The organism is Halarchaeum grantii, assembly GCF_014647455.2.
GTDB lineage: Archaea > Halobacteriota > Halobacteria > Halobacteriales > Halobacteriaceae > Halarchaeum > Halarchaeum grantii.
Map to the genome: position 1 here is coordinate 166,946 of NZ_BMPF01000003.1, position 55,073 is coordinate 222,018.

Annotated in this window: 59 protein-coding genes (2 of these 59 running past the window's edge); 37 read left to right on the forward strand and 22 right to left on the reverse strand. The window is 71.2% G+C overall.

The window, feature by feature from the left end:
* On the reverse strand, positions 1-16 hold the start of the coding sequence (gene eif1A, locus IEY12_RS10760) for a translation initiation factor eIF-1A (RefSeq protein ID WP_188883721.1). The gene continues 269 nt to the left of window position 1, outside the view; the window shows 16 of its 285 coding nt (coding positions 1-16); the start codon lies at positions 14-16; its stop codon lies beyond the left edge, outside the window.
* Positions 17-185: 169 nt separating this feature from the next.
* Between eif1A and glpR the strand changes: the two genes are divergently transcribed.
* From glpR to IEY12_RS10805, 9 genes are all read left to right on the forward strand, one after another.
* Positions 186-959: an HTH-type transcriptional regulator GlpR gene (gene glpR / locus IEY12_RS10765; RefSeq protein ID WP_188883722.1), complete on the forward strand. Its 774-nt coding sequence runs from the start codon at positions 186-188 to the stop codon at positions 957-959.
* Positions 956-1,864, forward strand: coding sequence for a 1-phosphofructokinase (gene pfkB / locus IEY12_RS10770; protein ID WP_188883723.1), 909 nt, complete (start codon positions 956-958; stop codon positions 1,862-1,864). The genes glpR and pfkB overlap by 4 nt, the downstream gene beginning before the upstream one ends.
* Before the next feature lie 85 nt (positions 1,865-1,949).
* Positions 1,950-3,062, forward strand: coding sequence for a PTS fructose transporter subunit IIC (locus tag IEY12_RS10775; RefSeq protein WP_188883724.1), 1,113 nt, complete (start codon positions 1,950-1,952; stop codon positions 3,060-3,062).
* A gap of 52 nt (positions 3,063-3,114) precedes the next feature.
* The gene (locus IEY12_RS10780) at positions 3,115-3,579 is read left to right on the forward strand and encodes a PTS sugar transporter subunit IIA (RefSeq protein ID WP_188883725.1); all 465 of its coding nucleotides are present in this window, start codon (positions 3,115-3,117) and stop codon (positions 3,577-3,579) included.
* Entirely contained in the window at positions 3,580-3,864 is a 285-nt protein-coding gene (locus IEY12_RS10785) for an HPr family phosphocarrier protein (RefSeq protein ID WP_188883726.1), read from the forward strand.
* Positions 3,861-5,555, forward strand: a complete 1,695-nt coding sequence (ptsP, locus tag IEY12_RS10790; RefSeq protein ID WP_188883727.1) for a phosphoenolpyruvate--protein phosphotransferase — start codon at positions 3,861-3,863, stop codon at positions 5,553-5,555. Before IEY12_RS10785 ends, ptsP begins: the two co-directional genes overlap by 4 nt.
* Positions 5,552-6,022, forward strand: coding sequence for a PTS fructose transporter subunit IIB (locus IEY12_RS10795; RefSeq protein ID WP_188883728.1), 471 nt, complete (start codon positions 5,552-5,554; stop codon positions 6,020-6,022). The genes ptsP and IEY12_RS10795 overlap by 4 nt, the downstream gene beginning before the upstream one ends.
* Before the next feature lie 88 nt (positions 6,023-6,110).
* On the forward strand, positions 6,111-7,103 hold the full coding sequence (gene fba / locus IEY12_RS10800) for a class II fructose-bisphosphate aldolase (RefSeq protein ID WP_188883729.1): 993 nt from the start codon (positions 6,111-6,113) through the stop codon (positions 7,101-7,103).
* 166 nt (positions 7,104-7,269) lie between these two features.
* Positions 7,270-8,199 (forward strand): sulfide-dependent adenosine diphosphate thiazole synthase, encoded by a 930-nt coding sequence (locus IEY12_RS10805; RefSeq protein ID WP_188883730.1) that lies wholly within the window; start codon positions 7,270-7,272, stop codon positions 8,197-8,199.
* A 4-nt stretch (positions 8,200-8,203) separates the two neighbouring features.
* Here the strand turns inward: IEY12_RS10805 and IEY12_RS10810 are convergent, their stop codons facing one another.
* From IEY12_RS10810 to IEY12_RS10825, 4 genes are all read right to left on the reverse strand, one after another.
* The gene (locus tag IEY12_RS10810) at positions 8,204-8,641 is read right to left on the reverse strand and encodes a DUF7522 family protein (RefSeq protein WP_188883731.1); all 438 of its coding nucleotides are present in this window, start codon (positions 8,639-8,641) and stop codon (positions 8,204-8,206) included.
* A 53-nt stretch (positions 8,642-8,694) separates the two neighbouring features.
* Positions 8,695-9,291, reverse strand: coding sequence for a TetR/AcrR family transcriptional regulator (locus IEY12_RS10815; protein ID WP_229871190.1), 597 nt, complete (start codon positions 9,289-9,291; stop codon positions 8,695-8,697).
* Positions 9,292-9,322: 31 nt separating this feature from the next.
* Complete coding sequence (locus tag IEY12_RS10820; protein WP_188883732.1) at positions 9,323-9,883, reverse strand: hypothetical protein; 561 nt, start codon at positions 9,881-9,883, stop codon at positions 9,323-9,325.
* A gap of 152 nt (positions 9,884-10,035) precedes the next feature.
* The gene (locus tag IEY12_RS10825; protein WP_188883733.1) at positions 10,036-10,971 is read right to left on the reverse strand and encodes an alpha/beta fold hydrolase; all 936 of its coding nucleotides are present in this window, start codon (positions 10,969-10,971) and stop codon (positions 10,036-10,038) included.
* Between the two features lie 98 nt (positions 10,972-11,069).
* On the opposite strand from IEY12_RS10825, the gene IEY12_RS10830 reads away from it, so the two are divergent.
* On the forward strand, positions 11,070-11,861 hold the full coding sequence (locus IEY12_RS10830) for a class I fructose-bisphosphate aldolase (protein ID WP_188883734.1): 792 nt from the start codon (positions 11,070-11,072) through the stop codon (positions 11,859-11,861).
* Between the two features lie 99 nt (positions 11,862-11,960).
* Positions 11,961-13,307, forward strand: a complete 1,347-nt coding sequence (locus IEY12_RS10835) for an MFS transporter (RefSeq protein WP_188883735.1) — start codon at positions 11,961-11,963, stop codon at positions 13,305-13,307.
* 11 nt (positions 13,308-13,318) lie between these two features.
* Here the strand turns inward: IEY12_RS10835 and IEY12_RS10840 are convergent, their stop codons facing one another.
* Positions 13,319-15,475: a PKD domain-containing protein gene (locus IEY12_RS10840; protein WP_188883736.1), complete on the reverse strand. Its 2,157-nt coding sequence runs from the start codon at positions 15,473-15,475 to the stop codon at positions 13,319-13,321.
* A gap of 133 nt (positions 15,476-15,608) precedes the next feature.
* Here IEY12_RS10840 and IEY12_RS10845 point away from each other — a divergent pair, with 133 nt between their 5' ends.
* Positions 15,609-15,992, forward strand: coding sequence for a hypothetical protein (locus IEY12_RS10845; protein WP_188883737.1), 384 nt, complete (start codon positions 15,609-15,611; stop codon positions 15,990-15,992).
* Between the two features lie 15 nt (positions 15,993-16,007).
* On the opposite strand, the gene IEY12_RS10850 is transcribed toward IEY12_RS10845, so the two are convergent.
* The gene (locus IEY12_RS10850) at positions 16,008-17,966 is read right to left on the reverse strand and encodes an ABC transporter ATP-binding protein (RefSeq protein WP_229871192.1); all 1,959 of its coding nucleotides are present in this window, start codon (positions 17,964-17,966) and stop codon (positions 16,008-16,010) included.
* Positions 17,967-18,106: 140 nt separating this feature from the next.
* Here IEY12_RS10850 and IEY12_RS10855 point away from each other — a divergent pair, with 140 nt between their 5' ends.
* Positions 18,107-19,093 carry a DUF7972 family membrane protein gene (locus IEY12_RS10855; RefSeq protein WP_188883738.1) on the forward strand — a complete coding sequence of 329 codons (987 nt, stop codon included), beginning with the start codon at positions 18,107-18,109 and terminating at the stop codon, positions 19,091-19,093.
* Between the two features lie 9 nt (positions 19,094-19,102).
* On the opposite strand, the gene IEY12_RS10860 is transcribed toward IEY12_RS10855, so the two are convergent.
* The gene (locus IEY12_RS10860; RefSeq protein ID WP_188883739.1) at positions 19,103-20,620 is read right to left on the reverse strand and encodes a hypothetical protein; all 1,518 of its coding nucleotides are present in this window, start codon (positions 20,618-20,620) and stop codon (positions 19,103-19,105) included.
* Positions 20,621-20,905: 285 nt separating this feature from the next.
* On the opposite strand from IEY12_RS10860, the gene IEY12_RS10865 reads away from it, so the two are divergent.
* Positions 20,906-21,301, forward strand: coding sequence for a DUF302 domain-containing protein (locus tag IEY12_RS10865; protein WP_188883740.1), 396 nt, complete (start codon positions 20,906-20,908; stop codon positions 21,299-21,301).
* Positions 21,302-21,379: 78 nt separating this feature from the next.
* Positions 21,380-21,595 (forward strand): hypothetical protein, encoded by a 216-nt coding sequence (locus IEY12_RS10870; protein ID WP_188883741.1) that lies wholly within the window; start codon positions 21,380-21,382, stop codon positions 21,593-21,595.
* On the opposite strand, the gene IEY12_RS10875 is transcribed toward IEY12_RS10870, so the two are convergent.
* Together IEY12_RS10875 and IEY12_RS10880 are read right to left on the reverse strand one after the other, a co-directional pair.
* Entirely contained in the window at positions 21,592-21,804 is a 213-nt protein-coding gene (locus IEY12_RS10875) for a DUF8015 family protein (protein WP_188883742.1), read from the reverse strand. The two genes, IEY12_RS10870 and IEY12_RS10875, sit on opposite strands and share 4 nt — an antisense overlap.
* A 36-nt stretch (positions 21,805-21,840) precedes the next feature.
* Positions 21,841-22,812: a phosphoadenosine phosphosulfate reductase family protein gene (locus IEY12_RS10880; RefSeq protein WP_188883743.1), complete on the reverse strand. Its 972-nt coding sequence runs from the start codon at positions 22,810-22,812 to the stop codon at positions 21,841-21,843.
* Positions 22,813-23,093: 281 nt separating this feature from the next.
* Here IEY12_RS10880 and IEY12_RS10885 point away from each other — a divergent pair, with 281 nt between their 5' ends.
* From IEY12_RS10885 to IEY12_RS10910, 6 genes are all read left to right on the forward strand, one after another.
* A complete protein-coding gene (locus IEY12_RS10885) occupies positions 23,094-23,462 on the forward strand; it encodes a response regulator (RefSeq protein ID WP_188883744.1) in 369 nt (122 codons plus the stop codon).
* A 133-nt stretch (positions 23,463-23,595) separates the two neighbouring features.
* On the forward strand, positions 23,596-23,934 hold the full coding sequence (locus IEY12_RS10890) for a helix-turn-helix transcriptional regulator (protein WP_229871194.1): 339 nt from the start codon (positions 23,596-23,598) through the stop codon (positions 23,932-23,934).
* Positions 23,935-24,124: 190 nt separating this feature from the next.
* A complete protein-coding gene (locus IEY12_RS10895) occupies positions 24,125-26,557 on the forward strand; it encodes a ribonucleoside-diphosphate reductase subunit alpha (protein ID WP_188883745.1) in 2,433 nt (810 codons plus the stop codon).
* Complete coding sequence (locus IEY12_RS10900) at positions 26,490-27,566, forward strand: ribonucleotide-diphosphate reductase subunit beta (protein WP_188883746.1); 1,077 nt, start codon at positions 26,490-26,492, stop codon at positions 27,564-27,566. Before IEY12_RS10895 ends, IEY12_RS10900 begins: the two co-directional genes overlap by 68 nt.
* Before the next feature lie 156 nt (positions 27,567-27,722).
* Positions 27,723-28,322, forward strand: a complete 600-nt coding sequence (locus IEY12_RS10905) for a hypothetical protein (protein ID WP_188883747.1) — start codon at positions 27,723-27,725, stop codon at positions 28,320-28,322.
* A gap of 76 nt (positions 28,323-28,398) precedes the next feature.
* Positions 28,399-28,605, forward strand: a complete 207-nt coding sequence (locus tag IEY12_RS10910) for a hypothetical protein (RefSeq protein WP_188883748.1) — start codon at positions 28,399-28,401, stop codon at positions 28,603-28,605.
* On the opposite strand, the gene IEY12_RS10915 is transcribed toward IEY12_RS10910, so the two are convergent.
* From IEY12_RS10915 to IEY12_RS10925, 3 genes are all read right to left on the reverse strand, one after another.
* Positions 28,602-29,738, reverse strand: a complete 1,137-nt coding sequence (locus IEY12_RS10915; protein WP_188883749.1) for a site-2 protease family protein — start codon at positions 29,736-29,738, stop codon at positions 28,602-28,604. The two genes, IEY12_RS10910 and IEY12_RS10915, sit on opposite strands and share 4 nt — an antisense overlap.
* A gap of 131 nt (positions 29,739-29,869) precedes the next feature.
* Positions 29,870-31,081 carry a glycosyltransferase family 2 protein gene (locus IEY12_RS10920; protein ID WP_188883750.1) on the reverse strand — a complete coding sequence of 404 codons (1,212 nt, stop codon included), beginning with the start codon at positions 31,079-31,081 and terminating at the stop codon, positions 29,870-29,872.
* An 84-nt stretch (positions 31,082-31,165) separates the two neighbouring features.
* Positions 31,166-31,603 (reverse strand): hypothetical protein, encoded by a 438-nt coding sequence (locus tag IEY12_RS10925; protein WP_188883751.1) that lies wholly within the window; start codon positions 31,601-31,603, stop codon positions 31,166-31,168.
* A 139-nt stretch (positions 31,604-31,742) separates the two neighbouring features.
* Here IEY12_RS10925 and IEY12_RS10930 point away from each other — a divergent pair, with 139 nt between their 5' ends.
* A complete protein-coding gene (locus IEY12_RS10930) occupies positions 31,743-32,138 on the forward strand; it encodes a response regulator (RefSeq protein WP_188883752.1) in 396 nt (131 codons plus the stop codon).
* Between the two features lie 46 nt (positions 32,139-32,184).
* On the opposite strand, the gene IEY12_RS10935 is transcribed toward IEY12_RS10930, so the two are convergent.
* The gene (locus IEY12_RS10935; RefSeq protein WP_188883753.1) at positions 32,185-33,138 is read right to left on the reverse strand and encodes a transcription initiation factor IIB; all 954 of its coding nucleotides are present in this window, start codon (positions 33,136-33,138) and stop codon (positions 32,185-32,187) included.
* 170 nt (positions 33,139-33,308) lie between these two features.
* On the opposite strand from IEY12_RS10935, the gene IEY12_RS15875 reads away from it, so the two are divergent.
* The 7 genes from IEY12_RS15875 (at position 33,309) to IEY12_RS10965 (ending at position 39,145) form a co-directional block, all read left to right on the forward strand.
* Positions 33,309-33,437: a hypothetical protein gene (locus IEY12_RS15875; RefSeq protein ID WP_255494121.1), complete on the forward strand. Its 129-nt coding sequence runs from the start codon at positions 33,309-33,311 to the stop codon at positions 33,435-33,437.
* A 159-nt stretch (positions 33,438-33,596) separates the two neighbouring features.
* Complete coding sequence (arcD, locus tag IEY12_RS10940) at positions 33,597-35,144, forward strand: arginine/ornithine antiporter ArcD (RefSeq protein WP_188883754.1); 1,548 nt, start codon at positions 33,597-33,599, stop codon at positions 35,142-35,144.
* A gap of 42 nt (positions 35,145-35,186) precedes the next feature.
* The gene (locus IEY12_RS10945) at positions 35,187-35,792 is read left to right on the forward strand and encodes a hypothetical protein (RefSeq protein ID WP_188883755.1); all 606 of its coding nucleotides are present in this window, start codon (positions 35,187-35,189) and stop codon (positions 35,790-35,792) included.
* Positions 35,789-37,075, forward strand: coding sequence for a hypothetical protein (locus IEY12_RS10950; RefSeq protein ID WP_188883756.1), 1,287 nt, complete (start codon positions 35,789-35,791; stop codon positions 37,073-37,075). Before IEY12_RS10945 ends, IEY12_RS10950 begins: the two co-directional genes overlap by 4 nt.
* Positions 37,076-37,154: 79 nt before the next feature.
* Positions 37,155-37,739: a response regulator transcription factor gene (locus IEY12_RS10955; protein ID WP_188883757.1), complete on the forward strand. Its 585-nt coding sequence runs from the start codon at positions 37,155-37,157 to the stop codon at positions 37,737-37,739.
* Positions 37,740-37,811: 72 nt separating this feature from the next.
* The gene (locus IEY12_RS10960; RefSeq protein ID WP_188883758.1) at positions 37,812-38,315 is read left to right on the forward strand and encodes an acyl-CoA thioesterase; all 504 of its coding nucleotides are present in this window, start codon (positions 37,812-37,814) and stop codon (positions 38,313-38,315) included.
* Positions 38,312-39,145 (forward strand): MOSC domain-containing protein, encoded by an 834-nt coding sequence (locus IEY12_RS10965; RefSeq protein ID WP_188883759.1) that lies wholly within the window; start codon positions 38,312-38,314, stop codon positions 39,143-39,145. The genes IEY12_RS10960 and IEY12_RS10965 overlap by 4 nt, the downstream gene beginning before the upstream one ends.
* Before the next feature lie 150 nt (positions 39,146-39,295).
* On the opposite strand, the gene IEY12_RS10970 is transcribed toward IEY12_RS10965, so the two are convergent.
* Entirely contained in the window at positions 39,296-40,492 is a 1,197-nt protein-coding gene (locus IEY12_RS10970) for an MFS transporter (RefSeq protein WP_188883760.1), read from the reverse strand.
* A gap of 163 nt (positions 40,493-40,655) precedes the next feature.
* On the reverse strand, positions 40,656-43,307 hold the full coding sequence (locus tag IEY12_RS10975) for a heavy metal translocating P-type ATPase (RefSeq protein ID WP_188883761.1): 2,652 nt from the start codon (positions 43,305-43,307) through the stop codon (positions 40,656-40,658).
* A gap of 492 nt (positions 43,308-43,799) precedes the next feature.
* On the opposite strand from IEY12_RS10975, the gene IEY12_RS10980 reads away from it, so the two are divergent.
* The gene (locus IEY12_RS10980) at positions 43,800-44,165 is read left to right on the forward strand and encodes a group I truncated hemoglobin (protein WP_188883762.1); all 366 of its coding nucleotides are present in this window, start codon (positions 43,800-43,802) and stop codon (positions 44,163-44,165) included.
* On the opposite strand, the gene IEY12_RS10985 is transcribed toward IEY12_RS10980, so the two are convergent.
* From IEY12_RS10985 to IEY12_RS11000, 4 genes are read right to left on the reverse strand one after another with little or no spacing between them, the layout of a single operon-like run.
* A complete protein-coding gene (locus IEY12_RS10985; RefSeq protein WP_188883763.1) occupies positions 44,166-44,960 on the reverse strand; it encodes an energy-coupling factor ABC transporter ATP-binding protein in 795 nt (264 codons plus the stop codon).
* The gene (cbiQ, locus tag IEY12_RS10990; RefSeq protein WP_188883764.1) at positions 44,948-45,760 is read right to left on the reverse strand and encodes a cobalt ECF transporter T component CbiQ; all 813 of its coding nucleotides are present in this window, start codon (positions 45,758-45,760) and stop codon (positions 44,948-44,950) included. Before cbiQ ends, IEY12_RS10985 begins: the two co-directional genes overlap by 13 nt.
* Positions 45,757-46,074, reverse strand: coding sequence for a PDGLE domain-containing protein (locus IEY12_RS10995; RefSeq protein ID WP_188883765.1), 318 nt, complete (start codon positions 46,072-46,074; stop codon positions 45,757-45,759). Before IEY12_RS10995 ends, cbiQ begins: the two co-directional genes overlap by 4 nt.
* A complete protein-coding gene (locus tag IEY12_RS11000; RefSeq protein ID WP_188883766.1) occupies positions 46,071-46,733 on the reverse strand; it encodes an energy-coupling factor ABC transporter permease in 663 nt (220 codons plus the stop codon). The genes IEY12_RS10995 and IEY12_RS11000 overlap by 4 nt, the downstream gene beginning before the upstream one ends.
* 91 nt (positions 46,734-46,824) lie before the next feature.
* Between IEY12_RS11000 and nikR the strand changes: the two genes are divergently transcribed.
* A complete protein-coding gene (nikR, locus tag IEY12_RS11005; protein ID WP_188883767.1) occupies positions 46,825-47,259 on the forward strand; it encodes a nickel-responsive transcriptional regulator NikR in 435 nt (144 codons plus the stop codon).
* Between the two features lie 20 nt (positions 47,260-47,279).
* Entirely contained in the window at positions 47,280-48,512 is a 1,233-nt protein-coding gene (locus IEY12_RS11010) for an outer membrane protein assembly factor BamB family protein (RefSeq protein WP_188883768.1), read from the forward strand.
* A 3-nt stretch (positions 48,513-48,515) separates the two neighbouring features.
* On the opposite strand, the gene IEY12_RS11015 is transcribed toward IEY12_RS11010, so the two are convergent.
* Entirely contained in the window at positions 48,516-48,953 is a 438-nt protein-coding gene (locus tag IEY12_RS11015) for a universal stress protein (protein ID WP_188883769.1), read from the reverse strand.
* Positions 48,954-49,109: 156 nt separating this feature from the next.
* On the opposite strand from IEY12_RS11015, the gene IEY12_RS11020 reads away from it, so the two are divergent.
* Both IEY12_RS11020 and IEY12_RS11025 read left to right on the forward strand, forming a co-directional pair.
* A complete protein-coding gene (locus IEY12_RS11020; protein WP_188883770.1) occupies positions 49,110-49,700 on the forward strand; it encodes an AsnC family transcriptional regulator in 591 nt (196 codons plus the stop codon).
* A 34-nt stretch (positions 49,701-49,734) separates the two neighbouring features.
* Positions 49,735-50,025, forward strand: a complete 291-nt coding sequence (locus tag IEY12_RS11025; protein WP_188883771.1) for a DUF8044 family membrane protein — start codon at positions 49,735-49,737, stop codon at positions 50,023-50,025.
* Here IEY12_RS11025 and IEY12_RS11030 read toward each other — a convergent pair.
* Positions 50,016-50,702 carry a DUF7982 domain-containing protein gene (locus IEY12_RS11030; protein WP_188883772.1) on the reverse strand — a complete coding sequence of 229 codons (687 nt, stop codon included), beginning with the start codon at positions 50,700-50,702 and terminating at the stop codon, positions 50,016-50,018. The two genes, IEY12_RS11025 and IEY12_RS11030, sit on opposite strands and share 10 nt — an antisense overlap.
* A gap of 85 nt (positions 50,703-50,787) precedes the next feature.
* Here IEY12_RS11030 and IEY12_RS11035 point away from each other — a divergent pair, with 85 nt between their 5' ends.
* The 3 genes in view from IEY12_RS11035 to IEY12_RS11045 are tightly spaced (each overlapping or abutting the next) and all read left to right on the forward strand, a layout consistent with a single transcriptional unit that may run on beyond the window.
* On the forward strand, positions 50,788-51,783 hold the full coding sequence (locus IEY12_RS11035; RefSeq protein WP_188883773.1) for a DUF1616 domain-containing protein: 996 nt from the start codon (positions 50,788-50,790) through the stop codon (positions 51,781-51,783).
* Positions 51,780-53,615: a glycosyltransferase family 2 protein gene (locus IEY12_RS11040; RefSeq protein ID WP_188883774.1), complete on the forward strand. Its 1,836-nt coding sequence runs from the start codon at positions 51,780-51,782 to the stop codon at positions 53,613-53,615. The genes IEY12_RS11035 and IEY12_RS11040 overlap by 4 nt, the downstream gene beginning before the upstream one ends.
* A protein-coding gene (locus tag IEY12_RS11045) for an oligosaccharide flippase family protein (RefSeq protein ID WP_188883775.1) crosses the window boundary here: on the forward strand, positions 53,612-55,073 show its 5' portion. It continues 77 nt past the right edge of the window; only the first 1,462 of its 1,539 coding nucleotides appear in the window; it begins with the start codon at positions 53,612-53,614; the stop codon falls past the right edge of the window. The genes IEY12_RS11040 and IEY12_RS11045 overlap by 4 nt, the downstream gene beginning before the upstream one ends.

The window sequence follows — 55,073 nt, forward strand, 5'->3', positions numbered from 1 at the left end:
CCTGATTCTCGCTCATACAGCAATTACGCTCGCGCCACGGTTAAACGGTTCCCTTCACGGGTGGTACCAATGCACAGAGCGTCGGCGTCGCGCGTTTCGGCTCGCTCGACCAGAAACGAACAGTACCGGACATAAACAGTTATACACGGACGGGAACACCTCCCGATAGAGACCACCGACCAGCAATGTTACCGGAAGCGCGAAAGCGGAAGATCGTGGAGTTAGTGTCGGCGCACGACGGTCGGTCCGTCGCGGAGCTCGCCGAGGAGCTCGACTACTCGAAGGCGACGATCCGGCGCGACCTCCGGGAGCTCGAGGACGACGGGCTCATCGAGCGCAGTCACGGCGGCGCCCTCCCGGCGTCGTCGGTCGGGCACGAGCGGACGTACGGCGAGCGCGAGGTCCAGAACCTCGACGCGAAGCGGGCGATCGCCGCACGCGCCGTCGAGGAGCTCGCGGACGCCGAGGTCGTCTTCTTCGACGCGGGCACAACGACGATGGAGGTCGCGAAGCGCGCGCCGACGGACGGCTCGCTGCTCGCGGTGACGAACTCCCCGCGTCTCGCCGTCGAGCTCGAGGGCGACGCGAACGAGGTGAAGCTGACGGGTGGGACGCTCCGCCGCCGCACGCGCGCGCTCGTCGGTCCCACCGCCGAATCGTTCATGGAGCGGACGAACTTCGACCTGCTCTTCCTCGGGACGAACGCCGTCGACGTCGACGCCGGACTGACGACGCCGAACGAGGACGAGGCCCGGATGAAGGAACTGATGGTGGAGAAGGCGACGCGCGTCGTCCTCGTCTGTGACGCCTCGAAGGTCGGCAAGCGGAGCTTCGTCCAGTTCGCCGACCTCGAGGACGTCGACCACGTCGTCACGGACGACCCGCTCCCGGCCGACCTCCGCGAGGCGTTCGAGTCGGCGGGCACGCGCGTCACCGACGACGCGGGGGTGTCCTCGTGATCCTGACGGTCACGCCCAACCCGGCGCTCGACTACACCGTCGAGCTCGACGACCCGCTCGACGTCGACACCGTCGTCCGGACGGACGGCGCGACACTCGACGCCGGCGGAAAGGGCATCAACGTCTCGCAGTACCTGCGGGCGATGGACACCGAGACGGCCGCGACGGGCTTCCTCGGCGACCCGTTCGGCCGCGTGCTCGAGGAGCAACTCGCGCGCGAGGGCCTCGACGCGGCGTTCGTCTCCGTCGACGAGTCCACGCGGCTCAACCAGACGATCCTCGCGCCGGAGGGCGAGTACAAGGTGAATCAGGACGGCCCCACGGTGTCGGCCGGCGCCGTCGATGACCTCCGCTCGCACGTCGCGTCGGTCGCGCCGCCGACGCTCGTCGTCGGCGGGAGCCTCCCGCCCGGGATGGCGGCGGACGACGTGGACGCGCTCGCGGCCGACGGGGACTGGGAGACGGCGGTCGACGTCGGCGGGGAGACGCTCGCCGAACTCGAGGAGCGATACGCGCTCTGCAAGCCGAACGACGAGGAACTCGCGGCGGCGACCGGCATGCCGACGGGAACGGTCGAGGAGTGCATCGCGGCCGCCGAGGAACTGCGCGAGATGGGCTACGAGCGCGTCGTCGCGTCGCTCGGCGCCGAGGGCGCGATTCTCGTCTCCGAGGACGGCGCGCTCCACGCGGAGGCGGTCGATACGGCCGTCGTCGATACGGTCGGCGCGGGCGACTCCCTGCTCTCGGGCGTGCTCGCGGCGTTCGACGACGGTGCGGACGACGCGACGGCGCTCGCGACCGGCGTCGCGGTGGCCTCGCGCGTCGTCGGGGTCCCGGGGACGAGCGTCCCCGACCTCTCCGCCGTCCCCGAGATTCGCGACGCCGTCCGTATCAGTCGCCACTGACGACCCCGTGCGCCGAGCAGAATCGGGCAGGAGGACGCACATCCGAACAGTTTTAATCACCCTCGGGCAACTATCGTGATAGACTATGTCGTCTGACCCGGAAGGGGCGTATCGGTCCTACCTGAACTCGATAAAGGAGGACCTGATGACCGGCGTATCGCACATGATCCCGTTCGTCACCATCGGCGGTATCTTCCTCGCGCTCGGCTACGCGTCCGCGACGGCCCTCGGTGACGTCACGAACGTCTTCGAGGCGACGGGCACTCTCGGCTGGTTCTTCGCGCAGGTCGGGTCCCTCGGCCTCACCATCATGGTGCCCATCCTCGGCGCGTATATCTCGTACGCGATCGCCGACAGACCCGGCCTCGCCCCCGGTTTCGTCCTCTCCTACCTCATCCAGCAGGGGAACGTCCTGCAGGAGGCCGGGAAGATAATCGGCGTACAGGGCGGCGCGGCGGGCGCCGGCTACCTCGGCGCGCTCGTCGCCGGTCTCATCACCGGCTACGTCGCGCGCTGGTTCAAGCAGCGCAACGTCCCGGGCTTCGTCGAGCCGATGATGCCCGTGCTCATCATCCCCGTCGCGACGACGTTCGTCCTCCTGCCGGTGATGCTCTTCGTCGTCGGCGTCCCCGTCTCCATCGCGAACGCCGCGCTCACGGAGTGGCTCCGCGGGATGCAGGGCGGGCAGGCGCTCCTCGTCGGCGCCATCCTCGGCGCGATGATGGCCTTCGACATGGGTGGCCCCGTCAACAAGGTCGCGTACGTCTTCGCGACCGGCCTCATCAGCGAGCAGATCTACGGCCCGATGGCCGCCGTGATGATCGCCGGCATGACGCCGCCGCTCGGCATGGCGCTCTCGAACCTCATCGCGCCCGAGAAGTACGAGGCCTCCATGTACGAGAACGCGAAGAGCGCCATCCCGCTCGGCTTCTCCTTCATCACGGAGGGCGCGATTCCCTACGGCGCGGCCGACCCCGCACGCGTCATCCCCGGCATCGTCGCCGGCTCCGCCGTCGCCGGCGCCACCGCGATGGGGCTCGGCGTGACGATGCCCGCCCCGCACGGCGGTATCTTCGTCGTCCTGCTCTCGAACAAGCCCGGGACGTTCCTCGCGTGCATCGTGCTCGGGACGGTCGTCACCGCCGCCATCGAGCACGTCATCAAACCGAACTACGACGAACGCGTCGGTAACGCCTAATCACCGATTCGAGGCGGAACCCTTACCGTCCGCGCAAACTCAATCACAAACGATGAACGAGTCTGACCTCGAAGAGCTGATCAACGTCCGACTGATCTCGCTCGAAGAACCGCCCGCCGAGAAGGAGGCCGTCATCGAGCACCTCCTCGATCTCGCCGTCGAGGCCGGACGCGTCTCGGACCGCGAGCAGGCGCTCGCCGACCTCCTCGAACGCGAAGAGGAGTCCACCACCGGCGTCGGCATGGGCATCGGCATCCCGCACGCGAAGACGACCGGCGTCGAGGAGCCGACGCTCGCGTTCGCGCGCTCCTCGGCGGGCGTCGACTTCGGCGCGATGGACGACGAGCCCGCGACGCTCTTCTTCATGATCCTCGTCCCCGAGGCGTCCAGCGACGACCACCTCCAGATTCTCAGCAGCCTCTCGCGCTCGCTCGTCCACGAGGAAACGCGCGAGAAACTGCACGACGCCGACTCCGCCGAGGCAGTACAGCGCATCGTCATCGAGGAGGTGGCCTGAATGCCCGAGCGCCGCGTCACCGTCGTCCCCGAGGAGGGCCTGCACGCCCGGCCCGCGTCCGTCTTCGTCGAGACGGCGAACGAGTACGACACCGAGGTGCTGGTCGGCCCCGAGGACGCCGCGGACGACGACCTCGTGCCCGCGTCCTCGATGCTCGCCGTCACCGGACTCGGCGCGGCGGGCGGTGACACGCTCCGCCTCGTCGCCGAGGGCGAGGACGCCGAGGCCGCGCTCGACGCGCTCGAGGACGTCCTGACGACTCCGGAGGACGAGCTGGAGGGATGAGCGAGCGACGACTCCCCGGCATCGACGTCACGCCGCTCTCCGGCGTCGGCACCGTCGTCTGGTACCGGCCGGACGCCGACCTCCCGGAGCCGCCCGCGCCCGAGGACGTGGACGCCGAAGCCGAACTCGAGGCGTTCGAGCTCGCCGTCGCGGAAGCCGAGGCAGAACTCGAGGCCGAGCGCGAGCGAACGGCCGACCGCGTCGGCGAGGAGGAGGCGGCGGTGTTCGACGCCCACGTCCAGTTCCTCAACGACCCGCAGATCGCCTCGGGCGTCGAGGAGCGGGTCGAAGACGGTCGCCCGGCCACGCACGCGGTCCGAGAGACGTTCGACGAGTTCGTCGAGCAGTTCTCCGGGATGGAGGGGAAGATGGCCGAGCGCGCGGACGACCTCCGCGACGTCCGCGACCGCCTCCTCCGGCTGCTGACCGACGGCGAGCGCGTCGACCTCGCGTCGCTCCCCGAGGGCTCCGTGGTGCTCGCCGAGCGCCTCACGCCCTCCGATACGGCGCAGCTCGACCCCGAGCGCGTCGCCGGGTTCGCCACCGTCACCGGCGGCCGCACCTCGCACGCCGCCATCTTCGCGCGCTCGCTCGCCATCCCCGCCGTCGTCGGCGTCGGCGAGGACCTCGAATCGGTCGCGGACGGCGAGACGGTCGTCGTCGACGGCCGGTCGGGCGACGTCGTCGTCAACCCCGACGAGGCCACGGTCGAGGCCGCGCGCGGCGGCGCGGCGGACGACGTCGTCGAGGAGGCGGTGACGACCGCCGACGGCACCGACGTGGAAGTCGCGGCGAACGTCGGGACGCCGCAGGAACTCGCGCCCGCGGCCGAGCGCGGCGCGGACGGCGTCGGGCTCTTTCGCACGGAGTTCCTCTTCATCGAGCGCGACGACGCGCCCGACGAGGACGAGCAGTACGAGGCCTACCGAGACGCCATCGAGACGTTCCCGGACGGACGCGTCGTCGTCCGCACGCTCGACGTCGGCGGCGACAAACCCGTGCCGTACCTCGACCTCCCCGAGGAGGAGAACCCCTTCCTCGGCGAGCGCGGGATTCGGCGCTCGCTCGGCCCCGACGCCGACCTCTTCGAGACGCAACTGCGCGCGCTCCTGCGCGCGGACGCCGACACGGACGCCGGGAGCCTCGCGGTGATGCTCCCGCTCGTCACCACCGTCGAGGAGGTCGAGGCGGCGCGCGGCGTCCTCGAAGGCGTCGTCGACGACCTCGCGGCCGAGGGCGTGAACGCGACGATGCCGGAGTTCGGCGTGATGATCGAGACGCCCGCCGCCGCGCTCATGGCGGACGTCCTCGTCGAGCACGTCGACTTCTTCAGCATCGGGACGAACGACCTCGCACAGTACGTGATGGCGGCCGAGCGCGGCAACGACGCGGTCTCGGAGCTCGGCGACTTCCGCCAGCCCGCCGTGCTGCGCGCCATCGACGCCACCACCACGGCCGCCGCCGGGACCGACGTCTGGGTCGGGATGTGCGGTGAGATGGCGGGCGACCCCCGATTGACCGAGTTGCTCGTGGGCCTCGGTCTGCGCGAGCTCTCGATGAGCGCGCTGACGGTGCCGGACGTGAAGGCCCGCGTCAGCGAGACGACCCTCGAAGACGCCGAGGCGCTCGCTGAGCACGCGCTCGCGGCGGCCGACAGAGATGAGATAATCGAACTCCTAGAGCAATCATGAAGCTAGTCGCAGTCACGAGTTGTCCGACGGGTATCGCACACAGCCAGATGGCGGCCGAGAACCTCGAGACGACGGGCGAGGAGATGGGCCACGACATCAAGGTCGAGGTCCAGGGCGCCATGGGCGCGGAGAACGAGCTGTCGAGCGAGGACATCGCGGCGGCGGACGCCGTCATCATCACGGCGGACACGGCGGTACAGACCGACCGCTTCGAGGGGAAGCCGATCGTGCAGGCGCCCGTGAAGGCGGGCGTGAACCGCGCGGCCGAGATGATCGAGCGCGCCGTCGAGGCCGCCGAAGCCGGCAAGCGGGGCGTCATCTCCGCCGGGGGCGAGAGCGCTGGGTCGACCGAGGCGGCCGAGTCGAGTGACGAGTCGGATGAGTCGGAGAGCGACGCGCCACAGAAGCGCGGTGGCGACCCCGAGAAGGGCATCTTCCGCCGTCTGCGCCGCTGGCTCTCCTCCTGAAACACCTACTCGTTTCTGAGTAGTTTTGTTCGCTACTGCTCGCTTCCACACCAGTTATTAGGGTGGACCGGGATTCCCCGCACGTACGATGACGTTCTACGGCGGCGACGAACTCGACAAGGTGTACGACGACGCGCTCGAGGAGGGCTTCGGCCTCGTCGCGAGCAACATCGCGGAGCCGAACGTGCTGATGGGCCTGCTGGAGGGCGCATCGCGCGTCGACTCCGACCTCCTCCTGCAGATGAGCGCGGGAGCGTGTCGCTTCGCCGGCGACGGCGACGAGGTCGCCGGCCTGCGCGCGATGGGGAACTACATCGAGGTGCTGGCCGAGCGCCACGACATCGGCGTCTTCCTCAACATGGACCACCAGACCGACATGGAGTTCATCGAGGCGCAGATGGACCTCGACATCCCCTCCTCGATCATGATCGACGCGAGCCACGAGCCGTTCGAGGAGAACGTCGCGCGCTCGCGGCGGGTCGTCGAGATGGCCGAGGAGAAGGGCTCTGACGTCCTCGTCGAGGCCGAACTCGGCCAGATCAAGGGCGTCGAGGACGAGATCGAGGCCGAGGAGGCCTACTACACGGACCCCGAGCAGGCCGTGGAGTTCGTGGAGAAGACGGGCTGTGACCTGCTCGCCATCTCCGTGGGCACCCAGCACGGCGTCGCGAAGGGTCGGGACCTCGAACTGCGCCCGGACCTCGCGCGCGACATCCGCGACGCCCTCGACGAGCACGGCCTCGACACGCCGCTCGTCCTCCACGGCTCCTCCGGGCTCCAGCCCTCGCAGGTTGAGGAGATGATGCAGTACGGTATCTGCAAGATGAACAAGGACACGCGCTACCAGTACGAGTACACGCGGACGGCCTTCGACCTCTACCGCGAGCACGGCGACGAGCTCGTCCCGCCGGAGGGCGTCCCGGACAGCCGCGACACCTTCTTCGAGGACACGGAGTGGTCGCCGAACAAGGACGTCTTCGACCCGCGCGTCGCGGGTCGGGACATCCGCGAGCGCGTCGCGGACGTCCACGCCGAGCTCGCCGAACTCGCGGGGAGCGCCGGACAGAGCCGCTACGCGTAACGCACGCTCGCGCGCTTTCTGCTCCTCTCGCTCTCTCCTCTTCTCTCGCTCCTCCGTTCCCCCTCCCTCAGGCCGCGTTCCCCGCACGCGCCCCGCGTAGCGGCCGCGCCACCGCTCGACGTGCCCCATCGCCACCACTAAGTAGTCGGTTGTAACACTAGGTAATATGTCGTTCAGCGGATTCAGCGACGCGACGGAAGCGCAGGTCACGAACGCCATCGCCCGCTCGTGGGGCGACGAGTTCCTCGACTACACCGACACCGACGTCATCATCGTCGGCGGCGGACCCTCCGGGTTGGTCGCCGCGAAGGAGCTCGCCGAGCGCGACGTCGACGTGATGGTCGTCGAGAAGAACAACTATCTGGGAGGTGGGTTCTGGCTCGGCGGCTTCCTCATGAACAAGCTCACCGTCCGCGAGCCCGCAGAGCGCGTGCTCGACGAACTCGGCGTCCCCTACGAGGAAGCCGAGGAGGCCGACGGCCTCCAGCTCGCGGACGGCCCGCACGCGTGCTCGGCGCTCATCCACGCCGCCTGCGACGCCGGCGCGAAGATCCAGAACATGACCGAGTTCACCGACATCGTCGTCCGCGAGGACCACGAGGTGTCGGGCATCGTGATGAACTGGTCGCCCGTCCACGCCCTCCCGCGCGAGCTGACGTGCGTCGACCCCATCGCCGTCGAGTCCGACCTCGTCATCGACGCGACCGGTCACGACGCCGTCGTCGTCTCCAAGCTCCAGGAGCGCGGCGTCGTCGACGCGCCCGGCATCGAGCACGTCGACGAGCACGAGGCCGGCATGGACTCCACCGAAGACGGCGAGTACGGCGCGCCCGGCCACGACTCCCCCGGCCACGACTCCATGTGGATCGCGGACTCCGAGGACAAGGTCGTCGAGTACACGGGCAAGATCCACGACGGCCTCCTCACCTGCGGGCTCTCGACGGCGACGACGCACGGCCTCACGCGCATGGGCCCGACGTTCGGCGCGATGCTCCTCTCCGGCAAGAGCGCCGCCCAAACCGCCATCGACGAGCTCGGTGTCGACGCGCCCGGCGTCGACCTCCCCGGCGCGACCCCCTCGCCCGCCGACGACTGAGCGCTCAGTCCGTCCCAGTCCCCCTCATCTCACTCGCGGGGCGGCCGTCCGCCCGCCACCGCGTCTCGCCGCCCACGTCCAGTATCGACGTGCATTCGACGACGAACTCCGTGAGGTTGCGGGCCACCCGCCGGTCGAGCGAGACGACCGTCCCCCGCGTCCCGTCCTCCGGGAAGTGAACGATGACGCCGTTCTCGTGGACCTCCGTCGTGGCGCGCGCCTCACCGAGCGGTGGGTAGTCCTCCTCGCGGACGAGCGCCCGGGTGTCGGTGACGCGCTCGCGGATGTCGGGCAGCTCCTCGTGAAGCCGCCGGGTCGCCAAGTCCTCCCTGACGTGGACGACCTCCCACTCGTCCGCGTCGTAGTAGAACCCCACCCGATAGGCGTCCCCCGCCTTTCCCGCCACGTGCTCGTGGAGCTTCCGGTGTCGCTCGTCGACCATACGGAACTGACGGCCGCCCAACGTATTCGGCTTTGGGGCGACCCCCGTCGCGCTCAGGCGTCGAGCGCATCCGCGACGTACCGGTCGGCGGCCTCGCGGGCGCGGTGGAGCACCGCCGGGTCGTCGTGAAGGACGAAGCGCGTCCGCGCGCCGTCGACGAGCGTCATGAGCGTCTCGGCGGCGGACTCCGGGTCCACGCCCTCGTCGAAGACGCCGCGCTCGACGCCGTCCACGACGACCGTCCGCAGGAGATAGCGGAGGTACTCGTCGTTGCGGACGAGCTGGTCGCGGACCCCCTCGTCGTAGGGCGCGACGGCGCGCAACTCGAGGAGCGCGACCGCCAGTTCGCGTTCGCTCGCGACCTCGACGAGCAGGGTATCGAGGAGGGCGTCGAGGCGTGCCGCCGGGGCGGTCGTCTCGACGCCGTGGACGCGCTCGACGAACCGGTCGAGCAGGTACTCGAGGAGCGCGACCAGCAGGTCGTCCTTCGTCTCGTAGTGGTAGTGAATGGCCGCCGTCGTCTTCCCGTACTCCGAGGCGATGGCGCGCATCGTCAACTCGGCGTAGCCGTGCTCGCAGAGCGCGCGATAGGTCGCCCGCATGATGGCGGCCTCTGCCTCGCTGCGCTGCTCGCGGGATGCGCCCGACATCACGCCACCCGCGAGCGGCCGGCGCGACGGCTCACCGCGTCTCCCCCCGTGCGGTCGCGTCGAGAGCGTCCACGACGGCGTCCGCGATGGCGAACACCCCGCGGCGCGCGGCCACCGGGACGTCCCGTTCGCCGGGCGTCGCGGCGACGCTCGCCTCCGCGCCGTAGAGGTCGCTCACGCCCGCCGTAACCGCGGCGAGCAGACCGGTCGAGACGCCGTCGTCGGCACCGACGAGCGCCTCGAACGCCAGCGAGTGGAGGTAGTCGCCGACGAGGACGGCGTCCGTGCTCTCCGGCGCGCGCTCCGGGAGGCCGACCCAGCGGACGACCGTTCGGGCGTCGAGCAGGTCGACGGCGCTCGCACCCGCGACGACGTCGCGGGCGTTCGGGTGCGACGGCACGCGCGAGGCGCCTTCGAGGACGGCGCGCGTCGGGCGGCGCTCGGGACGCGCGGCGAGCGCGGTGTCGACGACGCGCGAGAGCGGCGTCTCCGCGCCGCGAAGCGACGCGAGGTACGCGTCGACGGCCGCCAGCGTGACCGCGTCGTCCGTCGCGCACTCCCCCTCCGTCGCTGTGTCGCGTGCTCGTCCCATCGCGTAACTGACCGGTTAGTTCGCTCGGCTCCCACAAGTCGGTTTCGACCCCGGCGGCGCGCGCTCGCCGGTCCGAGCGCGGTCGCGTGGCTGACCAGTTGCTTAACGGCGCCATCGAAAAGAGCGAGACACGAGCGGGACGCGGCGGAGCGCTACTCGTCGGCCTCGAGGCGGCCGTGGATGGCGTTCGCGAACGCGCCGGGGCGTTCGGCGTGCGGGACGAGCGCGGTCCGCGCGATCTCGATGAAGTCGGCCTCGACGGCTTCCGCGAGCGCGCGGCCCTCCTCGGGCGTCGTCGTCTCCGCGCCCGCGCCCCAGACGACCGTGAGCGGGCCGTCGAAGGCCGACAGCGCCTCGCGCAGGTCGAGGTCGACATTGAGGTAGCCCCCAACGAACGCCGCGACGGCGTGTTTCGCGCCGCGCTGGTGGGCGCTGCGCCACTGGTAGTCGAGCCACGCCTCGTCGGCGTTCGAGACGTCGTAGTAGCCGTGGTCGGCGTTCGAGCGCCGGATGGAGTAGCGCGACGTGGCGAGGTCGACGAGGAGGTCGCCGACGAGCGGCGCGCGAGCGACGCCGCGCGCCCACGGGTTCGGTCCCGGCATCGCGCCCGTCGACGGGCAGACGAGCACGAGCGCGCGCGGGTCGACGCCGTCGTGGTCGAGCGCGCCGGCGACGTACGCGCCGGCGAGGCTCGCGGCGATTACCGCCGGGTCGTCGTACTCGGCGAGGAACGCCGCGACGAACTCGGTGTAGAACTCGCCGTCGTAGTCGAGCGCCGGGCGGTCCGAGCAACCGAAGCCGGGGAAGTCGGGCGCGACGACGTGGTACTCCTCGGCGAGCGCGGCCCAGATCTCCCGGTATTCGCCGCTCGACCCGGCGGCGTTCACGCCGTGCAGGAGGACGACCGTCGGGTCCGAGGCGTCCCCGGACTCGGTGTACGCGACGTCGAGGCCGCGCCAGCGGAACGTTCCGCGCCGCCCCGGGAGCGGCGCGTCGAGGTCGCCGGCGTACGATTCGAGCGCGCGGTCCGCGAGCGCGGCGACGGACGCGGCGCCCGCCACCGCACCGACCGTCTTCAGGAGTCGCATACACGGGTGTTCTCGCGCGAGCGACAAATACCCTCGAGGTCGCGCCCCGACCACCGGGACGGGCAACGCTCTTGGTGGTCGTCTGCGAGACCACACGCGTGAGCTACGACCTCCTCGATACGGACTCCGGAAACGCGGTGTACGTCGCGCTCGACCACGGCCTCGCGAGCGGGGCCATCGACGGCTTCGAGGACCCGACGGCCGTCCTCGACGACGTGCTCGCGGCGGACCCCGACGGCCTGCTCGTCGGGCCGCACTTCGCGCGCCGCTACCGCGACCGCCTCGCGGACACGAACCTCGTCGTCACCGGCGACGTCGTCACCTTCTCGACGCGCCCCGGCGAGGACGAGGCCGCCGACGTCTGGACGGACGCCTTCGACGTCGACCTCCTCCTCGACCTCGACCCCGTCGGCGTGAAGGTCGTCCTCGTCTTCGGTCGCGAGGACCGCGCGGTGTTCCGGCGCAACATCGAGGCCGTCGCGCGCCTCGCCGAGGAACTCCGGGGGACGGGCGTTCCGCTCGTCGTCGAACCCGTCATGTGGGGGTCGCGGGTGCCGTCGGCCGCCGAGACCGACCCGGACCTCGTCGCGAACGCCCTCCGGATGGGCTGGGAGTACGGCGCGGACGTCCTGAAAGCGCCCTACACGGGCGACGAAGCGCGGTTCGGCGAGGTCGTCTCGAACGCGCCCGTGCCGGTGATGATGCTCGGCGGCCCGAAGACCGGGGGGACGCGCGGGACGCTCGAAGCCGTCTCGGAGGCGATGGACGCGGGCGCGCGCGGCCTCATGATGGGACGGTCGGTCTGGCAGTCCGACGACGTCACGCGGACGGTCGAGGCGCTGAACCGCATCGTCCACGACGGCGCGAGCGTCGCGGCCGTCTGGGACTGAGCGGGTAGCGGGTGCGGACCGGGAGACGCGCGCCGCCGTCGCACCCGCGAGCGTGCGTCGTGCGACACCGCTTAGTCCCACCCGGCCGACGCTCCGGGCATGGACTCGGACCGGTGGCTCTACTCGCTCTCGCTCTCCGCCGTCGCCTCCAGCGTCGCCGGCCTGCTCGTCCCGCTCTATATCGTCCAGCTCGGCGGCGGGTCGGCCGCGCTCGGGCTCTCCGCGTCGCTCTCCTCGCTCGTCGGCGCGCCCGGCGCGGTGCTCGCCGGCCGCTACGCCGACCGCACCGGGAACCGTCGCGGCGTCGTCCTCGTCGCGCTCGGCGCGGGCGCGGTCGCGCTCACCCTCCTCCCGTTCCTGAAGACGGTGCCCGCCGTCATCGTCGTGAACGCCGTGCTCGCGTTCTCGCTCGCCGCCATCTCGCCGGTCGTCACGATGCTCGTCGTCGCGAACGCCGCCGAGTCGAACTGGAACAGCCGCATCGCCCGCCTGAACACGTTCCAGGGCTACGGCTCGACCGCCGGCCTCGTCATCGGCACCGTCTGGACGGTCGGCGTCGCCACCGTCCTCGCGACCGAAGTCGTTCAGGAGTCGCTGTTCGCGCTCGCGGCCGCGTTCGGCGTCGCCGCCGCCGTCCTCGGCGCGCGCTCGCTCCCCCGTGAGGCCGCCCTCGACGTCGGCCCGCGCCGCTCCAGTCGCGTCGCCACAATCCTCTCGCGGACCGCGCGCAACACGCAGGACGCGACGTTCTCCTTCGGGACGAACCGCGTCTTCTGGGCGTCGCGCGCGCTCTCGTTCGCGCGCCTGCGTCGCCTCCGCAGCGAGCTGCCGCGCCCGCTCTGGCTCTACTTCCTCGCGGCGTTCTGCTTCTTCACCGGCTTCTCCGTCTTCTGGGCGCCGCTCCCGCTCTACCTCAAGTCCACGCTGGGCTTCGACTCCGGCGGCGTCTTCGCGCTCTACCTCGTGAACAACCTCGCCTCGGCGGTCTTCTTCGAGCGCGCGGGCGTCCTCAGCGGCCAGCGCGACATCCGGGTCGTGCAGGGCGGCGCCCTCGCGCTCCGCGCCGGTGCGTTCGTCGGCGTCGCCGGCCTCGGCCTCGTCGGCGGGAGCGCGCTCACCGGGGGCGGCCTCGGGCCGCTCGCCGCCGTCGGCGCGCTCCTCTTCGTCGTCGGCGTCTCGTGGGCGTTCATCGCCGTCACCGGCACCGCCATCGTCTCGCGGTTCGCGCCCGCGAACGCCCGTGGCGCCATCCTCGGGACGTACGCGGCGCTCTCCGCCATCGCGGGCGCGGTCGGCGGCCTCCTCGGCGGGTGGGTCGCGTCCTATCGCTTCGACGTGGCGTTCGTGCTCGCCGCCGCTCTCGTCGTCACCGGCGCCGCCCTCGTCTACGGCGCGAAGCGCCTCTCGGAGGCGACGGCGTCCCCGCCCGCGACACCGAGCACGTAGGCCTGATCCGGTCAGCCGCGAACGAACGGCGTGAGCGCGAGCGCGACGAGCGCACCGAGGAAGCCGGCCCGGCCGCCCGACGGGCCGGTCCCCGACGGGGCGGACGTGGGCGCGGACGTCAACGTTTGCTCGGCGTCGCGCGTCGTCGTGGGCCAGTCGGCGCGGGAGTCGGTCGCGCTCGCCGCGTCGCTCTCATCGGACGCGTCCGTCGTCGTCACCGTCTCCGGTGGGTCACTCGTCGTGGTCGCGGTCGTCGTCGGCTCGGCAGTGGTGGTATCGGCCTCGTCGGCCTCGCCGCCGTCGCTCTCGCCACCACCGCTACCGCCGTCGACGTAGACGACTTCGGTCTCGGTGTCCTCGCTCGCCCCGAGGACGGTGACGGTTCGCGTGTCGGTCGCTCGGTTCCCGGCGGCGTCGACGACGGTGAGCGTCGCGGCGTACGTGCCGGGGGCGTCGTACGTGTGCGTCGTCGACACGCCGGTCGCCGTCGCGCCGTCGCCGAAGCGCCACGCGTAGCGGACGATGCGGCCGGCGTCGCGCGAGGCGTCACCGTCGAAGCCGACGAGGGTGTCGGCGTGCACCGTCACGTTCGGGCCGCCGTCCGCGATGGGGCGCGTGCCGTCGATTGCGAGCGAGCCCGTCGACGCGGTCCCCGAGTGGTCGTACTCGTTCGTCGCGTTCACGACGAGCGTCACCGTCCCCGTTGTCGCGTTCGTCGTCACCGGAACCGTCGCCGCGTACGTGTCGTTCGCCGTCCGTGTGAGGGTGACAGTGCCCGCGCCGAACGCCGTGGCGTCCGCCGTCACCGAACGGAGCGCGGACGCGTTCTCGACGGCGGCGGCCACGCGAACGCGCCCGTCGAGGCCGACCGGCGGACTGCCGTTGACGGCCGTGAGCGTCGCGTTCGACACCGACGGTTGTGAGGTGTCGACGCGCGCCGCGTCGGTCTGTCTGTCCGCACCGTCCGCGCCCCCGCCGTCCACGGCCGCGCGAAGCGTCGCCACGTAGTCGCCGTCGGCGCCGACGGTCGTCCGCGCGCGGTACTCGTACGGCCCGTCACCGGACGCCTCGAAGTCGTCGCGCGTGAGGACCGCGTCGTCCGGCCCGGAAATCGTGGCGTTGATGCGTTCGAGGCGCTCGTCGCTCGTGAACGACACCGAGAGCGTGCGCGCAGACGGGTTCGCGAGCGCGAAGTTCGAGATCGTCGGTGCGGGCCGGGGCGCCACCGTCGCGACGCCCACGCTGGCGGTCACCGGGCGCGACGCCCCGTCGGGGCCGCTCACCGCACCGGACGGCCCGCCGAGCGCCGCGTACTGGAGGTGGAAGTCGTCGCTCCCGACGTAGAGGAGGTCGGGGCTCCCGTCGCCCGTCCAGTCGCCGTCGCCGACCGGGGCCTTCGCGGGCGTCTGCTTCGCGTCCACCGGCGTCTTCGACCCGTCGGCGGCGAGCAGGCCGAGCGTCTGACTCCCCGTCACGTAGGGGACGCGCGGGACGCCGTCGCCGTCGAAGTCCGCCGGCGCGCCGACGCCGAGGCCGTAGTTCGACCCGAAGGAGGAGAACCCCGTCGAGGACACGGTCGCGCCGTCGTAGTACTTCAGCGTGCTCGAGCTCCCGAGGAAGAGCAGGTCGCGCGTCCCGTCACCGTCGTAGTCGGCGACGCCGACGACGCCGTTCGTGGCGAGCGTGCCGCCGTCGGGGCCGGTGACGGCCGTCGGCGACGTCCCGGCTCGGACCCGGTAGAGTCGGCCGTCGCTCGCGGCCTCGTAGTAGACGCTCACACGGCCGTCCCCGTCCCAATCACCGGTCGCGATGACGCCTTTTCCCGTGTCCGCGTCCGAGGTGAGCGTCCGGGCCGTCCCGTTCATGTCGACGATGCGGAGCGCCCCATCGGTACTCACGTACGGCGCCTCGAGGCGGCCGTCACCGTCGAGGTCCGCGACGCGCCCGACGTGCGATATCGACCCGGTGACGCCGAGCGACGCCGTGGTCCCGTCCGCATAGACGACGGTGAGCGTGCCGCCGTCGTCGGCGTAGGCGGCGACCGGAGTGGCCGAGGTGTCTGCCGCCGCACCGCCGACACCGACGCCGGCAGCGAGGAGGCTCACGACGACGATGAGCGAGACGAGCAGTCGCGTCAGGCCGTGTGTCGGGAATGAGCGCGAACGCATGGGGTTGGGGGGGGACGGGCCGCTGGAAGACGTCGAGAGACGGGGTAGCCAGCCTGAAAAGCGCGATGGCCACCTCCCGGCAGTGAGCGAGCCGAAACCACCTTTTAGGCCCACGGAACCCCAAGGCCAAGGTATGTCTGCCGTCGATTCCTACCGGCCCGGTTCTTGCAACATCGGCGTCCAAGAGCGGCGACGCCGCTACGTCTACGCGGCGGCGGGGTTCGTCGTCGCCGCCGCGCTGGTCGCCGCCGTCGCCGTCGGCGCGCTCCCCGAAGCCCTCGTGCCGGCGGTCTTCGTCCCGCTCGCCGTCGGCATCGAGTGGTTCCTACAGGCCTCGAGGTCCTTCTGCGTCGTCCTCGGAACGTTCGGCAAGTACAGCTTCGAAGCGGCCGGCGAAGTCGGCACCGTCGACGACCCCGACGCCCGCCGCGAGGACCGGAGCTCTGCCATCCGGATCACCGCGACGTCCGTCGCCGTTGCCGCCCTCCTCACCGCCGTCGCCTACGTCGCGGTCTGAATCGCCGAACGGGTCCTATCGCTTCTCGCCGTCACCCTCCTCACGCCCGCCGACGAGTTCGTCGCCGCGTTCGCGCGCCCGCTCGAGGAACGACGCTGGAAGCGACTCGACCTCGCCGGCCTGCACCCGCCAGAGGTTCGCGTAGAGGCCGTCGCGCTCCAGTAGCTCCTCGTGCGTGCCGCGTTCGCTGATTCGGCCGTCGTCCACCACGAGGATAGTGTCGGCGTGTCGCACCGTCGAGAGGCGGTGCGCGATGACGAACGTCGTCCGCCCCGCCGCGAAGTCGAGGAGCGAGCGCTGGATGAGCGCCTCCGTCTCCGTGTCCACCGCGGACGTCGCCTCGTCCAGCACGAGCAGCGGCGGGTCCTTCAGGACGGCGCGCGCGATGGCGAGGCGCTGACGCTGGCCGCCCGAGAGCTTCACGCCGCGCTCGCCCACCATCGTCTCGTAGCCGTTCGGCAGGCGCTCGACGAACTCGTGGGCCTGCGCGCGCCGCGTCGCCGCCTCGACGTCGGCGTCGCTCGCGTCGAAGCTCCCGTAGCGGACGTTCTCGCGCACCGTCCCGTAGAAGAGGAAGGGGTCCTGCGAGACGTAGCCCACCGACTCGCGCAGACTCCGCAGCGTCACCTCCCGGACGTCCGTTCCGTCGACGCGCACCGCGCCCGAGTCCGGGTCGTAGAGGCGCGGGAGGAGCTTCATCAGCGTGGATTTGCCCGCGCCCGTCGGCCCGACGACCCCGATAGTCTCGCCGCCCGCCGCCTCGAAGGAGACGTCGCGCAGGACGTCCTCGGTGGCCAGCGTCTCCTCGGGCGCCTCCGGGTCCGGGCGGCGATACGCGAACGAGACGTCGTCGAACTCGACGCGCCCCGCCGTGACGTCGAGGTCGCCCGCGTCCGGCGCGTCCGTTATCTCGCGCTCCTGCGTCCGGAGGCCGTAGACGCGCGTGCTCGCCGCCTTCGCGCGCTCGTAGTCGTCGACGATGCCACCGAACTGGACGATCGGCCAGACGAACTGCTGGGCGTAGATGACGAACGTCACGAACGCGCCCGGCGTCAGCGTCCCCGCGAGGCCGAACGGCGCGCCGAAGAGCACCCAGTACGCGCCCGCGAGGAACGTCACCGCGAACCCGACGCCCGAGATGACGTTCAGACCGGGGAAGAACGTGATGCGCGCGCGGATCGCCGCGAGGTTCGAGTCGAGGTAGGCGAGCGACGACGACGCGACGCGCCCGGACTCGTAGCGCTCGGCACTCGACGTCTTCACCGTCTCGATGCCGCTCACCGTGTTCTCGAGGCGGGCGTTCAGGTCGCCGATCTCCTCGCGAACCGAGAGATAGCGCGGCTCGATGACGCGCGCGAAGACGAGCGTGAACACCGCGAGGAACGGAACCGGAAGGAGCGCGACGAGCGTCAGCGGCGCGTTCAGCGACACCATCACGACGCCGATGCCGCCGATCGTCGCGAGGATCCAGAGCGACGAGGAGACGGCGTCCGCGAGGAACGTCTCGAGGGCGTTCACGTCGTTGTTCAGGACGCTCATCAGCTCGCCCGTCCGCCGGTTCGTGAAGAACGCCAGATCGAGGTCCTGGAGGCGGTCGTAGGCCGCGACGCGGAGGCCGTGCTGGGTGCGCTGGGCGAAGACGCTCCACGCGTAGTCGTCGATCCACGAGAGCACCGCGCCCGCGAGCGTCGCCGCGAGCAACACGCCGACCGCGACCTCGACCTGCGCCCACCTCGCGTCCGCCGGCGGCAGCCACGCGTCGGGGACGAACGGGAGGCCGAACGGCCGCGTTCCGAGGAAGATGGAGTCGACCGCGAGGCCGACGACGTACGCGGGCACGAGGCCGAACAGCCGGCCGACGACCGTCGCGACCGCGCCGCCCGCCGCCCACTCCCAGTTCCCGCCGCCGTGCTCGGCGTACAGCCGCCACATCGGGTTTCGGGGCGTTCCACCGTCGCCCGCGTCGTCGTCCATTGCCGGTGAGTGGGCGCCGACCCGTATAACGCTCGGGAAGGCGGCGCCGACCACACCACCCGATGGCGGTGTGCGAGGACCAGCGGAAGCGGTGCGGTGGCCCGCACGCCTTTAGCGGTCCGGCACCTTGCGTCCGCGTGATGGCAGGGCGGGACCTCGCCGGACTCGGACAGCGCCTCTATCGGTGGGCGGCGTTCACCGCCGACAGACGCATCCTCACGACGCTCGTCCTCCTCGTCGGCTTCGCCCTCTTCGGGCCCGTCGCCGGCTTCGTCCTCCCCACCGCGAAGAACCCGCTCGCCGACTCCAGCCCCACCATCTCCCTCGTGTCCGCGCTCCTCAGCGGGACGTTCTTCCTCTTCAGCATCGTCGTCACCGTCAACACCCTCTTCGTCTCCCAACAACAGCACCCGCTCGGCCAGCAGTTCGGCCGCGTCCAGAGCGTCGTCGAGTACCGACGCCAACTCGAGGACGTCGTCGACACCGAGCACGTCCCCGCCGAACCCGATGCGCTCCTTCGGCTCCTCTCCGGGAGCATCCTCCGGCGCGCCCAGTACGTCGAGGCGGAGATCGGCGCCGCCGACTTCGAACTGCGCGAGGACCTCGACGGCTACGTCGAAACGCTCGCCGAGGAGACCGGCGAGATGAACCGCGGCCTCGAAGACGCCGACACCACCCTCGACGTCGTCCTCGCGACCATGGACTACGACCACGACAAACAGATCCACGACCTCCGCGCGATCCGCGTCACCCACGCCGACGACCTCGACGCCCAGACCGCGGAACGCATCGACGAGATGCTTCGCCTCCTCCAGTACGCCGCCACCGCCCGCGAGTACTTCAAGACGCTCTACACGCGCGAGGACCTCGCCGCGCTCTCCCGCGACCTCGTCCTCACCGCCGTCCCCACCGCCGCCATCGTCGCCGCCTTCATGCACTTCCTCAACGACCTCCCCGACAGCAACCTCCTCGTCGTCGGCGTCGAGGCCGTCGCCTTCGCGCCCTTCGTCCTCGTCGGCGCCTACGTCTTACGCGTCACCCTCGTCAACAGCGCCCAACCCGCCGCCGGCCAGTTCGTCGTCGGCGACGACCGCGGAGATATCGAGGGCATACCGGACGGGGACTAAGAGGGAGCGTTACGTCGTCTTCGCCGTGTCCGTCGAGGCACCGTCGGGTTCGACGTCGAGTTTGTCGTCGTCCTCGAACGTCGCGCCGGTTACGACAACCGTGTACGTAGTGTTGTCGACGGTCGCGACAATCACGTTGTTCGGGCCTCCGCCGGTCATGAACCTGGCGTCGGAGAGATCGATATCTCCGGTGTGGGCCGTGATCGAGAGAGAACGCTGCCCGCGTTTATCGATTTCAACGTCCGACGCAGAGAGGTTGACGTCGCCAGCCGTCGCTTTGACCTCGATCGATCCTCGGGTGGAGACATCCACGGCAGGCGCGACAACCGACTCCCCAGTCATCGTTATCGTCGCGCTGTTCATCGATTTCTCGGAGTGGACCGTCACGTTACGTAGGTCGAGCGTTCCGGAGGTTGCCTCAATATCGGCAGGCCCTGAACTGGTGAGTGAGGAATCAACTGCGGTCATCGTGTTCCCGGTCAGCGTGAGCGTCGGATTATTGAGCGATTTCTCGGAGTGTATTCTCGAATCCTTAACGGAGAGCTCGCCGCCCGTCGCCGTAAGCTTGAGGAGACTGTCACTGATGATCTCCGAGTTGTCGCGTACTTCCACGCTCGTCCCAGTAATCGAGAGCACGGACTTCTTCGCGTCTTTCGTCTCCGTCACTGTCGAGTTGCTAATAGAGACCGTGTCCGCGGCGCTGATGTCGAGGCGCCCCTTCGAGCGTACCGTCGAGTTCGTGAGTTCGACGTTCGCGCCAGAGAACGTGGCCTCGGTTAGATCGCGGTCGTTCCCCACTTCCGCACCGTCGAGACGGAGACAGCCGCGTGCGACGAGCGATATGCCGGCCTTCGGCCCCTTGTTCGCGTTCACGAGCGTTCCCGCGAAGTAGATTTCGTCCGCACGGATTACTGCGCCCTTATCCGGATGGATCGTCACGCTCTCCGGAACGATCAGGGGTACCTCGGTGTCGAGTCCGGTACCCAGATCGGGCGTCGGTTCACCAGCGTCATACGCTCCGTTCCCGTTGGTGTCGAGGAACGCCTCATCCGTACCGATTCCCGACCAGTCGACCGGACAGACGCTGGTACCGCTCTCGACGTCACTGTCATCATTCGTCACGGGCGTGGTCGTGTTCGTGAAGCGCTCGACGTCGAGGACGTCGTTCTTCGGCGTGTAGACGACGTAGACCTTCGTCAGGTGGCCGTCGAGCGTGTCGCTGTAGTCGTAGTGCCACGTCGAGGCGGGGTCGAAGTCGCCGCCGCCGTCGATGGTTCCGTCGGTGAAGGGGACGCGGACGCTGTCGGTCTCGGACTTGAGGACGGCCTCGAGCGTGTCGGGGTCGAAGCTGTCGCCACCGAGGTGGACGACGTCGACGGTCGTGTCGTTCGCGCTGACGTCGACCTGCCCGACGGTGTGGCCGGCGGCGCTCCCGTCGAGCGAGTGGTCGATGTAGGCGGCGCCGCTGGCCGTCACCGTAATCGCGACGATACCCGTCAGTAGGAGCGTGGCGAGTACGCTGCTCACTCCCCGTGAATCGGTGCTGGTTCCCATGGTAGGTTCCGGACCCCGTCGTCCCCCGGATTCATCACTAGTTTGTAATGTAGTGACATAAGGGTTTCCTCCCGCCCGCCGAGTGCGTCCGGAGCGTGGTTCTCGACTCGTGTGCGACCCGAGCGAGTGCGTCCCGGTCGTCGGCATTCCGTGGCCGCTCGGGGAGTGGGCGGTGAATCGCCCGACTGCGGGTCGAGCGGCGTCGCGCGACCCGTGCGGCCGGTGGAGTATAAGTCGTCGGCGGGCGTAGTCGTGCGCGTGAGCTACACGATCGACACGCGAGTCGATGGACCGTTCGAGGATGTCGTCGCGACGACCGAGGAGGAGCTGGCCGAGGAGGGGTTCGGCGTCCTCTGCGACGTCGACGTGCAGGCGACGATGAAGGAGAAGCTCGACGCGGAGGTCCGCGACTACCGCATCCTCGGCGCGTGCAACCCGCCGCTGGCGCACGACGCTCTCGAAGCCGAACCCGGTATCGGCGCGCTCCTCCCGTGTAACGTCGTGGTCTACGCGGACGACGGCGGCGTCGCCGTGCGCGCCGTGGACCCGGAGCGCCTCCTCGGCATCGTCGAGAACGACGACGTCGAGGCCGTCGCCACGGACGTCCGCGAGCGACTCGTGCGCGTGGTCGAGTCCGTCGAAGCGTCGTTCTGACGTATCGCAAGCCGGACGTGACGGCCGACTAACGCGTGGCCGTCCCCTTTTTGCTCGCGGGCGCCGACGCTACGTCGTGTGTCGCTTCTCTCGTGGGCCGTGCGTTTCGTCGCGGCGGCCGTCGTCTGGTGTAGTCTCCTCGCCGCCGCCGTCGCGGTCACGCTCGGTGGCGTCCTCGGCGTCCACCCGGGACCGTACGAGGGTGGCGCGCTCGTGCTCGCGTGCCTCCTGCTCGCCGCGCTCGCGAGCTACGTCGCCGTGACCGGCGTGCCGGCGCGCGCGGCGGACGCTTAACCGTCCACGGGCGGGTGGACGAACACCGCCTCGCCGATGACGGCCAGACACCCGAGACAGCCGACGGCGAGCGTCGGCATCGCGGCGAGCGGCGAGAGGACCGCCGCACAGACCGCCGCCACGAGGAGGACGGCGATCGCTCCGAGAACGGCGTCCGGGCGACCGAATCGGGTCGTGAACGTTCGCTCCGTGGCGTCTGTCTCGGGCATGGAACTGTGAGTGGGTGAGTGAGTGCTCGCCGGGCGTTACATGTAGCCGAGGTCTCGGAGGCGCTCCATGAGGTCCTCCTTGTCCTGGGCACGGCCGGCGCGCTCGGTGGTGTTGTCGAGGTCCTGGAGCCACGCCGGCTCGTCGTCGGCCTTGTCAGTGCTCACTTCGCTGCCGAGCGAGCGGAAGCCCTTGAAGTACTTCGGGCTGACGGGGATGTCCTCGTGGGTGATGCCCTCCGGCAGGTCGTCGTAGGCCTGCGGAACGTAGCCCTCGTCGGGGTAGCCGGGCACGCTCTCGGGGACGACGTAGTGCCAGAAGGCGTCCCAGACGGCGGCCTCGTCGAACTGGAGGATCGGCTGGATGCGGTCGTGGGGCGGGTAGATGTCGGGGTCGTGGCGCGGACTGAAGAACGTCTCGTCGGCGCGCGCCTCCTGTTCGTCCCAGCGGATGCCCGAGAAGATGCCGTCGACGTCGTACTCCTCGAGGGCGTCGTTGAGCGCGACGGTCTTCAGGAGGTGGTTGCCGACGTAGGTGTCCAGCAGGAAGGGGAAGGTGTCCTCCTCGTACTCGAGGATCTCCCGAACGTGATGCTGGTTGTGCTCGGAGAGCGCGGAGATGTCGATGTCGTCGCCGGGGTCGAGGTCGTTGGCCTCGACGTAGTCACCGACGTCCTCGTTGCGGGCGTAGATGAGCTCGAACTCCCACTCGTCGGCCCAGTGCTCGGCGAAGTCGAGGAGGTCCTCGAAGTGCTGGTAGTGGTCGATGAAGATGGCGGGCGGCATCTCGTAGCCGTACTCCTCGGCGACCTCCTTCACGAAGTAGAGAGTGAGCGTGGAGTCCTTCCCCCCGGTCCACATGATGGCGGGGTTCTCGTACTCCTCGAGGCCCGTCTGGACGACGTCGACGGCCTTCTCTATCTTGTCTTCGAGGTTCGGATAGTCGGCTGGGTCTTCGCCCTCGCCGTCGCTGTAGTCGACGTCGAGGTAGTCGGGGAAGTCCGCTGGCATCGTTCTACCCGGCTCTTACCCCCCCGACACGTAAAGGATTGCGTGTGCGGTCAGGGTTCTCCGCGGCACCGAAGATCCGGCGGATATTGACGGGAACCGCCGACGTGCTTCTCTGAGGCGGGACGGACGCGTGAGTGGTGTGAAAGCGTCGATACCCACCGTCTCGTCGTTCGAGCGCGCTCGATAGCCGTCACACGTCCGGACACGGACGCCGGGGAACGGCCGCGCGGCGGCCATCGACGGGGGGAAGAACAAAGGCGGCCGGCGGCGCACCTAGGTGTATGCCGACTGGGACAGTCCTCTACGTCGACGACGACCGCGACTTCGCGGAACTCGTCGAACTCCGACTCTCGCGAGACATCGACTACGCCGTCGAGAGCGTTCGGACGGGCGACGCCGCGCTCGAACGCCTCGAGGACGGCAACGTCGTCTGTCTCGTTCTCGACTACCGGCTCCCGGGGACGAGCGGCCCCGAACTACTGGCGGAGGTCACGGAGCGCCATCCGCGCCTCCCCGTCGTCTTCTTCACGGGGATGGACGACCCGGAGACGGCTTCCGAGATGCGTGAGGCGGGCGCGGCGGCGTTCGTCCAGAAGGACGTGGGGAGCTTCGGCACGCTCGCGGACGCGATCCGCGAGGCGGTCGCGTAGACGCCCGTCAGGCGCCGGACTCGGGGGCGACGCCGCGAGTCCGCTTCCTGTGGTGGGTCTGACTACAACATTCATTTAGTCGGGCGCCGACAGTCGGGTAGAGCGCCGGCGGAGGCCGGCATCCACACCCACAATGCCACGTGACGACACCACCGATGGCCGTTCGCGGTCGAGCCACCGAGAGCACGACGCCGCGATGGCCGACCTCTCCGGGTTCCAGCGCGACATCCTCTGGGTCCTCTACGAGCGCGAACCGTGCAACGGCCTCGCGACGGAGGACGCGCTGGAGTCGTACTACGGGACGACAGTCAACCACAGTCACGTCTACACGAACCTCGATCAGCTCACGGAGTCCGGGTTCATCGACAAGCGCCCCGGTGAGGGACGGGCGAACGAGTACCGGCTCACCGAGTTCGCGCGGCGGGCGCTGGAACGCCGCAGAGAGTGGCTGAACGACCGCACCTCGGCGTAATTCAACTCTGTTTGTAGTACTGAAAGGCCACTTGCAAACCTTTATTCGCACCCGGATACACAGGGTGTAGTACCGCCGGAGACGGCCGAAGGGCACTACAACGGCCGTTTTCGCGGATAGAGACATCACCGCACGACCGACAGAACACACCACCAGTGGCGACGCTGTCGGGCGGCGGCGACTATCCACCATGAGTCAGACACAGACCCAGACACGAGAGACCGTACGCGACGTCCTCGAGCGCGCCCGCGAGGGCCACGGGGACGTCGTCACCGACGACACGCTCACCGACCTCGTCGACGAGGCCGCCCACGCCCTCTACGAGGGGGCCTCCACGGAGGAGGTCTACGAGGCCGCCATCGACACCCTCACCGCGCGCGTCGAGCGCGACCCGGTCTACAAGCGGGTCGCCGCCGACGTCTTCCTGCAGAAGTACTTCCGCGAGGTGGCCGGCGAGGACGCCACCGGCTACGAGCGCGACCGGACGTATCGCGCCACCTTTCGCGAGAACATCGCGGAGATGGTCGAACGCGACATCCTCGACGAACGCATGCTCACGCGCTTCGACCTCGAACGCCTCGCCGACTCCCTCGAACCCGACCGCGACGGCAACTTCGAGTACATGGCGCTCGACACGCTCTACCAGCGCTACTTCCTGAAGACCGCCGACGACGAGCGCATGGAGCTCCCGCAGGCCTTCTGGATGCGCGTCGCGATGGGCCTCGCCCTCGAGGAGGACGACCCGAACGCGCGCGCCGAGGAGTTCTACGACGTCCTCTCGAAGCTCGAGTTCACGCCCTCCTCGCCGACCCTCTTCCACGCGGGTACCACCCACCCGCAGCTCTCCTCCTGCTACCTCACGACCGTTCCGGACGACCTCGAAGGTATCTTCGACGCGTACAAGGAGCACGCGACGCTCTCGAAGTGGTCCGGGGGGCTGGGCAACGACTGGACGAACGTCCGCGCCGCCGGCGCGCGCATCTCCTCGACGGGCGTCGAGTCCACGGGCACCGTCCCCTTCCTCCGCATCTCGAACGACGTCACGGGCGCCATCAACCGCTCGGGGAAGCGACGCGGCGCCGCCGCCGCCTACCTCGCGGCGTGGCACGCCGACTACCCGGACTTCCTCGACTTGAAGCGAAATACGGGCGACGAGCGTCGGCGCACCCCCGACATGAACACGGCGGCGTGGGTGCCCGACCTCTTCATGGAGCGCGTCCAGGAGGACGAGGAGTGGACGCTCTTCAGCCCCGACGAGGTGCCGGAGCTCCACGAGACCTACGGCGAGGAGTTCCGCGAGCGCTACGAGGCCTACGAGGAGGCCGCCCGCGAGGGCGAGATCGACGAGTACGAGGTCGTGGACGCCGCCGACCTCTGGCGCAAGACCCTCACGCGGCTCTTCGAGACCGGCCACCCGTGGATCACGTTCAAGGACCCCTGTAACGTCCGCTCGCCGCAGGACCACGCGGGGACGATCCACTCCTCGAACCTCTGCACGGAGATCACGCTGAACACGAGCGAGGAGGAGACGGCGGTCTGCAACCTCGGGAGCGTCAACTACGAGACGCACGTCGAGAACGCGGAGCTCGACCGCGAGCGCCTCGGCGACACCATCGAGACGGCGATGCGGATGCTCGACAACGTCGTCGACCTCTGCTTCTACCCGACGGAGAAGGCCGAGCGCTCGAACATGCGCCATCGCCCCATCGGCCTCGGGACGATGGGCTTCCACGCCGCGCTCATGGAGTGCGGGATTCCGATGAACTCCTCGGAGGCCATCGAGAAGGCGAACCGCTGGCAGGAGCTCGTCTCCTACCACGCGATCCTCGAGTCCTCGCGGCTCGCGAAGGAGCGCGGCACCTACGACTCCTACGAGGGGTCGAAGTGGGACCGGGGCGTCCTCCCGCAGGATACCGTGGACCGCCTCGAGGAGACCCGTGGCCGCGAGATCCCCACCGACCGGGAGGAGACGCTCGACTGGTTCGTCGTCCGCGAGCACGTCGACGAGCACGGGATGCGCAACTCGAACACGATGGCCATCGCGCCGACGGCGACCATCTCCACGATCAACGGCACGACGCCGTCCATCGAGCCCATCTACTCGAACCTCTACGTGAAGTCGAACATGAGCGGCGACTTCACGGTCGTCAACGACCGCCTCGTCGAGGACCTGAAGGAACTCGACCTGTGGACCGAGGAGACGCGCGACCGCATCAAGTTCCACGACGGCTCCATTCAGGAACTCGAGGCGGTGCCCGAGGACCTGAAGGAACTCTATCGCGGCGCCTTCGAGATCGACCCGCGCCACCAGCTCGACCTCACCGCCCACCGGGGGACGTGGATCGACCAATCGGTCTCGCACAACGTCTTCTTCCCGAGCACGGACGGGAGCCTGCTCGACGACGTCTATACGCGCGCGTGGGAGATGGGCGTGAAGACGACGTACTACCTGCGGACGCTCGGTGCCTCCCAGATCGAGAAGTCCACGCTCGACATGGACGAGTACGGGAAGACCCAGCACCGCGACGACGACGCGACGGCCGCGACGGACGGCGGTGAGCGAACCGACGACGACACAGAGCTCTGCGCGGTCGAAGACCCGACCTGCGACGCCTGCCAATAACACCCACTATACCGCTATGCCTGTCCTGAACCACGACGACGAGCACGACCCGAACAAGATACTGCCCATCGACTACGACTGGGCGCGCGAGTACTACGAGGCCGGCGTGAACAACAACTGGGTGCCGGAGGAGATCCCGATGCAGGACGACGTCGCCCAGTGGCAGGGCGACGCGCTCTCCGAGGCCGAACGCCAGCTCGTCGAGTGGAACCTCGGGTTCTTCTCGACGGCCGAATCCCTGACGGCGAACAACATCGTCCTCGCCATCTACGACTACGTGACGGCGCCGGAGTGTCGCCAGTACCTCCTCCGGCAGGCCTACGAGGAGGCGATTCACACGGACACCTTCATCTACTGCTGTGACTCGCTGGGCTTCGAGCCCGACTACCTCTACGGGATGTACGACCGCATCCCCGCCATCCAGCAGAAGGACGAGTTCGTCGTCGACCTGACGCGCGCCGTCGACGACCCCGACTTCGAGTTGGAGACGGAGGATGACGTCCGCGACCTCCTGCGCGACCTCGTCGGCTTCTACGTCGTCATGGAGGGCCTCTTCTTCTACGCGGGGTTCGCGATGATGCTCGGGCTGAAGCGCCAGAACAAGATGGTGGGCGTCGGCCAGCAGTTCGAGTACATCATGCGCGACGAGTCCCTCCACGTGGGCTTCGGCGTCGACCTCATCAACCAGATCCGCGAGGAGAACCCCGGCGTCTGGACCGACAGCTTCGACGAGGAGATCCGGGAGATGATCACGGAGGCCGTCACCCTCGAGCAGATATACGCCCGCGAGGCCTGCCCGCAGGAGGTCTTCGGGATGAGCCCCGAGCAGTTCGCGGAGTACGTCGAGTACGTCGCGGACCGCCGCTTCGGCCAGCTCGACATGGCCGAGGAGTACGGGACGGCCAACCCCTTCCCGTGGATGAGCGAGCAGGTCGACCTGAACAAGGAGAAGAACTTCTTCGAGACGCAGGTCACCGAGTACCAGTCCGGCGGCAGCCTCGACTGGTAGCGAGCGCGCGGACGGCCCGCGCGCTCGGCGGTCGGCGAGCGCATCGCGGTCCGGTCGCGACCTGAGCGGTCGCCCCCCGCATCCGGTCGCGTGACGGCTCTGCGACAGATTTATCTGATAGTCCGATGACGCCTCGGCTATGTTGGGTGATAGCAGTTGTCGCTAGTCGACTCGACGCGGCCGGAGACGCGACGCGAGCGCTACGGGCAGATGGCGGACGCCGCCGACCGACGGTTCGCCGTCGGTGCGGTCGCCGTCCCGCTCGCGCTCCCGGTCGTCGGCTACCTCTCGGGGAGCGTGGAGTTGATGTTCGCCGTCCACCTCTTCCTCGGGGCGTTCTGGTTCGGGACGTCCGTCATCGGCGCGGTCGTCCTCGGGCCCGTGATGGGCGGCCTCTCCGAGGACGCGAACGCCGAGTTCGCGCGCGGGTTCGTGCCGAAGATGACGCTCCTCATGGAGCCGCTCTCCGTCGGTGTCATCGGCTCCGGCATCGGCCTCGCGGCCATGTTCGGAATGTGGGCGTCACCCACGCCCGCGCTCTGGGCGGCGCTCGGCCTCGGCATCGCGCTCCTCGTCCTCGGCTTCGGGCCGCTCCACACCTTCACCATCGGGATGTTTGACGAGCTCGCCGCCGCCGACACCGACCACGAGCGCCTCGCTGAGTTGAACGCGAGGTACGGCATGCTGAGCATGGTCGAACTCGTCCTGATGCTCGCCATCGTCGCGTCGATGTCGGGGCTCCGCTGGGGGTACTGAGCGCCGGCGTGAACCCCGGCCGTGGACTACGGCCCTGCGCGCTCCTCGCGGCGCTCGGCGCGAGCGCGCTCACCGGGTGCTCGTTATCACGGACGACCAGCAGGAGACGACGGACGCACCGACGCCGACGCCGGACGGCGTGATGGAGAGCGAGCGGCCGGCGTGGGAGCGCGCGGACCTCCGGAGGTACGGGGTCGCAGTGCGAGTCGGCGACGAGCGCCACCGCGTGACGCGTGCGCTGACGGACGCGACGGGCGGGACGCGCCGGACGATTTCGCTCTAGGCGGGCACGGTCACGCCGAACGCCTGCCGGGCCTGCAGGAGGCTGACGTAGTCGCTCCGGGTGACGATGCCGACGCGCTCGCCGTCGTGCTTGACGAACGCCGCGCCGACGTTCCCTTCGTTCAGGACGGCGAGCGCCTCGAAGGCGTCCGCGTCGCGCTCGACGGTCGGGAGGTCGCTGCGCATCACTTCCTCGACGTGATAGGCGTCGCGCTCGACGTCACGCACCTGCTTGAGCGCGGCCATCGCGACGAGGCCGACGACGGCGCCGTCGCGCGTGACGGCGTACTCGGTGCGCCGGTCGGCGAGCATCCGGTCGGCGAACGACTGCACGCTCGCCTCCGCGTCGATGGTCGGCGTGTCCGCGACGACGTCGCCGACCGTCAGGCCCTCGAGGAGGTCGTCGAGGAGCACGGTTCGGGACTCGCCGGTCGCGGCGCTGTAGACGAACCACGCGAGCAGGAGGAAGAGCGGGCTGAAGTAGAGGACGCCGAAGACGGCGAACGCGACGGCGAACGCGACGCCGACGCGCGCGGCCGTCCGGGTGGCGACGGCGTAGGGCCGCGAGCGCGCGAGGTAGGCGCGGAGGACGCGCCCGCCGTCCATCGGGAACGCGGGCAGGAGGTTGAAGCCCGCGAGGAGCGCGTTACTGATGGCGAGCCAGCCGACGATGAAGCCGACGACCGGGAGCGAGGCGGGGACGGCGTAGAGGCCGAGATAGCAGACGGCGGCGACGAGCAGGCTGGTGACGGGGCCGGCGAGCGCGATGGTGAACTCCTTCTCGGGCTCGCGGGGGATGTTCGAGAGGCTCGCCAACCCGCCGAGGAGCCAGAGCGTGATGGACTCGGTCTGGACGCCGTAGCGCGCCCCCGCGTAGGCGTGCCCGAGTTCGTGGAGGGCGACGCCGACGAAGAGGCCGACGGCGGCGAAGACGCCGATGAGCCACGGGTTCGAGCCCGCGTGCAGCACCTCGACGGCGAACGCCGTCGGCGCGACGGCGTTGACGATGCCGGCGTAGGCGTCGATCTGCGCCTCGGAGCCGAGGAGCCACGCGAGGATGGGGAGGAAGACGACGAGCGAGAGGTCGATTCGGATGGGGATGTCCCACACCCGGCCGACGGTGAACTTGCGCATCACCGGACGAACGTGGGGCGGACAGTAATAGCCACCGGCGACGGCCGCGTTCCGCTCAGCCGTCCTCGGTCGGGGCGCCGAGTGAGGCGCGCGTACGCGCGGAGGCGGTCGGCGTCCCCTCGCGCCCGCGCTCACTCCTTCTCCGTGCGCTCGAACCCCTCGGGTTCGTCCACGAGCCCCCACGCCGCGCCGAGCGAGTGCAGCGAGACGACGAGCGGGTAGAGCGGCACCGCGAGCAGGTGCCGGTAGCCGAGGCCGCCGTAGTAGCGCCACGCGCGAACCAGCCAGACCAGCGTGTACGCGAGCAGTCCCCACGAGAGCACGTGATAGAGCCCGCGATACGGCATCGTCCCTGGGAGCAGGCCGAGGAAGAGGAGGAGGAACGGCGCGACCGGCGAGAACGCCCACGTGACGTTCCGGAGAGCGAAGAGCGCCCAATAGCGCTTCGGGAGGACGGGTTCGTCGCGCAGCGACCCCGCGAGCCAGCGGCGGCGTTGCTCGACGAGCGCCCGGACGGACGGGGGCGCCTGATTCCGGAAGCGGTCCGGGAGGACGACGTACTCCGCGCCGTGTTCGAGGACCGCGCGCCAGACGAAGACGGTGTCCTCGATGAGCGTCGGGTACGCCCACCCCACGTCGTCCTCGACGCTCGCGCGGACCGCGATGCCGCCGCCCCACGCGTAGAGCGGCACGCCGGGGAGCCCGAAGCCCTGCTGTTCGGCCTGATAGCCGATGCGGACGAGCTCGCACCAGAACGCGAGCGTCGAGCCGGTGTACTCGGGCCACTCGCGGAACTGGACGACGTCCGCGTCCGGGAACCCCTCGAACTCGCGGACGTGCGTGTCCTCGTCGAGGAAGAGCACGAACTCGCGCTCGCAGGAGAGCTCGCGGCGCGCCCACTCGAGCGCGCGACCCTTGTCCGAGGCGTCGCACGTGAAGGAGTCGGGGACGACGTGCACCGTCGCGCCCGCGACGTCGATGGGCGCCTCGGCGATGACGTGTCGCTCGCCGGGCGCGACGCCGTCCGGAATGGCGTCGACGGTCTCCTGCACGACGTCCTCGGCGTCGACGGTGAGGATGCGTATCTGGCAGGCCTCGGGCCCGTAGACGACGTCCGGCGGCTCGTACTCGCGATGGGACTGGACCAGCTCGTACGTCCAGAAGAGCGTCGCGCCGCCGTAGATGCCGAGGAAGAGCCAGAGCGCGGCGTACGCCACGGGCTGGAGGACGGAGACGACGAACGGGTGCATCGTCTCGTGGAGGGTGAGGAACGCCGCGCTCAGGAGCGCGAGCGCGAACACGGCCGCGAGGAGGCGGTCCGGTGCGACGGGGAGCCTGCGCATCCGAGTAGTGCCACGTGTTCGGCGCGCGTCCGGATTAACCGTGCGATCGGCCGCTTCGGCCGGGTGAGCGACGCTCGGCTCGGACTAGCGCTCGCGCGACCCCTCGACCACCGTCCCCTCGGCCACGGCGAAGCCCGCGCGGAGGAGGACGGCGGTGCTCACGAGGCCCGCCCAGAGGACGAGGTGGACGAGCGCGACCGACGCGCTGTCCGCGCTCACGGCGAGCGGGGCGCCGAGCGCGAACGACGCCGTCTGCGCGACGAGACCGAGACAGACCACGGCGACGACGGCGTCCGCGAGGCGCCACGCCGTCGGCCCGTCCCCGCGTGCCGCGCGCGCCGCGAACGCGACGCCGAAGCCGAGCGTCGCCGCCGCGACGACGGCCGCCATCGCGTCGTGCGACCACCGACCGAAGAGGTCGGGCACGAGCGCGACCACCAGGAAGTACGCGCCGAACGCCCCGATGACAGCGGCTGCGACGGCCGCAGCGAACCGGCGGGAGGCGAGTGTCTGCACGTTCACGGTGGACGTTGCCCCCCGCGCGGGTTAGTCCGTTCGGAACGCGCTCGCGACAGTTTCGGACCGTTCACGACCGTTTAGCGCCCGGAACGCGTCTGAACGACGCTCACGCTTTTTGGGTGTCCCCCTCCTGTCGACGCGTATGACCGACTCGGAGCGGACGGTGCTCGTCGTCGACGACGACCGGGCGTTCGCGACCCTCACCGCGACCCACCTCCGCGAGGCGCTCCCGGGCGTCGACGTCGAGGTGCGCGTCGACCCGCGCGCCGCCATCGAGTCCCTCGGTCGCGCCGACGCGGTCGTGAGCGACCACGAGATGCCCGCGATGACCGGTCTCGACCTGCTGTGCGTCGCGCGGCGTCGCGCGGGCGACCTCCCCTTCGTCCTCTTCACGGGCTGTGAGTCGGCGGCCGTCCGCGAGGGTGCCGACGCGGCTGGCGCGACCGGGTACGTCAGCAAGCACGAATGCCACGCCTTCGATGCGGTGGTCCGAGCCGTCTCGGCGTCGCTCGACGCACGCGTGGAGGCGACGCCGTAGCCGACGCTCGGGGGCGAGGAAAACGGAAGGATGCCGTCCCGCCGATTCAGTCGGCCGGCTCCTGCACTTCGAGGAGCTCCTTGTAGCGCGAGCGGATGGTGACGCGCGCGACGTTCGCCACCTCGCTCACGTCCTCCTGCGTGACGGAGCGGTTCGTGAGGCGCGCGGCGGCGTAGACGGCCGCCCCCGCCATCGTCGTCGGGCTCTTCCCGCTGTGAACGTTCGCCTCGATGGCGGTGTCGAGGAGGTCGCGGGCGACGCGCACCGTCTCGCTCGGCAGGTCGAGGTCGCTCGCGTAGCGCTCGACGTACTCGCGCGGGTCCGTCGGCGGGACTTCGAGGCCGAGCTCGCGGCTCACCTGCCGGTAGGCGCGCTGGACGCGCAGGCGGTCGACCCGCGAGACGGTCGCCACCTCGTCGAGACTGCGGGGGACGCCGGCCTGCCGGGCGGCCGCGTAGACGCTCGCCGTCGCGACGGACTCGATGGAGCGCCCGCGCAGGAGGTCTTCGTCGAGCGCGCGCCGGTAGACGACGCCGGCCGTCTCGCCGACGCTCTTCGGGAGGCCGAGCGCGCTCGTCATCCGCTCGACCTCGCCGAGCGCCTGCTTCAGGTTCCGCTCCTGGTCGTCGCGGGCGCGGAAGCGCTCGTCCCACTTGCGCAGGCGTGCGAGCTGGCGGCGCTTGCGCCCGGAGAGGCGCTGGCCGTAGGCGTCCTTGTCCTGCCAGCCGATGACGGAGCTCAGTCCCTTGTCGTGCATGAGGTTCGTCGTCGGAGCGCCGACGCGGGACCGGCTCTCGTCGCCGTCATCGAACGAGCGCCACTCGGGGCCGCGGTCGACGACGTCCTCGTCGACGATGAGCCCGCACTCCCGACAGGAGACCTCCCCGCGCGCGGCGTCGCGTTCGAGCCCCGCCCCGCATTCGGGACAGACGTCCGCACGCTCGGTGGTCGTGTCGCTCGTTTCGCGTTCTCGGCCGACGGCCGTAGTCGTTGCCTGCATGATGGGTCACCCCGGTCGCGTACGTGGACCAACGGCCGGGTGTGTCATAGTACCGCAACCAGATTCCCGACTTCTGAGAATCGCAGACTGCGTCGGGGGCCGTCGGTGGCGAGGGGCGCATTGTGGCGAGCGCAACGACTATACTCCCGTGTGGGAAACCCACGGGTGCGATGCCCACGTGTGACCGCTGCGGTGGCTCGCCACGACAGCTCTGGAAACACACCGAGCGCGGGTTCGACGGCTACGTCTGCGCGGAGTGCCACCCCGCCGTCGGTGACGGCCTCACGTTCGTCTCCTGAGCGGTTTCACGACACGGTGTCGCGGTGACTGCTCGCGTTTTCGCGCCGCCGAGCGACGCGGCCGCGCTTCGACACGCACAAGCCGTCCCGCCCACGAACGCGGAGTAGAGCCACAGCCATGACGTGCCCGTCAGCGTTCCGACCGGAGGGGTATCGACGATGAGTAGCGACGACCTCGACTTCGACCCGCTCTCCTACGAGGACCTCCCCGAGGAGCGCCGGCCCGCGATCTGGCAGGCGCTCGTGCCCGTCGTCGGGATGCTGTTCTTCCTCGGCGTCGGGAAGCTCGTCTTCGACCTCGACCCGCAGTTCCCCCTGCTACTGGGGATCGCGTTCACCGCGCTCTGCGCGCGCTGGTGGTTCGACCTCTCGTGGCGCGACCTCTACGACGGCGCGGCGGACAGCATCGTGATGGGCCTGCAGGCGGTGCTCATCCTCTTCGTCGTCTACGCGCTCATCGCGACGTGGATCGCGGCGGGGACGATTCCCGCGATCATGTACTACGGCCTCGGCCTCCTCACCCCCAAGGTCTTCCTCCCGGTCGCCGCAGTCCTCGCGGCCGTCGTCGCGTTCGCAATCGGCTCCTCGTGGACGACGGCGGGGACGCTCGGCGTCGCGTTCATCGGCATCGGCCACGGCCTCGGCATTCCCGCGCCGATGACCGCCGGCGCGATCCTCTCCGGCGCGTACGCCGGCGACAAGCAGAGCCCGCTCTCCGACACCACCAACCTCGCCGCCGCCGCGACCGAGACCGACCTCTTCGAGCACGTCGACGCGATGCGCGTCGGCACCCTCATCGCGTTCGCCATCGCCGTCGTCGCCTACGCCGTCCTCGGCCTCCGCGCCGGCGGCGCCATCCCCGCCGGGCAAGTCGAGTCGATTCGCGGCGCGCTCGCCGGGAGCTACGACGTCGGCCTCTACGTCCTCCTCCCGCTCGTCATCACGTTCGCGCTCGCGCTCTACGGCATCCCCGCGCTCCCGTCGCTCGGCACCGGCGTCTTCGCGGGCATCCTCACGACCATCGTCTTTCAGGGCAGTCCGGTCGTCACCACCGACCCGCTCGCGTTCCACCCCGGACCGATCACGCGCGCGTTCAGCATCGCACAGAGCGGGACGTCCCCCGACACGGCGTCCGACCTCGTGAACTCGCTCCTCGGCTCCTCGGGGCTCACGGGCGCGTCGTGGGTCGTCACCATCGTCCTCGCGGCGCTCGCGCTCGGCGGGATGCTCACGCGCTCCGGCGTCCTCGCCGCCGTCGCACACGCCATCGCGAAGCGCGCGCGCTCGGTCGGCTCGCTCACCGCGACGACGGCCGTCACCGCGTTCTCCATGAACGTCCTCGCCGCCGACCAGTACATCAGCATCGTCGTCCCCGGGATGACCTATCGCGGCCTCTACGACGACTTCGGCCTCGACTCCGCGAACCTCTCACGCGCCGTCGAGGCCGCCGGCACCACGACGAGCGCGTTCGTCCCGTGGAACTCCGGCGGCGTCTACATGGCGGGCGTCCTCGGGGTCGTCCCCATCGGCCTCGACCTCACCACCTCGGGCGGCCTCGGCTTCCACGTCCTCGGCTACGCCCCCTACTACTTCTTCGGCTTCCTCAGCCCCGCCATCCTCCTCGTCATGGGCTTCACCGGGTGGCGCATCCGCACGAAGGAAGGCGTCGAGACGCCCGAACCCGGCGCGGGGACGGGCGAGCACTGACCACTAGCTTTCTTGTCGCCTCGCGGGCATCGTCGAAGTGCGATGCCCTCCACCACCAGACGCGCCCTCCTCTGCGGCGTCGGTACCGCCGCCGTCGGCGCGCTCGCCGGCTGTAGCGCGTCCGAGACGCACAGTTCGCCGCCCGACGGCGGCACGCTCGTCACCGACTACACGGCCGTCGTCACCCGCTCGACGGGCGAGCGCGCGCCCGTCGTCGCGCCCCGCGAGGACACCGACGAGGCGGCGACGACCACGGAGCCGTTCACCATCCATTCCTTCGAGAGCGAGTCCGACGCCGAGGCGCTGGCGCTCGCGGACGACGCCTCGAACGCCGCCGCAGTCCGACGTCTCGTCGCGGAGACCGACTACGCGAGCGAGTCCGTCATCGCCTACCAGACGCGCATCGGCGAGTGCTACCGGCTGGCGGTGCAGTACGTCGCCCGCGACCCGGACGGGAGCCCGAACGTGGAGTGCTGTCGCGTCGTCCGCGACGCCCACACCGCCTGCGAGCGCCGCGAGCGCGACCACGCGGCCGCGTTCGTCCGCCTCCCCTTCACCGGTGAGGAGTACCGCGGCCTCTCCGTCGGCTCCGGCGGCGACTGCGGCCGGGTCCCCGAGCGCTACCGGAACGGGAGTGAGTCCACGTGACGCGACGGAGTCGCCGCGCGGTGCTCGCCGCGACCGGCACCGCGCTCACCGGCGCGCTCGCGGGCTGTAGCTCCCTGAACCCGCTCTCGGGCGAGTCCAGCGTCGAGTACGACGAGTCCGCGCTCGCCGAACTCCCCGGCGACCTCCCGACGGTACTGGCCGCCGAACCCGTCGCGCCGGCGCACGAGGACCTCGTCGCGGCCCGCGAGCGCGTCCACTCGCTCCTCAACGACGCCGACGTCTCGCGCGTCCCGAACGACGTCGTCCGCGACGAACTCGCGCGCGAGCGGGAGTCGGCACGGGACGCCCTGACCGGGGACGTCGAAGCCAGCATGGACGCGCTCGCCGGCCTCACGCACCCACGCTCGGAGGCGATGTTCGCTCACGCCGGCCTCGCGGCGTTCGACGGCGACCTCGACGCATCGGCGGTCGCCGCGCGCCGCGAGCGCCACCGCCGCGAGGCCGAGGCGTTCCTCGCCGACTACCGGTACGTCGGCCCGCCGGACGACCCGGTCGGGGCGCTCGCCGAACACGCCCGCATCGAGGGGTGGGCGCGGACCGGCGCCCGACTCATCGGGGACGCGGACCGCCGCCGGGAGTACCAGAACACCGTGCTCCACGTCGCGGAACGCGCCTCCGGCGTCGAGTGGGGGCGCGCGTACGCCGCGGACGCCCGCCGCCTCCGCGAGCGCTACGCGTCGACGCTCGACGGCCCGAGGGAGTACGGGCGGCGCTTCGCGCGCGTCTCGGGGTCGCTCGTCGCGGACGTCGAATCGCACGCGGACGCTCCCGACTGGGGGACGGTGACGAGCGGGTTCGAGCGCGACGTCGCGGGCACCCCGGCCGAGAGACTCCTCACTGACCTCGCGCGTGACAGGTGGATCGGCGCGCGCGGCGCCGTCACACACCGGGAGGCGGGCCGGTACGCCGCCGCCGTCGTGCCGGCGATGCGCGCGCTCGCGGCGGACCGCGCGCTCGCCGACGCGGAGGCCGCCGTTGCGGAGGGCGCGTACACGCTCCCCGAGTCAGTGGATCCGATCAGCGCGGAGCGCACCGCCGCCGTCGAGGGGCTGCGCGCCCTCCTCGACACCTCGCCGACGCCGCTCGCGCGACGCCTCGCGGCCTACGTCCGCAATCCGCTCCGGAGCGCCGACCGGCACGTCCGCGAGGAACACACCTCGATGCCCGGCCGCTCCCTCTACGCGCAGTACGCCACCGCGACCCACCTCGCGGCCGCCGCGCCCGCCGTCGTCCGCCGCGTCGGGGACGCGATCGGCGGATGAGCGGCGGCGACGGCCCTGCGCCCGTGTCGGCATATGGCAGGGGAAAGATACCTATACGCGACCAGCGTACGCTCTCTCTATGACGTGTGGGGTGGCACACGGAGTGCTCGTCGTGGAGGACGACCCGGGACTGCGGGAGTTGTACGTGCACGCGCTCGGCGACGACTACGACGCGCGGGGTGCGGCGACGATAGCGGACGCGCTCGACACCGCCGACGCGTCCGTCTCGGTCGTCGTCCTCGACCGCCGGCTCCCCGACGGTGACGGCCTCGACGCCCTCTCGGAACTCGAGGACGCGACGGACGGCGCGTTCGTCGTCGCCGTCACCGCCGTCGACCCCGGCCTCGGCATCGTCGACGCCGGCATCGACGACTACCTCGTGAAGCCCGTCGGCCCCGAGCGCGTCGGCGACGCGGTCGCCGCGCTCCTCGACCGCCACAGCTACGAGGCGGCGGTCGCGCGCTACTACGCGCTCGCGGCGAAGCGCGCCGCCCTCGAAGCCGCCCACGACGCCGCCGCGCTCGCCGACGACGAGCGCTATCAGCGCCTCCTCGCGGACCTCGACGACCTCCGCGAGCACGTCGCCCCGTCGCCGGCGCTCGTCGGCGAGCCACGCCGGGCGCGCGCGCTCTATCGGGACCTCGGCGCGGAAGCGAGCGACTAGCGAAACAGCGGACAGGGTGGTGTCGGCGGCGACCCGTCGCGTTTTAACTTCCGAGGCGCCGTAGCCGCCCGCATGTCCGATACCGTGCCGCTCGCCCGGTCGTTCACCGAGCGGACCGAAGTGCTCATGCCGACCGACACGAACCACCTCAATCGCGCGTTCGGCGGCCGCATCCTCGAGTGGATGGACGTCGTCGCCTCCGTCGCGTGCCGGCGCTTCGCCGGCCGGCAGGTCGTCACCGCGAGCATCGACCACATCGACTTCCACGCGCCCATCGACGTCGGCGACGTCGTCACCGTCGAGTCGTTCGTCTTCGACACCGGGCGCACGAGCGTCAGCGTCCGCGCGGCCGTCCGCGCGGAGGACCCCGAGGCCGGCGAGGAGTGGGAGGTCACCACCGCGTTCTTCACGTTCGTCGCGCTCGACGACGACGAGACCCCCGTGGAGGTCCCGGACGTCGCGTGCCCGGACGACGACCAGCGCGGCCTGCGCGACCTCGCGCTCGACGACCGCCGCGAGCACCGCGAAGCCCTCGTCGAGCGCATCGACGCCGAACAGGAGGAGGCGGACGGATGACCGAGCGGAGTATCAGCCCGCACGTCGCCCGAATCCGCGTGTATCCGGTGAAGTCGCTCAACCCACTCGAGCGCACGCGGACGACCGTTCGGCCGGACGGGGGCCTCGGCGTCGACCGCTCGTACGCCGTCGTCGACGCCGAGGGCGAGTACGTGAACGGGAAGCGCGAAGCCGCCGTCCACCGTATCGACGCGACCTACGCGGACGACGGCGACACGCTCGTCCTCCGCGACCGGGACGGCGAGCGAGATGCGGAATCGTTCCGCCTCGCGGACGCCGACGACCGCGAGGGGGCCGCCGCGTGGCTCACCGCCCACTACGGCTACGACGTGGCGTTCGAGCACGCCGAGCGCGGGGGCTACCCGGACGACACGACCGCCTCGGGGCCGACCGTCATCTCGACGGCGACCCTGCGCGAGATCGGGTCGTGGTTCGACCTCCCGATAGGGGAGGTGCGCCGCCGCTTCCGGCCGAACCTCGAAATCGGCGGCGTCCCCGCCTTCTGGGAGGACCGCCTCTACGCCGACCGCGAGCACACGGTGCGCGTTCGCGTGGGGGATGCGGTCTTCGAGGGGACGAACCCGTGCTCGCGCTGCGTCGTCCCGACGCGCGACTCCCGGACGGGCGAGCGCGACCCCGAGTTCCAGCGGACGTTCGTTGAGAAGCGCGAGGCGACGCTCCCCGCGTGGGCGGACGAGTCGTGGTACGAGCGCGGCTACTACCAGCTCATGGTGAACACGGCCGTTCCGGAGGGGACGACCGGCGCGACGCTCACCGTCGGGGACGACGTGGAGGTGCTCGGGGTCAGTGAGGGGAACCCGCAGGGCTAGACGAGGAGGGCGAGCGCGAGCGCGACGGCGACACAGCCCCCGAGCAGGAGGACGAACGTCACCCGCGCGAGCGCGTTCGGCGGGACGTACACGGTCGGCAGGTGAACGGTACCCGTTCTTAACACTAGGGCCGGTTTCGCGCGTCGACCGTCAGGGCCGGACGCGACGGAGCGCGAGGGCGACGAGCGCGCCCGCGAAGAAGAAGCCGGCGACGACGGCGAACGCGGCGCCGTAGGAGAAGCCCGAGATGACGGCGCCGAGGAGGACGGGCGCGAGCGCGCCGCCGATGGGGAGACCGGTGTAGACGAGGCCGAAACTCTTCCCGGTGTCCGCCGCACCGGAGAGCGCGTTCGTGATGCGGTCGCGCGCCGGGAGCGAGACGCCGAAGCCCGCGCCCGCCACCGCCCACGCGACGACGAAGCCCGTCGACCCGGGGGCGAGCGCGAGCGCCGCCCAGAGCGCGAGCGCGGACCACGCGACGCCGCCGACGATGAGCGCGAAGACGTCGTAGCGGTCCGCGACCCACCCGCCGACGAGGACGAAGACGGCGGTGACGGCGAGGAAGCCCGTGAGCGCGCTGTTCCCGACGACCGTCGAGAACCCGAGACCGTTCACTGCGAACGCCGTCGTGTACGTCTGGAGGCCGGTGTCCGCGAGCGTCACGAGGAGGAAGAACGCGAACATCCCGGCGACGAGCGGGCGCTTCAGGAGGGCGATACTCCCGAAGCGCGACCCCGCGTCGTCCCCCGTCTCCGTGACGGACGCGCGGAGGACGCGGCGGTGGACGGGCGCGAGCGCGACGAGCAGGACGAGCGCGTAGACGAAGCCGCCGATACCGATCGCCACGAGGGCGCTCCGCCAGTCAGCGAGCGCCGCGATGCCCGTCGTCAGCACGGGCGCGGCCGCGAACCCGACGAAGCCGCCGAAGGAGTGGAGGCTGAACTGCCTGCCCTCGCTCGCGGCGTCACCGGCGGCGTCGAGGAGCGCGTAGTTCGCCGGATGGAACGGCGACTGGCCGACGCCGGAGACGAACGCGCACGCGAGCACCTGCCAGTACGCCGTCGCGAACCCCGCGAGGCCGATGCTGACGCTCGTCAGCGCGAGGCCGCCGACGACGACGCGCTTCCCGCCGACCCGGTCGACAAGCTCGCCCGCCGGCACCTGACAGAGGAACTGCGCGACGAAGATGAGCGTCACGCTCACCGCGAGACGCGTCTCCGAGACCCGAAACGTCCCCGCGATGAGCGGGAAGAGCGGCGGAAGCGCCAGCAGGAAGACGTGCGAGACGAAGTGGTCGGCGCTGACGAGCGCCGTCACGCCCACGGGACCGGACGCGCGTCGCGTCATCCCCGGGGCTGACCGGCGGGTCGTTCTTCCAGACGGGACATATCGCCCGCTACCGGCGTCCCGCGCGTAAACGTTTCCGTTTGCCGGAACCGCCTACAGCACTGAATACGGCTCGTCCGGATTGTACCAACGCAGGACAGAGTCCTGCTGGGCACGACAGTCCTCAGAGTACGTGGTACTCTTCGGACGGGTCGTACCGCCTGAACAGGAGGCTGTTCGAGAGGACGCTGACGCTCGAGAACGCCATCGCGGCGGCGGCGAGCGCGGGCATCATGAGGCCGAGCGACGCGAGCGGGATGAGGACGGTGTTGTAGCCGAGCGCCCAGAAGAGGTTCTGCTTGATCTTCCGGAGGGTGGCGTCGGAGACGTTGATGGCCTTCAGGACGTCCTCGGGGTCGTCGCGCATCAGGGTGACGTCCGCCGCCTCGATGGCGACGTCGGTGCCGGAGCCGATGGCGGCGCCGACGTACGCGGCGGCGAGTGCGGGCGCGTCGTTCACGCCGTCACCGACCATCATCGCACGCGCGCCGTCCGCCTGAATCGCTTCGACGGCGTCGGCCTTCTCGTCGGGGAGGACGCCCGCGCGGACGCCCTCGGCGGGGATGCCGAGTTCGGCGGCGACGGCGGTCGCGGTGCGCTCGTTGTCGCCGGTGAGCATCCTGACGGTGAGGCCGCGCTCCTGGAGGCCGGCGACGGCGCGCTTCGCGCTCTCCTTCACCTCGTCGGCGGTGGCGAGCACGCCCGCGAAGTCGCCGTCGATGGCGACGAGCATCGCGGTCTTCCCCTCGGACTCGAGGCGCTCGCGCGCGTCGGCGGCGGCGTCGACGGCGACGCCCGCGTCCTCGAGGAGGCCGGGGTTCCCGACGAGGACGTCGCGGCCGTCGACGCGGGCCCGCACGCCCTTCCCGGGGACGTTCTCGAAGCTCTCGGGCGTCGCGAGGTCGAGGCCGCGCTCTTTCGCGCCGTCGACGATGGCCTCCGCGAGCGGGTGCTCGCTCCCGGCCTCCGCGCTCGCGGCGGCGTACAGCAGGTCGGTCTCGGGGTCGGAGAGCGCGCCGTCCGCGCCGCCCTCGGTGACTGCGACGGTACCGCCGTCGAGTCGCTCGCCACCGTCGGAGCGAAGCCCCGACGTCACCCGCGACTCGTCGAGTCGCTCGCCACCGTCCGGGGCGGCCGTCCGGTCGAGCGCGACGACGTCGGTGAGGGTCATCTCGCCCTCGGTGAGGGTGCCGGTCTTGTCGAAGACGACGGTGTCGACGTCGCGGACGCGCTCGAGGACGTCGCCGCCCTTGAAGAGGATGCCGTTGGTCGCGCCGAGGCTCGTGCCGACCATCGTCGCGGCCGGGGTGGCGAGACCGAGCGCGCAGGGGCACGCGACGAGCACCGCCGAGGCGAAGACGACGACGGCGAACTCGAGGACGCTGACGGTGCCGCCGGCGACGGCGGGACCGCCCGCGACGAGCCCCCAGAGCGGGAGCCAGTCGACGACGCCCGCGAGCACCTGCGGGAACGCGTACCAGAGGAGGCCCCAGAGGAGGGCGTTCGCGATGACGGCGGGGACGAAGTAGGCGGAGATGCGGTCGGCGAGGTTCTGCACCTCCGGCTGACGGGACTGGGCTTCCCGAACGGTCTGGACGATCTGCTGGAGCGCGGTCTCGCGGCCGACCTTCGTGGCCTCGACGACGAGGCGGCCGTTCTCGTTGACGGTGCCGCCCACGACGTCGTCGCCGGGCGCCTTCTCGACGGGGACGGACTCGCCGGTGACCATGGACTCGTCGACCGCCGATTCGCCCTCGACGACGATGCCGTCCGTCGGGACCTTCTCGCCGGGCTTGACGACGAGGCGGTCGCCCACCTCGACCTCGGAGAGGTCGACGTCCCGCTCCTCGCCGTCCTCGAGGACGCGCGCGGTGTCGGCCTCCATCTCGAGGAGGGACTCGATGGCTTTCCCGGCTTGGCTCTTCGAGCGCGCTTCGAGGAAGTTGCCGAGCGTGATGAACGTGAGGATGAAGACGGCGCTGTCGAAGTAGGTGCCGCCCGGGATGAGGGTCAGGAGGGTTGCGACGCTGTAGAGGTAGGCGGTGGAGGAACCGAGCGCGATGAGGACGTCCATGTTCGCGGTGCGGTTCTTCACGAGCGCCGTGTAGGAGTTCGCGTAGAACTCCTTGCCCAGCAGGTACTGGACGGGCGTCGCGAGGAGGAAGCCGACGACCTCGATCGGGAGGCCCGTGCTCGGAATCGCCTCGGGGAGGAGGTCGGGAGCGAGGAGGCCCTCGAGCATCAGCGCGAAGAGCGGGACGGCGAACGCGGCACCGAAGAGCGTGAGGCGCCGCTGTCTGCGGACCTCGGCCGTCCGGGCGGCGCTCGCGGCGCTCTCGCCGTCCGCCTCGTCGCCCGTCTCGCGGACGGGCGAGTAGCCCGCGCCCTCGATGGCGTCGTGGAGGTCGTCGCGGGTGGCTTCGGCGGGGTTGTAGCGGACGCGCGCCTCGTCCGTCGCGAAGTTCACGTCGGCCTCGACGACGCCGGGAGTGTCGAGGAGGGCGTCGTGGACGGTCTGCGAGCAGTTCGCGCACGACATGTCGGTGATGGTCACCGTGACCGTCTCGTCCACCGGCGTGTAGCCCGCGTCCGCGATGGCGTCGTAGACCGCCGCGAGCGACACCACGTCGGGGTCGTACTCGACGCTCGCTTCGTCCGTCGCGTAGTTCGCGCTCGCCGCCTCGACGCCGTCGAGGGCCGAAAGCGCGTCCTCGATGGTCGCCGAGCAGTTCGCACAGGACATCCCCTGCACGTCGATGCGCTCGGTACGGGTCATGGTCGTCTCTACGGCCTCCTCGTTCAATCCACTTCGCATTAGCGGCCATAAGGATAGCCGCGACTCGACTTCGGATTCGAAAGTTGGGTGCGCGAACGCCCCGACAGCGGATCGTATAGCTAGTAGACCGCGCTCAGACCACGCAGTCACCACCGTTTTAGCGTGCCTAACATACATTTTTGTCATAGTCGTCGGCGGCCCGTGTCGTCGCGTGCTGGTTCAGCAGTTCGTCGTCGTGTTCGTCGCGGGACTCATACCGCCCTCGGGACGGGCGTCGGGACGAGTCCGCTGTTCTAGGCACGCGACGTGCGGGCGCATCGACGTCCTCCACAGAGGCCCCACGCCGGCAGCGCCGCCCCGAACGGCCGCACGTGGCTCGCCGCCGGTACCGCGCTCGGGTTCCTCGCGATGCGCCCGCTCGTCTCCGTCCCCTGAGCCACCCGAACGGGTTCGGCCACAGATGGATGTATTTCCGGCCGGTACTGTGGGTCGATGGCTGAGGATCAGTCTCTCTACGCGGAAATCGGTGGACAGGACGCCGTCGAAGCCGTCGTCGACGACTTCTACGACCGCGTCCTCGACGACCCCCTCCTCGAACCCTACTTCGAGGACACCGAGATGCAGGAGCTCTTTGCCCACCAGGTCCAGTTCGTCAGCGCCGTCGCGGGCGGGCCCGTGGAGTACGACGGCGACGACATGGAGGAGGCCCACGAGGGCATGGGCATCACCGACGAGGCCTTCGACCGGGTCGCCGACTACCTCGCCGAGGCGATGCGCGAGAACGGCGTTCCCGAAGCGGACATCGAGGCCGTCATCGACGACGTCGCGGCGCTCCGCGACGACGTCGTGATGGTCTAATTACTGCTCGCGGAGGTAGCGTCGGCCCTCGGCGACGGTGAGCGGCATCTCCGCTCGCTCGACCACTCCCTCGAAGAGTCGGACGACCGTCGGCGGCCGGAGGCCCTGCGCGTCGAGCAGGGCGCGGTCGGTGAGCACCTCGCGGACGCCGCCGTCCGCCGCGACGGTGCCGTCGGTGCCGACGAGGACGACGCGCTCCGCGAGTTCGGGCACGACGTCGAGCGTCGGCGTGAAGACGACCGTCGCGCCGTCGTGGGCGTCGAGCAGCTCGAGGATGCGCGCCCGGTAGTGGGCGTCGACGGCGCCGAGCGGTTCGTCGAGCAGGAGGACGTCCGGGTCGAACGCGAGGACGCTCGCGACGGCCGCGCGCTGTTTCTCCCCGCCTGAGAGGCGGAAGGGCGGCCGGTCGAGGAGGTCGGTGAGGCCGAGCGCGTCCGCGAGGGCCGCGACGCGCTCGTCCGCGCGCGCCTCGGCCATCCCGAGTTGCGCGGGGCCGTACGCGATGTCCTCCCGAACGGTCGTGTTGAACAGGTAGTCGTCCGGGTCCTGCAGGAGGACGCCGAGGCGCTCGCGGACGGCTTCGGCGTCCGTCGTCTCCTCGAAGTACTCGACGCGGCCCGCGGTGGGTGTGACGAGGCCGCCGAGCGCGAGCTGGAGCGTGCTCTTCCCGCTCCCGTTCGGCCCGACGACGGCGACGGACTCGCCCGCCTCGACGGCGAGCGAGACGTCGTCGAGCGCGCGCGTGCCGTCCGGGTACTCGTGGACGAGGCCGCGAGCGTCGATCACGCGGCCCATCGGACCACCACCGAGGCGCAGAGCGAGAGCGCCGCGCAGAGCGCGAGCGCGTAGTCGCCGGCGTCGAGCGCGCGCGTCCGGCCGTAGGGCGAGGGCGCGTTCGCGCCGCCGCGCGCACGCATTCCGCGGCCGACGCGCTCGCCGCGTTCGAGCGTCCGCAGGAGGAAGGTGCCGGCGAGGTTGCGCGCGTCGCGCCATCCGCCCCGGACGTCGCCGTCGCGGGTCGTGCGGCTGTTGCGCGCGAGGACGAGGCGCCGGAGTTCGTCGAAGAAGAGGAAGAGGTAGCGGTAGGTGACGGCGACGACCCAGACGAGCGCGACCGGCACGCGGAGCTCGCGGAGCGCGGCGACGACGCGCGAGAACGGCGTCGTCATCACGAGCAGGGAGAGGAGCGCGACGCCGACGCCGACGCGGAGGGTGAAGCGCACGACGTAGCGGACCCCGGCGTCGGTGACGGTGAGGCCGAACCCGGCGAGGAGCGCGTCGCCGGGCGTGAGGACGGCCTGCGGGAGGACGACGAGCGCGGAGGCGAGCGGGACGACGGCGGAGCGCGCGAGCAACCGCTCGAGGGGGACGTGCGAGCGCCACGCGAGCAGGAGGGCGAGCACGCCGAGCGCGCAGACCGCGGCGAGGGTGCGCGAGACGACGACGGCGAGCGAGAGCGCGGCGATGGCGAGCAGGGAGACGCGGGGGTCGCGACGCTGGAGGAAGCCGTCGCGGCGCGCGACGCTCTCGGCGGTGAAGAACGCGCGGAGGACGGCGGTGACGCGCTCGACCGAGCCGCCGACGGCGCCGCTCACGGCTCCGAGTCGCGTTCGAGGAGGCGGCCGACGCCGAGCGCGAGCGCGAGCGTGAGGCCGACGCCGACGAACGCGGAGACGAGCGTGCCGGCGGTGGCGCCGAGGCCGGGGACGTCGTAGTCGGGGAGGACGCCGGCGTGGTGGCTGACGGCGGCGTCCTCGGCGCCCGCCGCGTCGGCGGCGTTGTCGAGCGGTTCGGCGTAGCCGACGGCACCGGACGCCCACGCGAACGCGGGCGCGAGGACGGCGAGGAGGCAGACGACGGCGAGCGCGCGCCGGACCCACGGCCGGGAGAGCGAACGCGAGAGCGTCACGCTTCCACCTCCCGGGCGAGCGCGTCCTCGCCGACGGGCGCGCCCCCGAGGACGAGGTCGGGGCGGGCGTTCGCGACGGCGCCGTAGACGGCGGCGGTGATGGCGCCCTCGACGACGCCGAGGAGGGCGTGTCCGCCGACCATCACGGGGACGGTGACGCCGAGCCGGTAGGCGAACGCGTCGGAGGCGCCGACGCCGAGGGCGACGACGAGTGCGGAGCAGGTGATGGCGCCCCAGCCGGCGGCGAACGCCGCGCCGGTGCGGTGGAACCCACGGAGTCCACGAAAGAGCGCGTAGCCGACGAGGACGTCCACGACGGCCATCGCGAAGAGGTTGATGCCGAGCGCGACGATGCCGCCGTCGCCGAAGACGAGCGCTTGGATGGTGACGACGGCGGTCATGGCGAGCACGCCGAGCGAGGGCCCGAGGAGGACGCCGGCGAACGCGCCGCCGACGAAGTGCGCGCTCGTCCCGCCGGGGATCGGCCAGTTGAGCATCTGTGCGGCGAAGACGCCGGCGGCGACCACACCGAGGAGCGGCGTGCGCTCGTCGCCGAGTTCGTCGCGGGCGCGCCGGACGGCGACGCCGATGGCGACGCCGGACGCGAGCCAGAAGAGGCCCGCGACCCACGGGTCGAGGAAGCCGTCGGGGACGTGCATTCGTTTCGTGTGAGCGGTGGGCAGGGCGATAATACTTTCGTCGCGAATCGTAATACTGGGTGTTAACTCGGCGCGGGGCGAGTCGGCGAGCATGAGCGAAGACCTCGACCGGATGAGCGTCACCCTCCCGCCGGACCTCCTCGGTGACCTCGACGGCGTCGTCGACGCCGGGGACTACGACAGCCGCTCGGAGGCGACGCGGGACGCCCTCCGCGCGTTCGTCACCGAGTTCAACCGCCAGACCGACCTCGCGGGCGCGCTCAGCGGCACCGTCGTCGTCCTCTACGACCACGACGATGCGGACGTCGCGGCGGAGATGACGAGCCTCCAGCACGAGTTCGCGGACACCATCATCGCCGTCCACCACGTCCACCTCCGCTCGCACCTCTGTCTCGAGTCCATCGCCGTGGACGGCGACGGCGCGGACATCGAGGCGCTGCTCGCCCGCCTCCGCCCGCTGAAGGGCGTCCAACAGGTGAAGCTCACCGTCGTCGAGGTCGACTCGGAGACCGATCACCACTCGTAGGCGCGCCCGCAAGCGGTCGTATGACCACACGGTCGCTCGCGCTCGCCGCCGCCGTCGTCGCGCTCGTCCTCCTCGCCGGCTGTACCGGCGTCCCCCTCCTCGACGACGGCGACGACTTCGACGCCGTCTGGCACAGCGACACGCCCGCCAACCCCGGCGGCACGCACCACCCCGCGATCGCGACGCGCATCGACGGTGAGGCGTACATCGCCACCGGCTTCGGCGACGTGGGCGCGAACCGCTCCTGTTCGTTCGTCGTGCTGAACGGCACGGGCGGCGTCCGCTGGGACGAGTCCCTGCCCGCGGACGCCTGCGGCACTCAGCCCGTCGGCGACCCCGCGTTCGGCGACGTCACGGGCGACGGCGCGCCCGAGGTCGTGTGGGCGACGCACGAGCAGCGCCTCTACGCGTCGAACCCGCGCACGGGCGCCGAGGTGCTGAACGTCTCCTTCCCGAGCGGCGTGCCGTTCGCCCAGCTCGTCGTCGTCGAGGACCCGACGCTCGTCGTCGTCCCGCTGATGGCCGGGCAGGTGCGGGCCTACCACCCGAACGGGACGCTCGCGTGGAACCGGACCTTCCCGGACTACGTTCGCGGGCAGGGCCCCGCGCTCGTCACCCGCGAGAGCGGCGCGCGCGAACTCGTCCTCGGGACGGCGGGTGGGCTCGTCGCGCTCGACCCGACGACCGGCGAGACGGACTGGCGGACCGGGACGCCCACGCGCTTCCTCCGAACCGGCCGCCTCGGCGACACCGAGGTCGTCGTCGCGTCCGGCGCGAACGCCGCCGGAACCGCCGGCGAGGGCGACACGCACGTCGAGGCGGTCGCGGCGAACGGGACGCGGCTCTGGGAGCGCCACTACCCGGGGACGCCCGCCGTCGGCGCGGTCGGCGCGCCCGCACCCGACGCGCGAACGCTCGCGTACGCGACGAACGACGACGGCCGCCTCTACGCCTACGACCTCGTGAGCGGTCGCGAAGTGTGGAACCGGACGCTCGACGAGGAGCGGCGCTACGTGCCGCCGCCGACGCTCGCGGACCTCGACGGCGACGGCGACGAGGAAGTCGTCGCGGCGGCCGCGTACGGCCCCGTCAGCGCGTTCAACGCCTCCACCGGCGCGCCCGTCGGGACGTGGTCGTGGGACGGCGACGCCGCTATCTGGGCGGGCCTGCGGAGCGCCGACGTGGACGGCGACGGCGACGAGGAAGCGCTGGCGGTGACGACTGACGCGCAGGTCGTCGCGCTCGGAGACTGAGCGTCAGACCGGATGCTCGGTCGCGCGAACGACGAGCACCGGGACGTCCGCGCGCCGGAGGACGCGCTCCGTCGTGCTCCCGAGGACGGCCCGCTCGGGGCCCGTCCGCCCGTGCGTCCCCATGACGACGAGGTCGACGTCGTGCTCGTCGACGTACGCGAGGATCTCGTCGGCGGGGGTGCCCTCGCGGATCTCGGTCTCGGCGTCGAGGCCGGCCCGACTCGCCGCCCCGCCGATAGACGCGACGGCGTTCTCGGCCTCGACGCGAATGTCGTCGCTCGGCCACGCGGCCGCCGCGACCCGCCGGCGCACGCTGTCGTCGACGACGTAGAGGGCGTGGACGGTCGCGTTCGCGCGCTCGGCGATGTCGAGCGCCTGCGTCACCGAGTCCTGTACGCCGCCGCTCCCGTCCGTCGTCACGAGGACGTTCTCGTACGTCACGCCACATCACCGCCGTGTGTCGGCTTCACGGGCGGCGATTCGCCCGCCCGCGACAAGTAGGTTCGGCCCGCGTCCCGCTCGTCGCCCGACGGGGGCGCTGTCGGACGCGACCCCCGGTGTCGAAACCGCCATGCGGTCGCGCGCCGTAGCCGACCCATGCGCGACCTCGACGAGACCGACCTCGAGATACTCCGCCTCCTCCTCGCGGACGCCAGACGGCCCTACAGCGAGATCGGCGACGTCGTCGGCCTCTCCGGGCCCGCCGTCTCCGAGCGCGTCTCGCGCCTCCGCGAGGTCGGCGTCATCGAGCAGTTCACCGTGAACGTCGACCGCTCGAAGCTCACCGAGCGCGTCCGACTCCTCGTCGACGTGGCCGTCGAACCCGGGCACGCGAGCGCCGTCTACGACGCCCTCCTCGACGCCGACGGCACCCAGCACGCCTATCGGAGCGCCGACGCGCACGTCGTCGCGCACGTCGGCCGCCCGGACGCGGACGTCGAGTCGTGGCTCGCGGACGCCGTCGACACGAGCGTCGTCGACGACTACACCGTCCGCGTCCTCGCGGAGAGCGAGTGGACGAACAGCGTCGCCGACGCCGACTTCGCCATCTCCTGTGCGGAGTGCGGGAACACCGTCACCAGCGAGGGGACGGCCGCCCGCCTCGGCGGCGAGCTCTACCAGTTCTGCTGTCCGACCTGCGAGTCGCGCTTCCGCGAGGCGTACGAGGACCTCGCCGAGGACGCCTGAAAGCGTTAAGTCGCGCGCGGGCGTTCGCTCGACAATGCCGACCCCGCGACAGCGCCGCGTCGTCCGCCGCCACGCCGCGCTGACGCTCGTCGCGCTCCCCGTCTTCGCCGTCGCGGGCGTGCTGACGCCCGACACCGCCGTCGTCGCCGCACTCCTCTCGTTGCTCGTCGCCGTGGTGGTCGACGCGCCCGTCCACGTCCGTCCCACGTGGCGCGCGCGCCTCCGGTGGGTGCTCCTCCTCGGCGTCGTCCTCTTCCTCGGCCTCGCCGCCCGGCACAGCTACGCGGTACTGCGCGCCCTCAGCGACGCCCTCGTCTACACCTGACGGACGGTCAGCACTGCCGTGCCGTCCGCCTGCGAGAGGTCGACGGCGACGGGCGCGTCCGCGTCGGCGGCGAGCGCGACGCCGAAGAGCGACGCGACCGGGTGGTCGACGGCCGCCGGGTCGCCGACGAGACAGTCGGCGACGGCGACGCGCACGCGCGCCTCGGTGACCGCGAGCGGCGTCACGTCGTCGGCGAGTTCGAAGCGCCCGGTCGCCGCGTCCGCGAGGCGGGCGACGAGCGCCGCGCGGTCGTCCGCGCCGTCGATACCGGGGACGTGCTCGATGAGCGCCGCGCCGACGGGTTCGAGCGTTACGGCGGCGTCGTCTCCCGACGCGCCGTCGAGCGCGGTGTCGGGCGCGACGAGCGAGAGTCGGCCGTCGGGGCGGTAGACGCGGCGAACGGCGTCCGTATCGACGCGCGCCTCGACGTCCGCCGCGCGCGCGTCGTGGAGGGCGGCCGCGACGGCGTGCGGGACGGCGGTACCGGGCGAGAGGAAGACGTCGAAGACGCCCGCGACGGCGGCGACGCCGCCGAGCGCGAGGAGGAGCGTCCCCCAGACGGGCGGGCTCCACGGGACGAAGGCGGGGAGCGAGGCACCGAGCGTCCCGAGGAGGACGCCGACGAGGACGCAGAGCGCGCCCGGGAGGGCACGGTGGCGGACGCGTTCGGGGTTCACGCTCCGAATCGACAGCCCACACCGCCTTAGAGGTGGCGTCCCGGCGGACCACCGCACTTTTGTCCGCCGCACGCGAGGGAGCAGTATGTTCGGAGTCGACGGCAGACCGCGTGAGGCCGCCGACCTCCTCGGGGTCGCGTGCGGCGTGCTCCTCGCGTCCGCCGTCGCCGTCCTCCCCGTCGTCCGCGAGACGCCGCTGCGAGCGGTCGTCGCCCTCCCCGTCCTCCTCGTCGTCCCCGGCTACGCCCTCGTCGCGGCCTGCTACCCGCGCGCGTCGGCGCTGGCCGGCGACGGCGAACGCGAGGGACCCGACGATCCGCGCCTCTCCGCGCTCGGCCGCCTCGCGCTCGCCATCGGCGGGAGCGTCACCGTCGTCGGCGCCGTCGGCCTCGGTGCCGCCGCGCTCGGCGCGTTCGGCGCACGTACCGTCCTCCCGGGCGTGAGCGCGCTGACGCTCGCGCTCTGCGGCGTCGCGTGGTACCGCCGCCGGCGCACACACGCGGCGCTCCGCTATCGGCCCGCGCTCGGCGACGCCCGCGCGCGCCTCGCCGCGTGGTCGCACGGCAGCCGCCTCGACGCCGCGCTGACCGTCGTCGCCGTCGTCGCCGTCCTCGGTGCGGCGGGCGGCGTCTACGCGCACGACGCCGGCGGTGCCGGCGGAGCGGCCGACTCGACGCACGCCGCACTCCTGCACGCGGAGAACGGGACGACCGTCGCGGCCGACTACCCGCGCACCCTCACCGTCGACGCGCCCGCGACCTACACCGTCGCCGTCGGCGCGAGCGGGGCGACGAACGCGACGGTCGTCACCGTCATCGAACGATACGACGCGAACGCGACGGCGTCGGACGAGTCGCTGCCCGACCCGGTGTCGCGGACGGAACTCGATCGGGTAGATGTCGCCGTCCCCACCGGCGGGGAGGCGCTGGCGTCCGTGACGGTGCGCCCGGACGCGCCCGCCGAGCGCGCGCGCCTCGTCTTCCTCGTCTACCACGGCGCCGTGCCGAGCGACCCGACGGCCGCGAACGCGGACGACGAACTCCACGCATGGGTGCGAGTCGGCGGGGGGAGCGGGGCGTGACAGCCGCGAGCGACGACGCGGTCGTCGTCGAGAAGAGCGTCGTCAGCGGCGGCTTCGTCCGTCCGGCCATCAAAATCGAACTCCGGTCGAGCGCGGACACGCCCGTCGTCGTCCGGTTCGCCGACCGCATCCCCGGCGGGCGCTACGTCGCGACGACCGAAGGCGACGCCCCGGAGCCCGCGTGGGGGCGGCTCGCCGGCGGCCGACTGGAGTCCACGGTCTCGCTCGGCCCCGGCGAGTCGCTCGCCGTCCACTACCTCCTCGACGCGGACGCGGCCGGCCCCGTCTCCGCCGACGAGCTCCCCGCGCCCGAACTCCTCCACGTCGGCGCGCTCGAGCGCGACGCCGGGTGGCGCGTCGACCCCGCCATCCGGTGGCGCTCCCCGGACGGCGGCTGGGTGCCGCTGACGCTCGTCGACCCGTCGACGCAGGCGGGCGTGACTGACCCGGACGCCGTCCCCGGCCCCGTCGTCGGGAGCTGGGCCGCCCACGAGCGCGCGGCCGGCCCGAGCGTCTTCCACCGCCCGACGGCCGGCTCGCCCGCCGTCGGCGTCGTCGCCACCGACGCGTACGCGGACGCCGTCTACCGGACCGTCGTCCGCGCTCGCGCGCACGGCTTCGAGACGTACGTCACCTACGTCGGCGACCCGGACGCCGAGGTCGTGCGCTTCGCCGAGCAGCTCGGTGCCGCCGTCGTCCGCCCGCCCGACGCCGCCGTCGGCGAGAGCGACGCGGAGCGCGAGCGGGCACGCCGGCGCGCGCTCTCCGCTGCGGCGCGCGCGAACGGCCACCCCGGCATCGTCTTCCAGCCCCGCTCGTGCCCGCGAATCGACTACGGCCGGACGCTCGACGCGTTCGCGAACGACGGCTGGGAGGTCGATGCCGTCCCCGAGAGCGACCCTCAGCGCGTCGACCACCCGAACGTCCTCGTCGGCATCCCCGCCTACCGCGCCGAGGCCACCATCGGCGACGTCGTCCGCGAGGCCCGCCGGTACGCGGACATGGTGCTCGTCGTCGAGGACGGCGGCGGCGACCGGACCGCGGAAGTCGCGCGCGACGCGGGCGCCGTCGTCGTCGAGCACGCCCGCAACAAGGGGTACGGCGGCGCGCTGAAGACGATCTTCCGCGAGGCCGCCGCGCGCGGCGCGGACTACACGGTGACGCTGGACGCGGACGGCCAACACGACCCCTCGGACGTCCCGAGACTCGTCGCCGCCCAGCGCACCGAGCGGGCGGACGTCGTCATCGGCAACCGCTACATGGCGGGCAGCGAGACCCACCTCCCCGCCGTCCGCGCCGTCGGTCTCGGCGTCGTCAACCTCCTCACGAACCTCAGCATGGGTCGCTTCCTCCCGCAGGACTGGATACACGACACGCAGAGCGGCTATCGCGCCTACACGCTCGAAGCCGTCCACGTCCTCGAGGGGGCGCGCGACGTCGGGAACGGCATGTGGGCGAGCACGGACATCCTCTACGCGCTCGACCGGGAGGACTTCGCGTTCGCGGAGGTCCCGACGACCATCCGCTACGACCTCGAGGGGACGAGCACGGAGGGCGCGCTCGAACACGGCCTCGGCCTCGTGCGGAACATCGTCGGCGTCGTCGAGCACACGCACCCGATGGTGCTCGTCGGCCTTCCGGGCGCGATGAGCGTCCTCCTCGGCTCGCTCCTCGGCGTCGGCGCCCTCCAGCGCTTCCTCGCGACGGGGCTGGTCTCCGTCGGCTTCACCATCGCGACCGCCGGCTTCACCGTCGCCGGCGTCCTCCTGCTGTTCACCGCCGTGCTCATCCGCACCATCAACACCCACCCGTACTTCCGGCCGCCGGAATGACCGGGCGAGACGACGGCGACGGCGATCCGCGGGACGAGGCGGAGGGAGCGGGCGCGGAGGCGCGCGTCAGGCTCCCCGACGAGTCGCCGTTCGCCGCCGTCGCGCCCACGCGGCCCCGGCAGGTCGACCTCGCGCGCGCCGGCCTCCTCCTCACCGTCGTCGAGGCGCTGAACGTCCTCGTCGGCTTCGCGAGCACCGTCTACTTCGCGTGGGCGCTCGGCGCGAGCGCGCTCGGCGTCTTCTTCCTCTTCGACGCCGTCCTCAACACCGTCACGACCGTCACCGACTTCGGCCTCCGGGACGCCGTCGAGAAACGCATCAGCGAGGGCGAAGCCGGTGACGCGACGCTCACCGCCGCCGTCTGCCTCAAGCTCGCGCTCCTCGCGCCGTTCGTCCTCCTCGCCTACCCGCTCCACCCGTACGTGGACGCCTACGTCGGTGCGCCGCTCACCCTCCCGCTCGTCGCGGGCGTCCTCGTCTACGAGTTCGGCGTCCTCACCCTCCACGTCCTCCGCGCCGAGTTGCGCGTCGAGGAGACCGCACTCCTCTCGTTCGCGCGCCTCGCCGTCTACGTCCTCGTCGCGGTCGCGCTCGTGCAGTTCGACTACGGCGTCCGCGCGCTCGTCTACGCGTTCGTCGCGAGCTACGCCGTCCTCCTCGCCGTCGGCGCGCTCCGCGTCTCCACGGGCGTCGCGCGACCCGGCCGCGCGCAGTTCCGCTCGCTCGTCCGCTACGCGAAGTACAACGGCGTCAGCGCCCTCGGTGGCTACGTCTACAACAGCATGGACCTCCTCGTCGTCGGCTACTTCCTCACGCCCGCGTTCGTCGCCGCCTACGAGCTCGCGTGGCGCGTCACCGCGATGCTCCTCCTCGTCGCGAACGTCGTCTCGAACACCGTCTTCGCGCAGCTGAGCGCGTGGCACGCCCGCGACGAACTCGACCGGGTCCGCGCGACGCTCGCCGACGCCGTCACCGCCTCGCTCGTCCTCGTCATCCCCGCGTTCGTCGGCATCGCGCTCCTGAGCCGGGAGCTCCTCGGCGTGCTCTTCGGCCCCGCGTTCACCGTCGCCGCCGCCGCGTTCGTCGTGCTCGCCGGCGAGAAACTCGTCACCGCCGTGAACGTCGTCCTCGACGCGGGCGTTCGGGCGTTCGACCGCCCGCAGGCCGGCGCGTACGCCACCGTCGGCTCCGCGACGCTGAACGTCGCGCTCAACGTCGTTCTCGTCCCGCGCTACGGCCTCCTCGGCGCCGCGAGCGCCACCGCCGCCGCCGTCTGCCTCCACGGCGTCGTCCTCGCCGTCGCGCTCTCCCGGCTCACCCCGCTCGCCGTCGACGCCCGCGACATCGGCTGGTGCGTCGGCGCCGCGCTCGGCATGGGCGGCGTCATCGCCCTCGCTCGCGCGTTCGTCGACGCCGGCACGCTCGGCGGCCTCGCCGCGCTCGTCGCGCTCGGCGGCG

Bases quoted from the DNA above. Each gene is read 5' to 3' on its own strand.
- IEY12_RS10820 (WP_188883732.1), bottom strand. From the start codon at position 9,883: ATGGGACGAGCACGCGACACAGCGACGGAGGGGGAGTGCGCGACGGAC.
- IEY12_RS10935 (WP_188883753.1), bottom strand. From the start codon at position 33,138: ATGCAGGCAACGACTACGGCCGTCGGCCGAGAACGCGAAACGAGCGAC.
- IEY12_RS11035 (WP_188883773.1), top strand. From the start codon at position 50,788: ATGTTCGGAGTCGACGGCAGACCGCGTGAGGCCGCCGACCTCCTCGGG.
- IEY12_RS10885 (WP_188883744.1), top strand. From the start codon at position 23,094: ATGCCGACTGGGACAGTCCTCTACGTCGACGACGACCGCGACTTCGCG.
- IEY12_RS10915 (WP_188883749.1), bottom strand. From the start codon at position 29,738: ATGCGCAAGTTCACCGTCGGCCGGGTGTGGGACATCCCCATCCGAATC.
- arcD (WP_188883754.1), top strand. From the start codon at position 33,597: ATGAGTAGCGACGACCTCGACTTCGACCCGCTCTCCTACGAGGACCTC.
- IEY12_RS10970 (WP_188883760.1), bottom strand. From the start codon at position 40,492: ATGACGCGACGCGCGTCCGGTCCCGTGGGCGTGACGGCGCTCGTCAGC.
- glpR (WP_188883722.1), top strand. From the start codon at position 186: ATGTTACCGGAAGCGCGAAAGCGGAAGATCGTGGAGTTAGTGTCGGCG.
- IEY12_RS11000 (WP_188883766.1), bottom strand. From the start codon at position 46,733: ATGCACGTCCCCGACGGCTTCCTCGACCCGTGGGTCGCGGGCCTCTTC.
- IEY12_RS10775 (WP_188883724.1), top strand. From the start codon at position 1,950: ATGTCGTCTGACCCGGAAGGGGCGTATCGGTCCTACCTGAACTCGATA.
- nikR (WP_188883767.1), top strand. From the start codon at position 46,825: ATGAGCGAAGACCTCGACCGGATGAGCGTCACCCTCCCGCCGGACCTC.
- IEY12_RS10825 (WP_188883733.1), bottom strand. From the start codon at position 10,971: ATGCGACTCCTGAAGACGGTCGGTGCGGTGGCGGGCGCCGCGTCCGTC.
- IEY12_RS10880 (WP_188883743.1), bottom strand. From the start codon at position 22,812: ATGCCAGCGGACTTCCCCGACTACCTCGACGTCGACTACAGCGACGGC.
- IEY12_RS10890 (WP_229871194.1), top strand. From the start codon at position 23,596: ATGCCACGTGACGACACCACCGATGGCCGTTCGCGGTCGAGCCACCGA.
- IEY12_RS10875 (WP_188883742.1), bottom strand. From the start codon at position 21,804: ATGCCCGAGACAGACGCCACGGAGCGAACGTTCACGACCCGATTCGGT.
- IEY12_RS10985 (WP_188883763.1), bottom strand. From the start codon at position 44,960: ATGGGCCGCGTGATCGACGCTCGCGGCCTCGTCCACGAGTACCCGGAC.
- IEY12_RS11025 (WP_188883771.1), top strand. From the start codon at position 49,735: ATGCCGACCCCGCGACAGCGCCGCGTCGTCCGCCGCCACGCCGCGCTG.
- IEY12_RS10795 (WP_188883728.1), top strand. From the start codon at position 5,552: ATGAAGCTAGTCGCAGTCACGAGTTGTCCGACGGGTATCGCACACAGC.
- IEY12_RS10805 (WP_188883730.1), top strand. From the start codon at position 7,270: ATGTCGTTCAGCGGATTCAGCGACGCGACGGAAGCGCAGGTCACGAAC.
- IEY12_RS15875 (WP_255494121.1), top strand. From the start codon at position 33,309: ATGCCCACGTGTGACCGCTGCGGTGGCTCGCCACGACAGCTCTGGAAA.
- IEY12_RS10815 (WP_229871190.1), bottom strand. From the start codon at position 9,291: ATGTCGGGCGCATCCCGCGAGCAGCGCAGCGAGGCAGAGGCCGCCATC.
- IEY12_RS10850 (WP_229871192.1), bottom strand. From the start codon at position 17,966: ATGGACGACGACGCGGGCGACGGTGGAACGCCCCGAAACCCGATGTGG.
- IEY12_RS10975 (WP_188883761.1), bottom strand. From the start codon at position 43,307: ATGACCCGTACCGAGCGCATCGACGTGCAGGGGATGTCCTGTGCGAAC.
- IEY12_RS10930 (WP_188883752.1), top strand. From the start codon at position 31,743: ATGACCGACTCGGAGCGGACGGTGCTCGTCGTCGACGACGACCGGGCG.
- IEY12_RS10835 (WP_188883735.1), top strand. From the start codon at position 11,961: ATGGACTCGGACCGGTGGCTCTACTCGCTCTCGCTCTCCGCCGTCGCC.
- IEY12_RS10780 (WP_188883725.1), top strand. From the start codon at position 3,115: ATGAACGAGTCTGACCTCGAAGAGCTGATCAACGTCCGACTGATCTCG.
- IEY12_RS10980 (WP_188883762.1), top strand. From the start codon at position 43,800: ATGGCTGAGGATCAGTCTCTCTACGCGGAAATCGGTGGACAGGACGCC.
- IEY12_RS10840 (WP_188883736.1), bottom strand. From the start codon at position 15,475: ATGCGTTCGCGCTCATTCCCGACACACGGCCTGACGCGACTGCTCGTC.
- IEY12_RS10845 (WP_188883737.1), top strand. From the start codon at position 15,609: ATGTCTGCCGTCGATTCCTACCGGCCCGGTTCTTGCAACATCGGCGTC.
- IEY12_RS11010 (WP_188883768.1), top strand. From the start codon at position 47,280: ATGACCACACGGTCGCTCGCGCTCGCCGCCGCCGTCGTCGCGCTCGTC.
- IEY12_RS10895 (WP_188883745.1), top strand. From the start codon at position 24,125: ATGAGTCAGACACAGACCCAGACACGAGAGACCGTACGCGACGTCCTC.
- IEY12_RS10960 (WP_188883758.1), top strand. From the start codon at position 37,812: ATGTCCGATACCGTGCCGCTCGCCCGGTCGTTCACCGAGCGGACCGAA.
- IEY12_RS10810 (WP_188883731.1), bottom strand. From the start codon at position 8,641: ATGGTCGACGAGCGACACCGGAAGCTCCACGAGCACGTGGCGGGAAAG.
- IEY12_RS10945 (WP_188883755.1), top strand. From the start codon at position 35,187: ATGCCCTCCACCACCAGACGCGCCCTCCTCTGCGGCGTCGGTACCGCC.
- IEY12_RS10920 (WP_188883750.1), bottom strand. From the start codon at position 31,081: ATGCGCAGGCTCCCCGTCGCACCGGACCGCCTCCTCGCGGCCGTGTTC.
- IEY12_RS10785 (WP_188883726.1), top strand. From the start codon at position 3,580: ATGCCCGAGCGCCGCGTCACCGTCGTCCCCGAGGAGGGCCTGCACGCC.
- fba (WP_188883729.1), top strand. From the start codon at position 6,111: ATGACGTTCTACGGCGGCGACGAACTCGACAAGGTGTACGACGACGCG.
- IEY12_RS10965 (WP_188883759.1), top strand. From the start codon at position 38,312: ATGACCGAGCGGAGTATCAGCCCGCACGTCGCCCGAATCCGCGTGTAT.
- IEY12_RS11020 (WP_188883770.1), top strand. From the start codon at position 49,110: ATGCGCGACCTCGACGAGACCGACCTCGAGATACTCCGCCTCCTCCTC.
- IEY12_RS10955 (WP_188883757.1), top strand. From the start codon at position 37,155: ATGACGTGTGGGGTGGCACACGGAGTGCTCGTCGTGGAGGACGACCCG.
- IEY12_RS10855 (WP_188883738.1), top strand. From the start codon at position 18,107: ATGGCAGGGCGGGACCTCGCCGGACTCGGACAGCGCCTCTATCGGTGG.
- ptsP (WP_188883727.1), top strand. From the start codon at position 3,861: ATGAGCGAGCGACGACTCCCCGGCATCGACGTCACGCCGCTCTCCGGC.